This is a genomic window from Streptomyces sp. NPDC015127, assembly GCF_043080095.1.
Classification (GTDB): Bacteria; Actinomycetota; Actinomycetes; order Streptomycetales; family Streptomycetaceae; genus Streptomyces.
This window is the reverse complement of the sequence record NZ_JBIBVE010000016.1, coordinates 12857-67527: the sequence shown is the minus strand read 5'-3', so window position 1 is coordinate 67527 and position 54671 is coordinate 12857. Positions and strand designations below refer to the sequence as shown.

At 72.2% G+C, this 54671-nt stretch carries 44 protein-coding genes, 1 tRNA gene and 1 riboswitch; of the genes, 27 read left to right on the top strand and 18 right to left on the bottom strand.

What is annotated here, in order from left to right; genetic code table 11:
- Positions 1-1256, top strand: a 1256-nt coding sequence (locus tag ACF08N_RS28780; protein ID WP_392327623.1) for an SUKH-4 family immunity protein, incomplete at its 5' end; no start/stop codon positions are given.
- A 109-nt stretch (positions 1257-1365) separates the two neighbouring features.
- On the opposite strand, the gene ACF08N_RS28775 is transcribed toward ACF08N_RS28780, so the two are convergent.
- From ACF08N_RS28775 to ACF08N_RS28765, 3 genes are all read right to left on the bottom strand, one after another.
- Positions 1366-2979, bottom strand: a complete 1614-nt coding sequence (locus tag ACF08N_RS28775; protein ID WP_392327622.1) for a cation acetate symporter — start codon at positions 2977-2979, stop codon at positions 1366-1368.
- Positions 2976-3578, bottom strand: coding sequence for a DUF485 domain-containing protein (locus tag ACF08N_RS28770; RefSeq protein WP_392327621.1), 603 nt, complete (start codon positions 3576-3578; stop codon positions 2976-2978). Before ACF08N_RS28770 ends, ACF08N_RS28775 begins: the two co-directional genes overlap by 4 nt.
- A 161-nt stretch (positions 3579-3739) precedes the next feature.
- Positions 3740-5341: an MFS transporter gene (locus ACF08N_RS28765; protein ID WP_392327620.1), complete on the bottom strand. Its 1602-nt coding sequence runs from the start codon at positions 5339-5341 to the stop codon at positions 3740-3742.
- A gap of 353 nt (positions 5342-5694) precedes the next feature.
- On the opposite strand from ACF08N_RS28765, the gene ACF08N_RS28760 reads away from it, so the two are divergent.
- Entirely contained in the window at positions 5695-6483 is a 789-nt protein-coding gene (locus ACF08N_RS28760) for an ABC transporter ATP-binding protein (RefSeq protein WP_392327619.1), read from the top strand.
- A complete protein-coding gene (locus tag ACF08N_RS28755) occupies positions 6480-9056 on the top strand; it encodes an ABC transporter permease (protein ID WP_392327618.1) in 2577 nt (858 codons plus the stop codon). Before ACF08N_RS28760 ends, ACF08N_RS28755 begins: the two co-directional genes overlap by 4 nt.
- Positions 9057-9198: 142 nt before the next feature.
- Here the strand turns inward: ACF08N_RS28755 and ACF08N_RS28750 are convergent, their stop codons facing one another.
- Genes ACF08N_RS28750 through ACF08N_RS28740 form a run of 3 tightly spaced genes read right to left on the bottom strand, consistent with a single transcriptional unit; the run spans position 9199 to position 11547 of the window.
- Entirely contained in the window at positions 9199-10605 is a 1407-nt protein-coding gene (locus ACF08N_RS28750; RefSeq protein ID WP_392327617.1) for a DUF2079 domain-containing protein, read from the bottom strand.
- Positions 10606-10646: 41 nt separating this feature from the next.
- Positions 10647-11060, bottom strand: coding sequence for a hypothetical protein (locus ACF08N_RS28745; RefSeq protein WP_392327616.1), 414 nt, complete (start codon positions 11058-11060; stop codon positions 10647-10649).
- Positions 11053-11547 (bottom strand): SigE family RNA polymerase sigma factor, encoded by a 495-nt coding sequence (locus ACF08N_RS28740; protein WP_392327615.1) that lies wholly within the window; start codon positions 11545-11547, stop codon positions 11053-11055. Before ACF08N_RS28740 ends, ACF08N_RS28745 begins: the two co-directional genes overlap by 8 nt.
- 231 nt (positions 11548-11778) lie before the next feature.
- Here ACF08N_RS28740 and mfd point away from each other — a divergent pair, with 231 nt between their 5' ends.
- Positions 11779-15309, top strand: a complete 3531-nt coding sequence (gene mfd / locus ACF08N_RS28735) for a transcription-repair coupling factor (protein WP_392327614.1) — start codon at positions 11779-11781, stop codon at positions 15307-15309.
- Positions 15310-15510: 201 nt separating this feature from the next.
- Here the strand turns inward: mfd and ACF08N_RS28730 are convergent, their stop codons facing one another.
- Together ACF08N_RS28730 and ACF08N_RS28725 are read right to left on the bottom strand one after the other, a co-directional pair.
- Positions 15511-16782, bottom strand: coding sequence for an SGNH/GDSL hydrolase family protein (locus ACF08N_RS28730; protein ID WP_392327613.1), 1272 nt, complete (start codon positions 16780-16782; stop codon positions 15511-15513).
- 70 nt (positions 16783-16852) lie between these two features.
- Positions 16853-17401 carry a TetR/AcrR family transcriptional regulator gene (locus tag ACF08N_RS28725; protein WP_392327612.1) on the bottom strand — a complete coding sequence of 183 codons (549 nt, stop codon included), beginning with the start codon at positions 17399-17401 and terminating at the stop codon, positions 16853-16855.
- Between the two features lie 97 nt (positions 17402-17498).
- On the opposite strand from ACF08N_RS28725, the gene ACF08N_RS28720 reads away from it, so the two are divergent.
- The 3 genes from ACF08N_RS28720 to ACF08N_RS28710 all read left to right on the top strand — a co-directional run bounded on the left by ACF08N_RS28720 (position 17499) and on the right by ACF08N_RS28710 (position 20101).
- Positions 17499-18383, top strand: a complete 885-nt coding sequence (locus ACF08N_RS28720) for a hypothetical protein (protein ID WP_392327611.1) — start codon at positions 17499-17501, stop codon at positions 18381-18383.
- Between the two features lie 99 nt (positions 18384-18482).
- Positions 18483-19238, top strand: a complete 756-nt coding sequence (locus tag ACF08N_RS28715; RefSeq protein ID WP_392327610.1) for an HNH endonuclease family protein — start codon at positions 18483-18485, stop codon at positions 19236-19238.
- 116 nt (positions 19239-19354) lie between these two features.
- Positions 19355-20101 carry an N-acetyltransferase gene (locus ACF08N_RS28710; RefSeq protein WP_392327609.1) on the top strand — a complete coding sequence of 249 codons (747 nt, stop codon included), beginning with the start codon at positions 19355-19357 and terminating at the stop codon, positions 20099-20101.
- Positions 20102-20219: 118 nt separating this feature from the next.
- Here ACF08N_RS28710 and ACF08N_RS28705 read toward each other — a convergent pair whose 3' ends face one another.
- Positions 20220-20987, bottom strand: a complete 768-nt coding sequence (locus tag ACF08N_RS28705; RefSeq protein ID WP_392327608.1) for a hypothetical protein — start codon at positions 20985-20987, stop codon at positions 20220-20222.
- A gap of 117 nt (positions 20988-21104) precedes the next feature.
- The gene (locus ACF08N_RS28700; protein WP_392327607.1) at positions 21105-21914 is read right to left on the bottom strand and encodes a DUF4352 domain-containing protein; all 810 of its coding nucleotides are present in this window, start codon (positions 21912-21914) and stop codon (positions 21105-21107) included.
- Between the two features lie 279 nt (positions 21915-22193).
- On the opposite strand from ACF08N_RS28700, the gene ACF08N_RS28695 reads away from it, so the two are divergent.
- From ACF08N_RS28695 to ACF08N_RS28685, 3 genes are all read left to right on the top strand, one after another.
- A complete protein-coding gene (locus ACF08N_RS28695) occupies positions 22194-24242 on the top strand; it encodes an N-6 DNA methylase (RefSeq protein WP_392327606.1) in 2049 nt (682 codons plus the stop codon).
- 124 nt (positions 24243-24366) lie between these two features.
- Positions 24367-25002 (top strand): hypothetical protein, encoded by a 636-nt coding sequence (locus ACF08N_RS28690; RefSeq protein ID WP_392327605.1) that lies wholly within the window; start codon positions 24367-24369, stop codon positions 25000-25002.
- Positions 24999-26504 carry a protein kinase gene (locus ACF08N_RS28685; protein ID WP_392327604.1) on the top strand — a complete coding sequence of 502 codons (1506 nt, stop codon included), beginning with the start codon at positions 24999-25001 and terminating at the stop codon, positions 26502-26504. The genes ACF08N_RS28690 and ACF08N_RS28685 overlap by 4 nt, the downstream gene beginning before the upstream one ends.
- 63 nt (positions 26505-26567) lie before the next feature.
- Here ACF08N_RS28685 and ACF08N_RS28680 read toward each other — a convergent pair whose 3' ends face one another.
- A complete protein-coding gene (locus tag ACF08N_RS28680; protein ID WP_392327603.1) occupies positions 26568-27491 on the bottom strand; it encodes a class I SAM-dependent methyltransferase in 924 nt (307 codons plus the stop codon).
- 245 nt (positions 27492-27736) lie between these two features.
- Positions 27737-30130, bottom strand: coding sequence for a YfhO family protein (locus tag ACF08N_RS28675; protein WP_392327602.1), 2394 nt, complete (start codon positions 30128-30130; stop codon positions 27737-27739).
- A 124-nt stretch (positions 30131-30254) separates the two neighbouring features.
- Between ACF08N_RS28675 and ACF08N_RS28670 the strand changes: the two genes are divergently transcribed.
- From ACF08N_RS28670 to ACF08N_RS28620, 11 genes are all read left to right on the top strand, one after another.
- Entirely contained in the window at positions 30255-31229 is a 975-nt protein-coding gene (locus ACF08N_RS28670; protein WP_392327601.1) for a glycosyltransferase family 2 protein, read from the top strand.
- Positions 31226-31645 (top strand): GtrA family protein, encoded by a 420-nt coding sequence (locus ACF08N_RS28665; protein ID WP_392327600.1) that lies wholly within the window; start codon positions 31226-31228, stop codon positions 31643-31645. The genes ACF08N_RS28670 and ACF08N_RS28665 overlap by 4 nt, the downstream gene beginning before the upstream one ends.
- Positions 31646-31779: 134 nt before the next feature.
- Positions 31780-32424, top strand: a complete 645-nt coding sequence (locus ACF08N_RS28660; protein WP_392327599.1) for a SurA N-terminal domain-containing protein — start codon at positions 31780-31782, stop codon at positions 32422-32424.
- A 30-nt stretch (positions 32425-32454) separates the two neighbouring features.
- On the top strand, positions 32455-33471 hold the full coding sequence (locus ACF08N_RS28655; RefSeq protein WP_392327598.1) for a nucleoside triphosphate pyrophosphohydrolase: 1017 nt from the start codon (positions 32455-32457) through the stop codon (positions 33469-33471).
- The gene (locus tag ACF08N_RS28650; RefSeq protein ID WP_392327597.1) at positions 33468-34712 is read left to right on the top strand and encodes a cytochrome P450; all 1245 of its coding nucleotides are present in this window, start codon (positions 33468-33470) and stop codon (positions 34710-34712) included. The genes ACF08N_RS28655 and ACF08N_RS28650 overlap by 4 nt, the downstream gene beginning before the upstream one ends.
- A 141-nt stretch (positions 34713-34853) precedes the next feature.
- Positions 34854-35813 carry a transglycosylase family protein gene (locus ACF08N_RS28645; RefSeq protein WP_392327596.1) on the top strand — a complete coding sequence of 320 codons (960 nt, stop codon included), beginning with the start codon at positions 34854-34856 and terminating at the stop codon, positions 35811-35813.
- Positions 35814-36083: 270 nt separating this feature from the next.
- Positions 36084-36257, top strand: a riboswitch (cyclic di-AMP (ydaO/yuaA leader).
- A 3-nt stretch (positions 36258-36260) separates the two neighbouring features.
- A complete protein-coding gene (locus ACF08N_RS28640; RefSeq protein WP_392327595.1) occupies positions 36261-36911 on the top strand; it encodes a transglycosylase family protein in 651 nt (216 codons plus the stop codon).
- A 285-nt stretch (positions 36912-37196) separates the two neighbouring features.
- A complete protein-coding gene (eno, locus tag ACF08N_RS28635) occupies positions 37197-38486 on the top strand; it encodes a phosphopyruvate hydratase (protein ID WP_392327594.1) in 1290 nt (429 codons plus the stop codon).
- 205 nt (positions 38487-38691) lie between these two features.
- Positions 38692-39165 carry a septum formation initiator family protein gene (locus ACF08N_RS28630; protein WP_392327593.1) on the top strand — a complete coding sequence of 158 codons (474 nt, stop codon included), beginning with the start codon at positions 38692-38694 and terminating at the stop codon, positions 39163-39165.
- A gap of 33 nt (positions 39166-39198) precedes the next feature.
- Entirely contained in the window at positions 39199-39735 is a 537-nt protein-coding gene (locus ACF08N_RS28625) for a DUF501 domain-containing protein (protein ID WP_392327592.1), read from the top strand.
- Entirely contained in the window at positions 39732-40670 is a 939-nt protein-coding gene (locus tag ACF08N_RS28620; protein WP_392327591.1) for an exopolyphosphatase, read from the top strand. The genes ACF08N_RS28625 and ACF08N_RS28620 overlap by 4 nt, the downstream gene beginning before the upstream one ends.
- 40 nt (positions 40671-40710) lie before the next feature.
- On the opposite strand, the gene ACF08N_RS28615 is transcribed toward ACF08N_RS28620, so the two are convergent.
- Both ACF08N_RS28615 and ACF08N_RS28610 read right to left on the bottom strand, forming a co-directional pair.
- Complete coding sequence (locus tag ACF08N_RS28615; protein WP_392327590.1) at positions 40711-41508, bottom strand: VOC family protein; 798 nt, start codon at positions 41506-41508, stop codon at positions 40711-40713.
- 182 nt (positions 41509-41690) lie between these two features.
- A complete protein-coding gene (locus tag ACF08N_RS28610; RefSeq protein WP_392327589.1) occupies positions 41691-42848 on the bottom strand; it encodes a S8 family peptidase in 1158 nt (385 codons plus the stop codon).
- Positions 42849-43243: 395 nt separating this feature from the next.
- On the opposite strand from ACF08N_RS28610, the gene ACF08N_RS28605 reads away from it, so the two are divergent.
- The 3 genes from ACF08N_RS28605 (at position 43244) to ACF08N_RS28595 (ending at position 47383) form a co-directional block, all read left to right on the top strand.
- Positions 43244-44152, top strand: coding sequence for a LuxR C-terminal-related transcriptional regulator (locus ACF08N_RS28605; RefSeq protein WP_392327588.1), 909 nt, complete (start codon positions 43244-43246; stop codon positions 44150-44152).
- A 359-nt stretch (positions 44153-44511) separates the two neighbouring features.
- Complete coding sequence (locus tag ACF08N_RS28600) at positions 44512-45891, top strand: NAD(P)/FAD-dependent oxidoreductase (RefSeq protein ID WP_392327587.1); 1380 nt, start codon at positions 44512-44514, stop codon at positions 45889-45891.
- 196 nt (positions 45892-46087) lie between these two features.
- On the top strand, positions 46088-47383 hold the full coding sequence (locus ACF08N_RS28595; protein WP_392327586.1) for a class I SAM-dependent methyltransferase: 1296 nt from the start codon (positions 46088-46090) through the stop codon (positions 47381-47383).
- A gap of 247 nt (positions 47384-47630) precedes the next feature.
- On the opposite strand, the gene ACF08N_RS28590 is transcribed toward ACF08N_RS28595, so the two are convergent.
- On the bottom strand, positions 47631-50168 hold the full coding sequence (locus ACF08N_RS28590) for an ABC transporter permease (protein WP_392327585.1): 2538 nt from the start codon (positions 50166-50168) through the stop codon (positions 47631-47633).
- 99 nt (positions 50169-50267) lie between these two features.
- Entirely contained in the window at positions 50268-51038 is a 771-nt protein-coding gene (locus tag ACF08N_RS28585; RefSeq protein WP_392327584.1) for an ABC transporter ATP-binding protein, read from the bottom strand.
- Positions 51039-51427: 389 nt separating this feature from the next.
- Between ACF08N_RS28585 and ACF08N_RS28580 the strand changes: the two genes are divergently transcribed.
- Both ACF08N_RS28580 and ACF08N_RS28575 read left to right on the top strand, forming a co-directional pair.
- Positions 51428-51509, top strand: a tRNA-Leu gene (locus tag ACF08N_RS28580).
- Positions 51510-51675: 166 nt separating this feature from the next.
- On the top strand, positions 51676-52566 hold the full coding sequence (locus ACF08N_RS28575) for a Bax inhibitor-1/YccA family protein (protein ID WP_392327583.1): 891 nt from the start codon (positions 51676-51678) through the stop codon (positions 52564-52566).
- A 97-nt stretch (positions 52567-52663) separates the two neighbouring features.
- Here the strand turns inward: ACF08N_RS28575 and ACF08N_RS28570 are convergent, their stop codons facing one another.
- Positions 52664-52894, bottom strand: coding sequence for a DUF4287 domain-containing protein (locus tag ACF08N_RS28570; RefSeq protein WP_392327748.1), 231 nt, complete (start codon positions 52892-52894; stop codon positions 52664-52666).
- Between the two features lie 98 nt (positions 52895-52992).
- On the opposite strand from ACF08N_RS28570, the gene ACF08N_RS28565 reads away from it, so the two are divergent.
- The gene (locus tag ACF08N_RS28565; RefSeq protein ID WP_392327582.1) at positions 52993-53319 is read left to right on the top strand and encodes a hypothetical protein; all 327 of its coding nucleotides are present in this window, start codon (positions 52993-52995) and stop codon (positions 53317-53319) included.
- 8 nt (positions 53320-53327) lie between these two features.
- Here ACF08N_RS28565 and ACF08N_RS28560 read toward each other — a convergent pair whose 3' ends face one another.
- Complete coding sequence (locus ACF08N_RS28560; RefSeq protein WP_392327581.1) at positions 53328-54182, bottom strand: hypothetical protein; 855 nt, start codon at positions 54180-54182, stop codon at positions 53328-53330.
- Positions 54183-54671: the final 489 nt, after the last annotated feature.

Here is a 54671-nt window from a genome sequence, read left to right as displayed (position 1 = left end):
GTCAGATGGGTCCGGGTGCTCCGCAGCCTCCGGGTCCTCCTGGTGCGCCGCGTCCTCCGGGCTCCACGCCGCCGCCTCCCGGGCCGCCCGTGCCTCCCGGTGCGACGCCGCCTCCCGGCGGAGGGGTGCACCAGGCGGCGACGATGCTCGCCGGTCCCGCCCAGATGGGCCCCGGCGCCCCGCAGCCGCCCGGTCCGCCCGGCGTCCCCGGTGGCGTACCGCACCCCGGTCAGCCGGCGGGCGGTCCGCCCTCGTACGGGTACCCGCAGCAGCCGTCCGGTCTGCCGACCGTCGGCCCCGGCTACCAGGCGGTGCTGCGCTACCGCGCGCCCGACGGTTCCGAGGCCCAGCTGATCCGCCGTTCGGCGCCCGGCACCCCGCATCCGGAGTGGCAGATCCTGCACGAGCTGCGCGCCATGAACGTGCCGCCGCAGCAGGTGCTGGAGCTGCACACCGAGCTGGAGTCGTGCGACCTCCCGGGGGCGTACTGCGCCCGCATGATCCGCGAGACCTGGCCGCAGGCGCGGATCACCTCGATCGCCCCGTACGGCCGGGACCACGCGTCCCGTCAGCAGGGCATGGCACAACTGATCGCTCACCAGGGCGAGTTGCACCAGGTCGCGGACGGGCCCGCCAGGCCCGCTCCGGTGCGTGCCCCGCTGCCGCAGGTTCCGCCCGCCCCGCCGATCCCGCCCGAGGGTGTCGCGCAGGAGCTGGCGGCGGCCTTCGGTCCGCAGGGTCTGTGCCGGTTCGACCAGCGGGCCGTGTCGCGCCAGGGCGTGCCGGAGATCGTGGCGGCGACCCTGGTGTGGGCGGGTCTGCCGGGCGACTTCAACCCGTTCTTCTGGGCGCAGCCGGCCCAGCCGGTGGTGCCGACGCTGGCGGAGCTCGCCGCCCAGCGGCAGGTGCAGCCGGCGTCCGACGCGGGCTCGTACCTGGTGCTGGGCAGCGACTTCGGCCGCGCGATCTGTGTCCAGTACGGCACGGCGCACATCGTCGCGGTGCCGGTCGAGGCCGGACCGGGCGGTGCGCCGGTGGCGCCGCAGTTCGTGAACACGGGCCTGCCCGAGTTCGTGCGGTGCATGGCGCTGCTCGGCCGGATGTGGCGGCTGCGCTTCGGGCTCAACCCGGAGCAGGCGGGCCGCTGGACGGTCGACTTCCAGGCGCAGCTGGCCGCTCTGGATCCGGCGGCGCTGTCGTCGCCGGAGAGCTGGTGGTCGGTGCTGCTGGAGCAGATGTGGGACGGGCTGCTCTGACCCGCTGAGCAACCGACTGGGCGCCGTGGTCCGCGAGGCGGACCACGGCGCCCTGCTGTGGTGGGGCCCCGCACCCGTTCGTGGCCGACCGGGGCGGGGCCGTCGACGCCTACCGCCCGGCGGTGGTGTCCACGGTGCCGGCGAGGATCGCCGGTTCCAGCTCCTCGTAGCGCTGCCGCTGCCCGGCCCGGTCGCGTTCGGAGAGCACCGTGCCGAGCCGGCCCGCGAGGAAGCCGAGCGGGACGGAGACGAGGCCCGTCGTGGTGAACGGGAACCAGTTGAAGTCCGCGTCGGGGAAGACGGCCTGCGGTGACCCGGACACGAGGTTGCTGCCGGTCGTCAGGACGAGCGAGGCGACGGTGCCGGTCACGAGGGTGGCGAGCAGGCCCGTGCGGGAGAAGCGGCGCCAGAAGAGGCTGTAGACGAGCGCCGGCGCGACCGCTGAGGCGCCGATGCAGAACGACAGGATCAGCAGCGCCTGGAGGTTCAGGTGCCGGGCGCCGGCGGCGATGACGAGGGCGACCAGACCGACGCCGGCCGCGGCGGCCCGGGCGATGGCCGTCTCGGTGCGGGGCGCCAGCGCCGCCCGGCGACGCAGGCCGTGCGCGACGAGGTCGTGCGCCAGGGTGTTGGCGCAGGCGAGCGTGATTCCGGCGACCGAGGCGAGCAGCGTGAGGAAGATCGCCGTGGCCACCGCCGTGAACAGCAGGGTTTCGAGCGTCGTCGGATCGGTGCCGAGGACGGCCTGAGTGACCATCAGGAAGGCGGTCTTGCCCTGCGGGTCGCCGGCGACGAGCACCTCGTGGCCGACGATCGCCGCCGCGCCGAAGCCGATGACGACGATCAGGAGGCAGGTCACGACGACGATCGAGACGGCCCACGACATCGACCGCCGCACGGCGGTCGCGCTCCGCGCGGTGAACATGCGCATCGTGATCTGCGGCAGCACGGCGGCGCCGAGTACGACCGTCAACTGGGTGCTGATCATGTCGAGTTCGTCGCCGGCGAACTGGAGACCGGAGGCCAGGTAGGCGTCGCCCGCCCCGCTGCCCCGCGCGGCAGTGTCCAGCAGTACGGGCAGGCTGAAGTCGAAGCGTTCCAGGACGAGCAGGGCGACCGCGGTGGCCGCGACCAGCAGGACGACGGTCTTGACGATCTGGATGAAGGCGGTGCCCTTCATGCCGCCGATCGCCGCGTACGCGATCATCAGCAGGCCGAGGAACACGATCGCCCCGGTCTTGAACCCGTCGGCGTGGAAGCCGAGGACGACGGCGAGCAGATCGCCCGCGCCCGCGAGCTGGAAGACGACCAGCGGCAGCAGCGCGGTGAGGGTGACGGCGGCGGTGACGATGCGTACGGCGGGGCCCTGGGCGCGGCGGGAGAAGACGTCCCCCATGGTGAACCGGCCCGCGTTGCGCAGGGGTTCGGCCAGCAGGAACATCATCAGCACCAGGGAGAGCACGGTGCTCAGGGCGAGCGTCACCCCGTCGTAGCCGAGGAGCGCGATGATGCCGATGGTGCCGAGCACGGTGCCGGCGGAGATGTAGTCGCCGGCGATGGCGAGGCCGCTCTGCACGGGGGTCAGCGAGCGGTAGCCGGTGTAGAACTCACCCAGGTCGTCGCGGTCGGGGCCGGTCATCACGCACAGCAGGAGCGTGACCGTGATGACGGTGATGAAGGCGATCAGCGACATGGTCTGCGCCTCGGAGCTGAAGCCGGTCATGCGCGCGCACCGCCCGTCGGCTGCTGCCAGGAGGGGCGGCCCGGACGGCCGGCACGTTCCTGCGGGGCCGCGGCGGCCGCCTCGGCCCGTTGCCGTATCGCCTGCGCGAGCGGGTCGACCCGCCGGCGCGCGATCCGTTCGTAGACCGCGATCGCGGCGAGCGCCACGGGCAGTTGGAGGAGGCCGAGGACGAGTCCGGTGGTCAGTCCGCCGGAGACGCGGCCGGTCATCATGCCGGGGGCGTAGCCGGACAGGATCAGGAAGAGGACGAAGTAGCCGAGCGCGGTGAACGTCGCGACGCGGCGCAGCCGGCGGTAGGCCGAGCCGAGCTCGCGCATGTCGCCGCGGTCGTCGGGGACGGGCTGCTGCGCGGGCCGCTGCGGGTCGGCGGCCCAGGGGTGCTCGGGCTGCTGCCGGTCGATGCCCCCGGGGTGCTGGGGCTGCTGCCGGTCGGCGTTCCAGGCGTGCTCCGGCTGCCGGCGGCCGGTGGTCCAGGGGTCCGGGTCCTCGTCCCATGCCGGCGGCGCGGCCTCGTGGCGGTGGCGGCCCGCCGGTCGGGGCTGCGGGGGCGGTTCGGGGAAGAGCTGGTGGTACGACATCGTCTCGCTCCTATGCCGCCTCGGGGAACGGGGCGGGTGGCGCTGGTGGTCCGCGTACGTTACTTACCGGTAGGGGCGCGGCGTAAGGGGTTACTGACTGTTCGGTATGTCGTTTCGGTGACGATTCCCGGCGGCGGGGGCCGCGCTCCCCGTGAACCGCCTCAGGCGTCGTTCCGGTCCGCGATGACCGGGAAACGGCGCGGGGCCACGAACACCAGGGCCAGCAGCGCCAGTCCGGCGGCGGCCGCCGCGCCCACGTAGACGTGGTCCACCGCCGCGTCCACCGCCCGGCGCAGCGTGTCGCTCGCCGCGCCCGACGCGGGGTGCTCCAGCGCACGCGAGACGGAGTCGAGGTCGCCGCCGCCCAGGCGGGAGACGAGCACGGCGTTGGCGATCGCGCCGAACAGAGCCGCGCCCACCGACTGGCCCACCTGGCGGCAGAAGAGCACCGACGCGGTCGTCGTGCCGCGCTCGGACCAGCCGACGGTGGACTGGACGCCGACGATCAGGGGGAGTTGGAAGAGACCGAGCGCGGCGCCGAGCAGCAGCATGACGAGCGCCGGCTGCCAGGGCGCGCCGGGGAAGGGCAGCAGGGGGAACGCGAGCAGGATCAGCATCGCCAGGCCGATGCCGATGATCGCGGTCAGGCGGAAGCCGATGCGTGTGTAGACGTGGTTGGACAGTGCGGCGGTGACCGGCCAGCTCAGCGTCATCACCGAGAGCACGAAGCCCGCCGCGATGGGCCCGAGGCCGAGGACGGACTGGGCGTACGTCGGCAGGAACACCGTCGGGGCAACCATCAGCAGGCCCAGCGCCCCCAGGGCGAGGTTCACCGCGGCGATGGTGCGGCGTCGCCACACCCAGCCGGGGATGATCGGCTCGGCGGCGCGGCGTTCGACGACGGCCGTGACGGCGATCAGGACGGCGCTGCCACCGAGCAGCGCGAGGGACGGCGCCGACAGCCAGGGCCAGGCGATGCCGCCCTGCACCAGGGCGGTGAGGAGGAGCGTGCCCGCCGCGAAGACGAGCAGCGCTCCCGCCCAGTCGACACGGGGGCGGGTCGCGGGCGCGGGGCGGGACGGCTCGACGAGGTGGCGGACGACCAGCCACAGCGCGACGGCCCCGATGGGCAGGTTGATCAGGAAGATCCAGCGCCAGTCGGCGTACGCGGCGAGCAGCCCGCCGATCGCCGGGCCCGCGACCGCCGACGTCGCCCACACCGTCGACAGCCTGGCCTGGATCCGGGGCCGTTCCTTCAACGGGTACAGGTCGGCCGCGATCGTCTGCACCGTGCCCTGGAGCGCGCCCCCGCCCAGCCCCTGGACGACGCGGAACGCGATGAGCGCGGCCATGTTCCAGGCGACGGCGCACAGCAGGGACCCGATCAGGAACAGCACGATGCCCGCGACGAGGACGGGCTTGCGGCCGAAGGTGTCGGACAGCTTGCCGTAGACGGGCAGCGTGACGGTGACGGCGAGGAGGTAGCCGGAGAACAGCCAGGAGAAGACGGCGAAGCCGCCGAGGTCGCCGACGATCTGCGGTACGGCGGTGGAGACGATGGTCCCGTCGAGCGCGGCGAGCGCCATCCCGAGCATGAGCGCGGCGACCACGGGCCCACGCCGCGCGGGCTTCCCACGCCGCCCGGCCGACGCGCCCTCGGCGCCCCCACCGGCCCCGGCCCCGGCACGGGTCCCCGGCGGGGGCGCCGCGGTCGGATCGTTCTCCGTCGCTTCTCGGCGTCCGGGGGTGTCCTCGACGCCCACGTCAGATCCTTTCCCCATGCATCTATTCCGGGGGACACCCTCTCACTTGAGCCTCACGCGGGGGGAGGGTGCACTCTCGTCCGAGTGCGGCTCCACCTGAGGGTGGAGGGCCCCTAGGGGCTTCTCCTTACTTCCGCTCAGGGGACGGTCGTCCCGGCGGACGACGAGAAGGGCCGGGGCCGTTCCTTAACTTGGTCTTACGGCCGCAGCTGGGGCCGCGCACCGGCCGAGGGGTGGGGAAAACCCCCGGTCGGAACGGGGCTGCGCACCAGCGCGCCGGACCGCTTCTGTCGCAAGACTCGACCCGTACCTGTGGCGATCCGTCGTCACTTCCCACACCTAGGAGACCTACCGTGACAACGGCTGTAACCACCCCCGCGCACGGGGAGACCGGAGGGCGCACGGCCGTCGCCGCACGGGGGCGGCAGGTCGTCAAGGCTTACGGCGCCGGGGAGACCCGGGTCGTCGCGCTCGATCACGTCGACGTGGACATCGCCCGGGGGCAGTTCACCGCCATCATGGGCCCGTCCGGCTCCGGCAAGTCGACGCTGATGCACTGTCTGGCCGGCCTCGACACCGTCACCTCCGGCCAGATCTTCCTCGACGACACCGAGATCACCGGGCTCAAGGACAAGAAGCTGACCCAACTGCGCCGGGACCGGATCGGGTTCATCTTCCAGGCGTTCAACCTGCTGCCGACGCTGAACGCCCTGGAGAACATCACGCTTCCCATGGACATCGCCGGCCGCAAGCCGGACGCGGCCTGGCTGAACAGGGTCGTCGAGACCGTCGGCCTGGGGGAGCGGCTCAAGCACCGGCCGACCCAGCTGTCCGGTGGTCAGCAGCAGCGCGTCGCCGTCGCCCGTGCGCTGGCCGCCCGGCCCGAGATCATCTTCGGTGACGAGCCGACCGGAAACCTCGACTCCCGGGCGGGCGCCGAAGTCCTCGGCTTCCTGCGCCGCTCCGTCGACGAACTCGGCCAGACCATCGTGATGGTCACGCACGACCCGGTCGCCGCCTCCTACGCGGACCGCGTGCTCTACCTCGCCGACGGCCGCATCGTCGACGAGATGCTCCGGCCCACGGCCGACGCCGTCCTCGACCGGATGAAGGACTTCGACGCCCGGGGGCGTACGTCATGACCGTCCTCAAGACCTCTCTGCGCAACTTCCTCGCGCACAAGGGCCGCATGGCGCTGTCCGCGGTGGCGGTGCTGCTGTCCGTCGCCTTCGTGTCGGGCACGCTGGTGTTCACCGACACGATGAACACCACGTTCGACAAGCTCTTCGCCGTGAGCGCCGCCGACGTCACCGTCACCCCCAAGGGCTCCGGCGACGACGAGAACCCGGCCACCGGCAAGCCCGAGGCGCTGCCCGCCTCCCTCGTCGACGACGTCGTCGCGGCCGAGGGCGTCGCCTCCGCCGAGGGCGCGGTCATGAGCATGAGCGTGACCGTCGTCGACTCGGCGAACAAGAACATGGGATCCGACGGCGGAGCCCCGACGATCGCCGCCAACTGGACGAAGAACGAACTCAAGTCGATGGAGATCACCTCCGGCCACGCACCCCGTGGCCCCACCGAGGTGATGGTCGACGCCGACACCGCCGACAAGCACGGCCTGAAGCTCGGCGACGAACTGCGCACGATCGCCGTCACCGGTGACTTCACCGCGAAGATCTCCGGGATCGCCTCCTTCAAGGTGACCAACCCGGGCGCGGCCGTCGTCTACTTCGACACCGCGACCGCCCAGCGCGGACTGCTCGGCGAGGAGGGCCTGTTCACCCATGTCCTCGTCAGCGCCGCGCCCGGCGTGGACCATGCGCAGCTCAAGAAGAACGTGTCCGCCGCGCTGGACGCCCCGTACAAGCTGCAGACCGCGAAGGAATCGGCGGACGCGGGCCGTGAGGAGGTCGGCTCCTTCCTCGACGTGATGAAGTACGCGATGCTCGGGTTCGCCGGGATCGCGCTCCTCGTCGGCATCTTCCTCATCGTCAACACCTTCTCGATGCTGGTCGCCCAGCGCACCCGCGAGATCGGCCTGATGCGGGCGATCGGCTCCAGCCGCAAGCAGGTCAACCGCTCCGTGCTGGTCGAGGCGCTGCTGCTCGGCGTGGTCGGCTCCGTCGCGGGCGTCGCGGCCGGTGTGGGCCTTGCCGTCGGGCTGATGAAGCTGATGGGCGCGGTCGGCATGAACCTCTCGACCGACGACCTGACCGTGAAGTGGACGACCCCCGCCGTCGGCCTGACGCTCGGTGTCATCGTGACCGTGCTCGCCGCGTACGTCCCGGCCCGCCGGGCCGGCAAGGTCTCCCCGATGGCGGCCCTGCGCGACGCGGGCACCCCGGCGGACGGCAGGGCGGGACTGGTCCGCGGCATCATCGGCCTCGTCCTCACGGGCGGCGGCGCGGCCGCGCTCGTCGTCGCCGCCCAGGCCGACAAGGCGAGCGAGGGATCGATGTTCCTCGGCCTCGGCGTCGTCCTGTCCCTCATCGGCTTCATCGTCATCGGCCCGCTCCTCGCCGGCGTCGTGGTCCGGGTCATCAGCGCCCTGGTGCTGCGGATGTTCGGCCCCGTCGGACGGATGGCGGAGCGCAACGCGCTGCGCAACCCGCGCCGCACCGGGGCGACCGGCGCCGCGCTGATGATCGGCCTCGCGCTGGTGGCCTGCCTGTCCGTGGTCGGCTCGTCCATGGTCGCCTCGGCGACCGAGGAGCTGGACAAGTCGGTCGGCGCGGACTTCATCGTGCAGTCGTCGGCCAACGACGGCAGGCCGATCGTGCCGAAGGCCCAGCAGGCGCTGGAGAAGGCGCCGGACATCGCGCACGTCACCGAGTACCGGAACGTGCGGGCGAGGATCACCGCCCCCGACGGTGCCTCCGAGGACCTGAACCTGGTCGCCGCCGACCCGACGTACGCCGACGACCTGCGCCGCGAGACCGTCGCGGGCGAGCTGAAGGCCGCATACGGCAAGGACGCGATGTCCGTCGGCGACGACTACGCGAAGAAGCACGGCGTGGAAGTCGGCGACTCGATCCGGGTGGCGTTCACACACGGGCAGAGCACGGACCTGAAGGTCGCCGCGATCACCTCCGACGACACGAACGTCGACAAGGGCGCGATGTACCTGAACCTCACGACCGCGGCCCGGTACGTCCCCGCCGACAGGATGCCCCAGAACCTGATCATGTTCGCCAAGGCGGTGGACGGCAAGGAGAAGGAGGCGTACGCCGCCCTCAAGAAGTCCCTGGCCGAGTACCCGCAGTACAAGGTGCAGAACCAGACCGACTTCAAGCAGGACCTCAAGGACCAGATCGGTCAGCTGCTGAACATCGTCTACGGCCTGCTGGCGCTCGCGATCATCGTCGCGGTCCTCGGTGTGGTGAACACGCTCGCGCTGTCGGTGGTCGAACGGACCCGGGAGATCGGCCTGATGCGCGCCATCGGCCTCTCGCGCCGCCAGCTGCGCCGCATGATCCGCCTGGAGTCGGTGGTCATCGCCCTGTTCGGCGCCCTGCTCGGGCTCGGCCTGGGCATGGGCTGGGGCACCTCGGCGCAGAAGCTGCTCGCGCTGGAGGGACTGGGCGTTCTGGAGATCCCGTGGCCGACGATCATCACGGTCTTCGTGGGCTCGGCGTTCGTGGGACTGTTCGCCGCGCTGGTGCCCGCGTTCCGCGCGGGCCGGATGAACGTGCTCAACGCGATCGCCACCGAGTAGCGGCAAGCGGCGGGTCCGGCACGGGGGTGCGGGCTCGGCGGCGGCGGCCCCGGATGTCCACGGCGGACGTCCGGGGCCGCCGCCATGTGCCCGGCCCGGCCGGAGTGCGCGGGGCCGGCCGTCGTGCGCGTGGCGCGGGCCGTCAGGACCGCAGCCGGAGCAGCAGGAAGCCGCCCGCCTCCCCGGTGAGGGAATAGCGGGCGCCGGGGTGCAGCGTCACGGCGTACTCCTCCGGCCGCGGGAAGCCGCCGTCCCTGTTGTCCAGGGCGATGTAGTCCGGTGTCTCGCCCCGCGCACCGCCCACCCAGAAGACGCGGCAGCGGCCGGCCAGCCGGCTGATGGGGCCGATGTTCGCCTCGACCGACGCCCCGTCCGGTATGCGCTCCAGCAGCCGTTCCGCGGCGATCACCTGATCACTCCTGCGGTAGGTCGCGGGATCGGTGAGCGCGGCCAGGGGCAGCGTGGTCGTCAGCGCGAGTGCCGCGGCCGCCGTGCCGGCGGGCAGCCGGAAGGCGTAGGCGCGCAGCCAGGAGCGCGGGCTGCGGCGGCAGATGTCCACGGCGTCGGCCAGCGCAAGGGCGAGGACGGGCATGAGGACCGCGTTGTAGTGCCAGTCGGTCGACCAGTAGTGGTCGTCGGCCGACAGGAAGCGCCAGCCGAGGGTCGGCAGGGCCACCAGCAGCAGCGGCGAGCGCAGCGCGAGCAGACCCGTCGTCGGCAGCAGGAGCCAGGCGAGGGTGCGGAGTTTGACGTCGACCGCGGTGGTGAGGAAGTCCGCCGCGCTGTCGTGCCGGCCCACCTTGTCCCAGTAGTCGTACCCGCCGCCGGTGTTGAAGGCGGGGATGACCAGCGTCAGCGTGACCAGTACCGCCACCACCCCGAACGCGGCGGTCCCGAGCGCCCACAGGGCCGCCCGGGGCGAGGCGCGCCGGGCGCGCAGCGCCACGACGACGCCGATCGCGGCGACGGTCAGTCCGAGGTCCTCCTTGACGAGGACCAGCGGGACGGCGAACGCCAGGGCGCGGTACCAGCGCCCGCGCAGGACGGCCTCCAGAGCGAACGCGATCAACGGCACGGCGAAGGCGATCTCGTGGAAGTCGAAGTCGACCGCGCGCTGCACGCCCCACGACAGCCCGTACGCGAGACCCATCGAGGTCCCCGCGATACGGGCCACGGGGATCACCGACAGGGCGAAGAGCGCGGCTTGCGCGACCAGCAGGGTGACGGGGGACGGGAAGAGCCGGTAGGGCGCGGCGAGAAGCGCGGTGACCGGGCTGAAATGGTCGCCGAGGATGTGCGTCCCGGGCCCCTTGAGATCCGCGACGGGCGCCTGGAGGTGGGCATAGGCCCGTATGGCCTGCTCGAAGATGCCCAGGTCCCAGGAGAGCGTCTCCATACGGCGGTAGCGGCAGACGGAGATCGTCGCGTACGCGACGAACAGCAGACCGGCGAGGACGTACGGCGCCGGGGCGCGGCGCCGTACCGAAGGCGCGGCCCGGGTCGCGGCGACCGCCCCGGTCGCGGGCGCGGCGAGGAGGACTCCTGGCATGAGAGGGCCCTTTTCGGTGGGGTGGTGCGGACGGTCGACGGTCAGGGGGACGAGGGGGAGCCCGTGTCGTCGCCGCCGGACGGCGGGAACGACGACGACAGACCCGTCGGGGTCGGGGACCGTTCGCCCGGCGACGGGACCACCGAGTCGGGCGGGGGCACCGACACGGAGGGCGAGGGCGAGGGTGACGGCGGTGCCGCCGGGACGCCCCCGTCGGGCGCGGCCAGGCCGACCGCGGTCAGGGCGCCCGCCCCGGCCAGCAGGCACACCGCGCACACGGCCGCCGCGGCGAGCGTGCGGCGTCTGCGCCGCGCCCCGCGGGCCGCCACGTGCCGGGCCGGTTCGGGCACGACGCGCCGGCCGCCGGCTTCGGCGGCCCGCTTGAGGGCGGCGCTCAGCGCCTCGTCGCCGCCTCCCGCCGCGGGGTCGGGGGTGCGGCCCGGGACGTCAGACACTGTGCTCCTCCTCCGAGGTCAGATGGGGCCGCAGCGCGGCCCTGGCGCGGGAGAGATGGGTCTTGACCGTGCCCGACGAGATTCCCGTCTCGGCGGCGACCTGTTCGACGGTGAGATCGCAGACGTAGTGCAGGACGGCCACCCGCCGCTGCCGCTCGGAGAGCTGCCGCAGCGCCGCGACCAGGGCGACGGTCTCCGCGTCCGGCGCGGGCGTGCTGTCCGGCAGCTCCCCGTTCCGCTGCCGCCAGGCAGCGGCCGCCCGGCCGCGCCTGCGCCACCGGCTCACCGCGAGCCGCCAGGCCACGGTGCGGATCCACGCGTCGGGCCGGGCGTCCCAGCGCAGCCGGGAGCGCCGCGCCCAGCCGCGTACGAACGCCTCCTGCACCACGTCCTGGGCCTCGTGCAGATCCCCCGTCATCAGATACACCTGCCCGACCAGGTGTTTCACGGAGTGCGCGTAGAACTCCTCGAACTCCTCGTCGGTCAATGCTGCTCCTGTCGGGGTGGTGGGTCTCACCGCTTATACGCACCCGGGAGGCGATCCGGTTGACGCCGGTGCGAGGTTTCTTTCCGGCGGCGTCCCCGGGTCCGCCCGGGGACGGGACGCGGCTGTCGTACCACCGTCGTACGCTGGAGACCCCCGGCCCGTTCCACGTGTCGGGCGCATCGCGTTGCCCACCCGGGACCCTCACGGGTCCTCCTGGACGGAAAGCCCTTCATGAGCCTGCACGGTCTGCTGGATGCCGTCGTACGTGACCCGGCGCTCGCCGAAGCGGTCAAGGCGGCCGGGGACGGTCACCGGATGCACGTCGATCTGGTCGGCCCGCCCGCCGCGCGGCCCTTCGCCGTGGCCGCCCTCGCCCGTGAGACGGGCAGGCCGGTGCTGGCCGTCACCGCCACTGGGCGGGAGGCCGAGGACCTGGCCGCGGCGCTGCGCTCGCTGCTGCCCGGCGAGGGCGTCGTCGAGTACCCGTCGTGGGAGACGCTGCCGCACGAGCGCCTGTCGCCCCGCTCCGACACGGTCGGCCGCCGCCTCGCCGTGCTGCGCCGCCTCGTGCACCCCTCTCCCGACGACCCGGCGGCGGGCCCCGTGCAGGTCGTCGTCGCGCCTGTGCGCTCCGTGCTCCAGCCGCAGGTCAAGGGCCTCGGCGACCTGGAGCCCGTGGAGCTGCGCACCGGACAGCAGGCCGATCTGAACGAGATCGTGGAGGGCCTCGCGGCCGCCGCGTACTCCCGGGTCGAACTGGTGGAGAAGCGCGGCGAGTTCGCGGTGCGCGGCGGCATCCTGGACGTCTTCCCGCCGACCGAGGAGCACCCCCTGCGGGTGGAGTTCTGGGGCGACGACGTCGAGGAGATCCGTTACTTCAAGGTCGCCGACCAGCGCTCGCTGGAGGTCGCGGAGCACGGGCTGTGGGCGCCGCCGTGCCGGGAGCTGCTGCTGACCGACGACGTACGGCAGCGCGCCGCGGCGCTCGCCGAGGCGCACCCGGAGCTCGGGGAGCTGCTCGGCAGGATCGCGGAGGGCATCGCGGTCGAGGGCATGGAGTCCCTGGCCCCCGTGCTCGTCGACGACATGGAGCTGCTGCTGGACGTCCTGCCGAAGGGCGCCATGGCCGTCGTGTGCGACCCGGAGCGGGTGCGCACGCGCGCGGCGGACCTCGTCGCCACCAGCCAGGAGTTCCTCCAGGCGTCGTGGGCGGCCACGGCAGGCGGGGGGGAGGCCCCGATCGACGTCGGCGCGGCGTCGCTGTGGGGCATCGCGGACGTCCGGGAGCGGGCCCGCGAGCTGGGCATGATGTGGTGGTCGGTGTCGCCCTTCGCCGCCGACGAGGAGCTGTCGGACGGGACGGTCAAGCTCGGCATGCACGCCCCGGAGTCGTACCGCGGCGACACCGCCCGGGCGCTCGCGGACACCAAGGGCTGGCTGGCCGACGGCTGGCGCACGGTCTATGTCACCGAGGCGCACGGCCCGGCGGCCCGCACGGTCGAGGTGCTGGGCGGCGAGGGCATCGCGGCCCGCCTCGACGCCGACCTCGCCGACATCTCCCCCTCCCTCGTGCACGTGGCGTGCGGCTCGATCGAGTACGGCTTCGTCGACCCGGCGCTGGGGCTCGCCGTGCTCACCGAGACCGACCTGTCCGGCCAGAAGGCGGCCGGCAAGGACGGCCAGCGGATGCCGACCCGGCGCCGCAAGACGATCGACCCGCTCACGTTGGAGACCGGCGACTACATCGTCCACGAGCAGCACGGCGTCGGCCGCTACATCGAGATGGTGCAGCGCACCGTGCAGGGCGCCACCCGCGAGTACCTGCTCGTCGAGTACGCCCCCGCCAAGCGCGGCCAGCCCGGCGACCGGCTCTACATCCCCACCGACCAGCTGGAGCAGGTCACCAAGTACGTGGGCGGCGAGGCGCCGACGCTGCACCGGCTCGGCGGCGCCGACTGGACGAAGACCAAGGCGCGCGCCAAGAAGGCGGTCAAGGAGATCGCGGCCGACCTCATCAAGCTGTACTCGGCCCGGATGGCCGCCCCCGGCCACGCCTTCGGCCAGGACACGCCGTGGCAGCGGGAGCTGGAGGACGCCTTCCCCTACGTGGAGACGCCCGACCAGCTGTCCACGATCGCCGAGGTCAAGGAGGACATGGAGAAGACGGTCCCGATGGACCGCCTGATCTGCGGCGACGTCGGATACGGCAAGACGGAGATCGCGGTACGGGCCGCCTTCAAGGCGGTCCAGGACGGCAAGCAGGTCGCCGTCCTCGTCCCGACGACGCTGCTGGTGCAGCAGCACTTCGGCACGTTCTCCGAGCGCTACTCCCAATTCCCGGTCGTCACCCGCGCCTTGTCCCGCTTCCAGTCGGACACGGAGGCCAAGGCGACGCTGGAGGGGCTGCGCGACGGCTCCGTCGACATCGTCATCGGCACGCACCGGCTCTTCTCGTCCGAGACGAAGTTCAAGGACCTGGGTCTCGTCATCGTCGACGAGGAGCAGCGCTTCGGCGTCGAGCACAAGGAGCAGCTGAAGAAGCTCCGCGCCAACGTGGACGTGCTGACGATGTCCGCCACGCCCATCCCGCGCACCCTGGAGATGGCGGTCACCGGCATCCGCGAGATGTCGACGATCACGACGCCCCCGGAGGAGCGGCACCCGGTGCTGACCTTCGTCGGACCGTACGAGCAGAAGCAGATCGGCGCGGCCGTCCGCCGCGAACTGCTGCGCGAGGGCCAGGTCTTCTACATCCACAACCGCGTCGAGTCGATCGACCGGGCGGCCGCGCGGCTGCGGGAGATCGTGCCCGAGGCCCGGATCGCCACCGCCCACGGCCAGATGGGCGAGAGCGCCCTGGAGCAGGTGGTCGTGGACTTCTGGGAGAAGAAGTTCGACGTGCTGGTCTCCACGACCATCGTCGAGTCCGGCATCGACATCTCCAACGCCAACACCCTCATCGTGGAGCGCGGCGACAACTTCGGCCTCTCCCAGCTGCACCAGCTGCGCGGACGTGTCGGCCGCGGCCGCGAGCGGGGTTACGCGTACTTCCTCTACCCGCCGGAGAAGCCCCTCACCGAGACCGCGCACGAGCGGCTCGCGACGATCGCCCAGCACACCGAGATGGGCGCCGGCATGTACGTCGCCATGAAGGACCTGGAGATCCGCGGCGCGGGCAACCTTCTGGGCGGCGAGCAGTCCGGCCACATCGCCGGCGTCGGCTTCGACCTGTACGTACGCATGGTGGGCGAGGCGGTCGCCGACTACCGCGCCTCCCTCGAAGGCGGCGTGGAGGAAGAGCCCCCTCTCGAGGTCAAGATCGAGCTGCCGGTCGACGCGCACGTCCCGCACGACTACGCGCCGGGCGAGCGGCTGCGGCTCCAGGCGTACCGCGCGATCGCCTCCGCCAACTCGGAGGAGGACGTCAAGGCGGTCCGCGAGGAGCTCACCGACCGCTACGGCAAGCTGCCGGAGCCCGTGGAGAACCTGCTGCTGGTGGCGGGTCTGCGGATGCTGGCGCGGGCGTGCGGCGTCGGCGAGATCGTGCTCCAGGGGCCCAACATCCGCTTCGGGCCGGTGGAGTTGCGCGAGTCGCAGGAGCTGCGGCTGAAGCGGCTGTACCCGCGCACGGTGATCAAGCCGGCCGTCCACCAGATCCTGGTGCCGCGCCCGACGAGCGGGAAGATCGGCGGGAAGCCGGTGGTGGGGCGCGAACTGCTGGCGTGGACGGGCGAGTTCCTGACGACGATCCTCGGGTCGTAGCCCCGGCCCGGGGCCCGGACCTGTCCCTGGACCGGGCCCTGGCCCAGCCCCTGTCCCTGGCCCAGCCCCTGTCCCTGGCCCAGCCCCTGGCCCTGGCCCAGCCCCTGGCCCTGGCCCTGGCCCGGACCCTGGCCCTGGCCCTGGCCCGGACCCTGGACCGGACCCGGGGCCGACCCGGGCCGGCCCCAGGTCCGGTGGGTGTCAGAGCGCGCCGAGGTCCAGCGCCTGCGCCATCGCGCGGTACCCGGCGTCGCCCGGGTGCAGGTGGTCGCCCGCGTCGTAGGCGGGCAGGATGCGGTCCGGGTCGGCGGGGTCGGCCACCGCGCGGTCGAAGTCGACGACGGCGTCGTACGCGCCCGAGGTGCGGATCCAGGCGTTGACGGCGTCCCGCTTGGCCTCGTTCTCCGGGGTGTCGTAGAAGGAGCCCTTGATCGGGGTCAGCGTCGCGCCGATCACCGTGAGGCCCTTGGCGCGGGCCGCGCGGATCAGCGCCTTGTGGCCCTCGATGAGCTGCTCGGCGGAGACCTCGGGGGTGCCGCCGCCGGGGAAGGCGGGGCTGCTGCCGCCGATGTCGTTGATGCCTTCGAGGATGACGACCGTGCGGATGCCCGGCTCGGTGAGCACGTCCTTCTTGAAGCGCTCGATGCCCTTCTCGCCCGCCCAGGTGGTGTCGTTGGTGACCTGGTTGCCGCCGATGCCGTGATTGAGGACGCCGCGCGGGCGGCCGGCGGCGGCGAAGCGCTCCGCCAGCTCGTCGGGGTAGCGGTTGTCGGCGTCGACCGTCGAGCCGACGCCGTCGGTGATGGAGTCGCCGAAGGTCACCACGCCGTCCCGGCGCGCCCCGCCCGCCTGCCCGCCGGACACCTCGACGCCGGACAGGTAGTACCAGGACTCGCTGGTCTCGTCGAACGCCGAGCCGGACACGTCGGAGCGGTGGTCGCCCTCGGCGCGGTAGCTGGTGGCGGCGGCGAAGTGGTGGAAGGTGGCCGGGCCGGTCGGGCCGGCCAGGTAGAGCGTGACGGTGACCGAATCGAGAGCCTCGACCCGGAAGCCGACGCCGTCGCTGGTGGCGGTGGAGCCCGCCGGAACGGTGACGGACCCATGCTTGCCGAAGGTCAGCTGCCGCACGGTGCCGGGCTGCACGGCGCCGCCCTCGGCGGTGCGGGCCACGGTCGCTCCGGCGATGCGCAGCGGGGTGGTGCCGTACCGGTTGGAGAGTTCTATCCGGGCCTTGGTGCCGCCGGTGGAGACGCGGACGACCTGCCGGACCGTGTGGTCGGAGAAGCCCTGCGGCGACCAGTTGGGTGCGAAGGGGGCCGTCGGTTCCTGCGGCGACGCGGCCCAGGCGCCGCGCCACGCACGGTTGCCCTGCTGGTCCGCCGCGGTGGCTGTGGCCGTGAACGGCAGTGCGGTCAGCGTGACCGCGGCGAGGAGGGCAACGCCCGTGCGCCGTAGGGGATATGTGCTCTTCATCTGCTCCACCCGTCTGCTCGCTCCGTTGTCGATCACCTTCAAGCGGTCGTCGACTTCCGCTATTCCCCCGTCACTTGGGAAACGCCAGCGCGGTGAGCGAGCGGAAGACCTCCTCCGGCGTCCGGTCGCCGATCGGGTCGTCCAGGTTGTGGGTGAGGAGCAGTGTCGCGAAGCCGTGGGCGAGTGACCAGGCCGCGATGCCGGCGGTGCGCGGGTCGGGGCCCAGGGCGGTGACGCCGGCGCGCAGTTCGGCGGAGGCGCGTTCCTTGGCGGCCAGGAGGTCCGGGTCGTCGGCGCGGTGGAGGCCGGGCTGGAACATGATCTGGAAGTGGGCGGGGTGGTCGATGGCGAAGCGGATGTAGGCGATGCCGCGCTCGCGCAGGTCGGGGGCGTCCGCCAGGGCGTCGGCCAGCAGGCCGTACCCCTCGGCGGCGATGGCCGTCAAAAGGCCCGTGCGGTCCTTGAAGTGGTGGGCGGGGGCGGCGTGCGAGACGCCCGCGCGGCGGGCCAGGTCGCGCAGGCTCAGGGCGTCGGGGCCCTCGGCGGCGATGACGTCGAGGGCGGCGGTCAGTACGGCGTGCCGCAGGTCGCCGTGGTGGTAGGTGCGCCGGGTGGTCATGCTCAGCAGCGTACGCACAAACTAGGCATTGACAAGTTGGGGAGAGGAGAGGAATCTTGCCAGTGACAAGATGAGTACGTCGACGGAGGAGGACGACATGGCTGTGAACACCGAAGACACCGTGGAGCCCGGACGCGTACGCCAGATGTGGCATCTGCTGGAGCCCCTGCACGCCCTGCTCTACTACGCGCCGCCGGCCTTCGAAGAGGCCGCCGCCCTCGGATACGGGACGGACGAGCGCTGGCCCGGCTACTTCGCCTGGCGCGCCGCGCCCCTGGGCGAGGCGGGGACGGCGCGGGTCGCCTCGGCGTTCTACAGCTTCAGCCCCCGGATGGTGGGCCGGTACGTGCCGGCCGCCTGGCGGACCGCCGCCCCGGGCGACGTCGTCGCGGCCCGCCTGCGCGCCGTCGACCGTACCTACCGCGACGTCCTCGGGGACGCCGTCGGGACGCCCGCGCTCGCCGAGGCCGCCGCGCTCGCCCGCCGCGCCGCCGAGGCCGCCGACTGCGCCGGCCGGCCCCTCGCCGCCGCCAACGCCGCGCTGCCCTGGGCCGACGAGCCGCACCTCGTCCTGTGGCAGGCCGCCACTGTCCTGCGCGAGCACCGCGGCGACGGGCACATCGCCGCCCTGCTGACCGCCGGACTCGACCCGGTCGAGTCCCTGGTCTCCTTCGCCGGCATCGGCGCCGCGCCCGTCGAGACCTTCGCCAGTCGTGGCTGGAGCGCGGACGAATGGCGCGCGGGCCGTGAACGGCTCACGGCCCGCGGGCTGGTGGACCCCGACGGCACGGCCACCACCGAAGGACGCGCGCTGCGCGCCGAGATCGAGCGGTGTACGGACGAGACGGCCACCGGGCCCTGGGCGGCCCTCGGCCCGGACGACACCGCGCGCCTGTCCGAACTGCTCGGCCCCTACTGGCTCGCGGCCCTCGGCACCGGCCTGCTGCCCGCGCAGAACACGCTCGGCATCGGCAAGGTCTGACACGGCAGTGGCTCTGCACCGGCACGTCACGGCACGTCGGCACGGTCCGGCGCCGGAACCCGCCCCGGCACCGCACCACCGGCCCGGTACCGTACGGGCGTGACAAGACACGGGACGTTCGCGGGAGGGGCCGCGCTGCTGGCCGTGGTCGTGCTCGCCGGCTGCGATGCCACCGGTGCCCGGCAGCCCGGCGCCGACGCCAAGCCCACCCCGGGGCCGGCATCCGGCACCAGCCCGCTCGACAACCCCGAGGGGACCCGGCCCGGTCTGGGCGCCGTCACGACCGACCGCGACCGGGCGGCGGCCCGCGAGGTCATCGAAGCGCTGGCCACCAAGGGGCGGGGGCCCAGGACCGGTTACGACCGGGACGAGTTCGGCTACGCCTGGCTGGACACGGCGGACGGGGTCCCGCTCGCCCGGAACGGCTGCGACACCCGCAACGACTTGCTCGCCCGCGACGGCCACGACCTCGCCCACCGCTCCGGCTCCGACTGCGTCGTCGTGCGGATGACCCTGCACGACCCGTACACCGGCAGGACCGTCGAGTGGCGCAAGCGCCGGGCGTCCGAGGTGCAGATAGACCACGTCGTACCGCTCTCGTACAGCTGGCAGATGGGGGCGGCCCGCTGGGACGACGCCAAGCGGCGGCGCCTGGCGAACGACCCGCTCAACCTGCTGCCCGTCGACGGCCGCGCGAACAGTGCCAAGGGCGACTCCGGCCCCGCGTCCTGGCTGCCGCCGAACAAGCGGGTCCGCTGCTCCTACGCCGTGCGGTTCGCCCAGGTGGCGACGGCGTACGAACTCGCGGTGACCGCGGCCGACAAGCGGGCGATGCTGCGCCAGTGCGGCGGCTGACACGCTCCGGCGCCGGGACCGTGGAACAGGTGGAACGCGCGGCACGCAGGGCGGTGGACCCGAAGCCCGGGAGAAATCGGTGGGGCGGATTCTGAGGCGGTCGGTAGCCTCCGGGCATGGACCTCACCATCACGACCCTTGCCGAACGCCCCGAACTCCAGGGCCCCCTGTGGCAGATGCTCGACACCTGGGACGAGTTCGTCACCCACGACCCGGTCGGCTGGGCCAACATCGGGCGGATCGTCGCGGAGCTGCCGGAGTACGTCCTGGTCGCGACGGACCCCGAAGGCCGGGTCGTGGCACGGGCGTTCAGCGTGCCGCTGGCCCTGGACACCGACGGGCGCCGGGAGCTGCCGGAGCGGGGCTGGGACCAGGTCGTGCTGTGGGCGTTCTCCGACTTGCGGCACGGACGCAAGCCGGACGTCGTCAGCGCGATCGAGATCACGGTGGCCACGGACCGCCAGGGGCAGGGGATATCCGGGCTGATGCTGGCGGCGATGCGGGACAACGTGCGCCGGCTCGGCTTCGCCGAGCTGATCGCGCCGGTGCGGCCGAGCGCGAAGAGCGCCGAACCGCAGGCGTCCATCCACGAGTACGCCTTCCGCACCCGCCCGTCGGACGGCCTTCCGCACGACCCCTGGCTGCGCGTCCACGTCCGTGCAGGGGGCGTGGTCGAGAAGGTCGCGCCCGCGTCGATGACGGTGTCCGGGTCGGTCGCGGAGTGGCGGAAGTGGACGGGCCTGCCCTTCGACACCAGCGGCGAGGTCGAGGTCCCGGGCGCCCTCGTCCCGGTGCACGTCGAGGCGGAGCGCGGCTACGCGGTGTACGTGGAGCCGAACGTCTGGGTGCGCCACCGGCTGTGACTCGCGCGGGGCCCGCGCCCGCGCGGGGGCGGGCTCGGTACGCCTCCGGCGGCGGACGGCACCGCCGCCGGGGAGGCCGCCCCCTCCTGCGGCCTCCCCGGCGGTTCGTGTCCGGCGCTCACTGCTCGGGCTGCGCCTTGTGCAGGTCGATGACGTCCTTGGCGGCCGGCTCGATCGGCCCCAGCGGCTTGTTGAAGTCCGTGAACGTCATCGTCCCCGGCTCCTCTCCGCCCTTCTGCTCCACCTTCAGCACGTACGGCTCGCCCTCGGCGGCCACGTAGATCTTGTAGCTCGCATCCCCGTCCTTCTGGGTGAGGACGACCGCCTGCTTCCCCTGCAGGGTGGTCGTGCCGCCGCGCCGCGCCAGCGTGTAGCCCTGGCGGAACTCGCCCAGGAACGTGTCCAGTTCGCAGAACTCCAGCTGCTCCTTCGCCTCGGGCGAGGACGCGTTCTCCTTCAGCCAGCGGCCCTTGAGCATCTTGAGCACCTCCGCGTTCTCCTCGGCCGTGCCGCCCTCGTTCTGGCTGCGCAGGAACGCCTCGTCGAAGCGCATGTAGGCCGTGTCGCCTGTGCGGACGAGCTCGGCGGTGCCCGTCCCGCCCATGGTGAGCGTTCCCTTGCAGTCGCCCTTGGCGTCGATCGCCATGTACGCCTTGATGGTGCCGTCGGTCGTGTCGCCGGCGAAGTCGACGGTCAGGGAGGTCGCCTTGGCGGTTGCCTCGGCGGCCTTGTCGGCGATCTCCGGTCCGGACATCCCGGGGAAGGGACCGTCGGCTTCGTCGGACGCGCCGGAGAAGGGGCCGCAGGCCGTCGCGGCGAGCGCGACGCCGGCGCAGAGCGCGGCGCGGACGAGGTGCGTGAACCGGCGGGGAGCGGTGGCAGGCATGAGGGTTCTCCGAGGAAGGGGTGATGGGGGAAGGGAAGGGATGCGCGGCAGGAGGCGGTCAGGAGCGCCGGCCGGCCTCGCGCCGCGCGTCGGCGGGGGCGGGTTCCGGGGACCGGCTCAGAGGGCCAGGTCCCACTGCGTGGCGTCGTACCAGACGTCCGGGACGACCTCGACCGTCAGGTTCTTCGCGTCAGCCGGGGCGTCGAAGGCGTAGGTCACCGTGGCCTTCTTGCCGGGCAGGATCGCGCTGTCGAAGCCGTGGCCGACCTTGTCGTCGAGGATCCGCTCGGCGCTCACGCCGTCCTTGCCCGCGCGGGCCATGACGGTGACGAGGGTCGAGTCGAACTTCTTCTTGCCGGCGTTCTCGATGACGATCGTGACCTTGTGAGCCTTGTTGCCCTTGGTGTGGCCGACGGCGAACTCGCCGGGAGTGAACGGCTCGGGAGCGGAGACGGTGACCGTCAGGTCGTCGTCGTAGACGATGCTCTCCCCGGCGCCGAGGACCTCGGCCTTGGTGTTCTTGCCGTCCCGGCCCGTGTTCTCGGACGGGTTCTTCGGGGCGGTGTTCTCGGTGGTCCTGTTCAGGTCGTCGACCGCGTCGTCCACGGCCTTCACCGTCGCGATCCCGATCACCACGCCGACGATCATCGCGATCAGGCCCAGGATCGCGCCGGCCGTCGCGGTGCCCTTGTTGGTGGCCTCGCCGCGCTTGGCGCGCCCCCGGCCCAGCAGGCCGAGGACCAGGGCGAGCAGGCCCAGGAGGCCGCCCAGCCAGAAGAGAAGCGGGACGAATCCGGTGACGGTGCCGATGATGCCGAGCACCAGGGCGGCGGTGCCGAGCCCGTTGCGCACCGGAGCGGACGCGCCGGAGGCGCCGTACGGCCAGGCGCCGTGGGGCTGTTCGGGCTGCTGGGCGGTCTGCGACATGGGTGTCCCCCGAGGTTGTGGCCGGGCCGTCAGGCCGGATCCGTGTTCCGATGGGTCAATGAGAGCAGAGCCTGTGAACCGAGTCAACAAGAACTCTTCGTTCATGGTGGTGTCATCATGTGAAGGGGTCCGGCCAGGAAGGCGGGTAGGATCGCCGCCACAGCATCGGAACCGCCCTGTGCGGACGGTCGCCGGACCACCCGGTGGGCACCCGCCCCGCCGGGGCGAGCGACAGCCCGCCGGTGCGGTGGCCGGAACAGGTCGAGGGGAGCCAGCCGGGTGCCGGACAACGCAGCAGAGGTGACCGCTGCCGGGATCGCCCGGCTCGCGGGAGTGGGCCGCGCCGCCGTGAGCAACTGGCGCCGCCGGCACGCCGACTTCCCCAAGCCCGTCGGCGGCAGCGAGACGAGCCCCTCCTTCGCGCTGGCCGACGTCGAGCGGTGGCTGCGCGACCAGGGAAAACTGGCCGAGGTCCCGCTGCGCGAACGGGTCTGGCAGCAGCTCGCGGGCCATCCCTCCGGTGCCGTCACCGCCCTGGTGCACGCCGGCTGCGCGCTCCTCCTCGTACGCGACAGGACGGCCGGCTGGCTGGAGCTCTCCGCGGTCTCCGACGAGCGCCTCGCCGAGGTGCTGCCCGTCGCGGTGGAGGAGGTGCTGACCCTGCGCTTCGGCGCCCCGCGTGCCGTACGGACACCGCTCACCGACGAGCTCGTCCCCTCCGTGCCGATGCTGCGCGGCGTCGCGGAACTCGCCGCGGAGACCGGGACCCGCCAGGCGTTCGAGTTCCTGCTGGGCCGTCACCTCGACGCGAATCCCCGCCAGTACACGCTCACCCCGCCCGGCCCCGCCGCGCTCATGGCCGCTCTCGCCGGACCCGCCCGGACCGTCCTCGACCCCGCGTCCGGCACCGGCGCGCTGCTGCGCGCCGCCGACCGGCCCGCCGCGCTGTACGCCCAGGAGGTCGACCCGGACCTGGCCGCCCTCACGGCGCTGCGGCTGGCCCTGACCACCGACGCCGACGTCCGGGCGGCGGCCGGCGACGCGCTGCGCGCGGACGCGTTCGGGGAGCTCGCGGCGGACGCCGTGCTGTGCCACCCGCCGTTCAACGAACGCAACTGGGGCCACGACGAACTCGCCTACGACCCCCGCTGGGAGTACGGCTTCCCCGCGCGGACGGAGTCGGAGCTGGCCTGGGTCCAGCATGCACTGGCCCGCCTGCGCCCCGGCGGCACCGCCGTCCTCCTGATGCCCCCGGCCGCCGCATCCCGCCGCTCCGGCCGCCGCATCCGTGCGGGACTGCTGCGCCGCGGCGCCCTGCGCGCCGTCATCGCCCTGCCCGCCGGGGCCGCGCCCCCGTACGGCATCCCCCTGCACCTGTGGGTGCTCCGCAGGCCCGGCGCCGGCGACCGGCCCTCGCCCGATCTGCTCCTCGTGGACGCCGCGGGCACCGACCAGGCGACGGCGCCGGGCCGCGACCGGCTCGACTGGCCGGCCGTCCAGACCGCGGTGCTCGACGCGTGGCAGCCCTTCGACCGGAACGGCTCGGCCGAGGAGAACCCCGGCGTGAGCAGGCCCGTCCCCGTCATCGAACTCCTCGACGACGACGTGGACCTGGCCCCCGCCCGCCACCTGCCGCCTCCGGCCGCGGGCGGAGGCGCCGCCGAACTGGGCGCCGTGCGCGAACGGCTGACGGAGAGCCTGCGGCGCACCGGCGAACTCACGCCACCGCCCGTCGAGCAGCCCCCGGCCGCTCCCGCGCACTGGCCGTCCACCACCGTGGGCGAGCTGGCCCGCGCGGGCGCCCTCGTCCTGCGTGCCGGAGGACCGGGCGCCGCTCCGGCCGGCGCCCCCGTCGCGGTCCTCACCGAGCAGGACGTCCTCGCGGGCAGGCCGCCCTCCGGAAGCCTCCGCGAAGGCCCCGAGGAGGAGCCCGTCCTGGTCGAGGCGGGCGACGTCGTCGTCCCCGTGCTCGGCGGCGGCACGGTCGCGCGCGTGGCGGACGCCACCGAGGCCGGCGCGGCCCTAGGTCGCAACCTCCAGCTGCTGCGCCCCGACCCGGCCGCGCTCGACCCGTGGTTCCTCGCGGGCTTCCTGCGCGGCAGCGCCAACCAGCGCCAGGCCAGCAGCTACGCGTCGACCGCGACCCGCCTCGACGTGCGCCGCCTCCAGCTGCCGCGCCTGCCGCCGGCCGACCAGCGGCGCTACGGGGCCCGCTTCCGGGCACTGGCCGAGTTCGAGGACGCGCTGCGGCTCGCGAACAGGCTGGGCGAACAACTGGTGCAGGGGCTGTACGACGGGCTGACGGACGGCACCGTACGACCGGAGTGACCTGCCGGGCCGCGGCGGGGTGACGCACCGGACAACCGTTCCGTACAACCCCGGAGCCGTTGTCGGTGTCGGTGTATACGCTCATCTCCTCGTCCCACCTCGTATGTCTGTGTCAGGAGCAGGAATGCACGGCCACGGCTATGCGCCGCCGCAGCCTCCGCGTCCCACCCCGGGGACGCTTCTCGCGCTGCGCCTGGTCTTCTCGGCGGTGACGCTCCTGAGCTGCGGGCTGCTCGGCTGGATACCGATGCTGCGCCTCGCGATCGTGACGCGCCGGGCGCTGCACTGGATCCTGTTCTGCGCGCTGCTGGTGTTCCATGTGGCCTGCCTCGTCTACGTGGGCGAGACGACACCGGAGGACCCGGACGCGGAGCTGTCCGACGCGACCGCCGGCGTGATCCTCGCCTGGCTGGCGATCGGCACGTTCGGGGTGCTGGCCTTCTACCTGGTCACGGACATCCGCCACTACGACAGGGCGGCCCCGGTGCCGCCGCCCACCGTGCCGATGGCCGGCTCTCCCTACCAGGCCACGGTGCCCTCGTACGGCTATCCGCCCCCGGCCGCCCCACCGCACCCCGCGCCCGCCCGGCACACGGCCCCCGCCCCGCACCCGCAGGTCCCCCCGCAGCCCGCGCCCGCCCCGCAGGAGCCGATCACTGCGCCCGCCGCCGAGCCGCCGCCGCGGTCCGGCCGCATCGACCAGGTCCGTGCCGAGCTCGACGAGCTCAGCGACCTCCTCCGCAAGGAGGAGGGCAGGTGAACGGCCGTGTCGTCGCGGGCCGTTACGAGATGTCCGCGCTCATCGGCCAGGGCGGCATGGGCCAGGTCTGGACGGCGTACGACACCCGCCTCGGCCGCCGCGTGGCCGTCAAGCTGCTGCGCCCCGACCACATGGCCGCCGCCACCGCGGCCGACGACATGCGCCGCCGCTTCGTGCGCGAGTGCCGGGTGACGGCCCAGGTCTCCCACCCGGGCCTGGTCACCGTGCACGACGCGGGCAGCGACGGCGACGACCTGTACCTCGTCATGCAGTACGTGGACGGCGCGGACCTCGCGGACCATCTCGCCGAGCACGACCCGTACCCCTGGGAGTGGGCCGTCTCCGTCGCCGCCCAGCTGTGCGCGGTGCTCGGCGCGGTGCACGCCGTGCCGATCGTCCACCGCGACCTCAAGCCCCGCAATGTGATGGTGAAGCCGGACGGCACGGTCACCGTGCTCGATCTCGGCGTCGCCTCCGTCGTCGACACGGACACCACCCGCCTCACCCACACCGGTTCGCCGATCGGCAGTCCCGCCTACATGGCCCCCGAGCAGGCGATGGGCGGCGCGGTCGGCCCGTACACCGACCTGTACGCCCTCGGGGTGCTCCTGCACGAACTCCTCAGCGGGAACGTGCCGTTCGCGGGGTCGACCGCCCTCGGCGTCCTGCACCGCCATCTCTACGAGCCGCCGCTTCCGGTCCGCCAGGTCCGCCCCGAGGTCCCGGAGCCACTCGAGGCCCTGGTCCTGCGCCTGCTGGCCAAGGACCCGCAGCACCGGCCGTCCGGTGCCCAGGAGGTGTACGAGGTGCTGGCGCCCCTGCTGCCCGCGCGCGGTGCGCCGGCCGGCCCGCTGGACCCCACCCGCCCCTTCCTGCGCCCGCACGCGCCCTGGCCGGACCGGGTGAGCACCCCGCCCCCGGTGGCACCGCCGGTGGCGCCCGCGCCGCGGCCGGACGTCGCCGCGGCCGTCGACGAGGTCAAGCGCCTGCTCGGCGAGGGCAGCATCACGCAGGCGGTGGACATCCTCGGCGGGATCCTCCCGGCGGCCGCCGCCGAGCACGGCGAGCACTCGCCCGTGGTGCGGATCCTGCGCAAGCAGTACGCGGCGACGCTGATGGACGACGGCCAGTACCGCCGGGCGCTGCCCGAGCTGCGCCGCCTCGCCGACGACCGCACGGCGGAGGCGGGACCGTCGGACCCGCAGACGTTGCAGTACCGCTTCGACGCGGCCCAGTGCCTGGAGCAGCTCGGCGAGGCGGCCGCCGCGCTCACCGAGTACCGCGCGGTCCTGCCGTACTACGAGAGCGCCGACCGCGACCGCGCGCTCCAGGTCCGCCACCGCATCGGCCATCTGCTGCTGGCGGTGGGCGACCACACGGCCGCCCGGCACCAGTTCCAGGCGCTCCTGCTCGACGCGGAGCGCGCGTACGGCCCCTACCACCGACTCCCGGCGGAGCTGCGGCGCGCACTGGAGCACCAGCAGCGGTTCCACGCGGGCTGAGACCAACAGGGCGGCCCCGCCGCCGTTCCCGGCAGCGGGGCCGCCCTGCTGAAGGCGGTCCGGTCAGGTCGCCCGCAGATACGCCGACGTCGAGACACGGCCCAGCATCCGCAGCCGGGACGCGCCGGCCGCAAGGTGCTTGTCCAGGGCGTCCTGCACGCCCGGCCACTTCTTGTCGCCGTAGTCGTCGAGCACCACGATCCCGCCGGGGGCGACGATCTCCTCGACCCACTCCAGGTCGGCACGCACCCCGTCCTCGGAGTGGTCGCCGTCCACGATGATCACGCCGTACTCCCGGTCGGAGACGGCCTTGCGCACGTCGGGATCGGACGAGAACCCCCGCTCGATCCTCGACGCGTACGCCTGCGGACTGCCGGCCAGCGCCAGGTTGGCCCGTACGACGTCCTCCTGCACGGGTGTCCCGGTCGGGTCCGCGTGGTGGGTGGTGCCCGGCTGGAGCTGGGAGCCGGCCAGCGGGTCGACGATCGTGAGGTCGGGCTGTGTACCGGCGCGGTGCAGCATCCGCAGCAGGGCGGAGGCGAACTGCCCGTAGAGCGTGCCGATTTCGAGGATGTTCCCGTTGGGCGGGGACAGCAGGGGGACCGTGGCGAGCTTTCCGCAGACGTTGGACGTGGAGCCCGCCAGCCTGCCGACGCCGAGGGCCTCCTGGGCGACCACCGTGCGGTAGGCGACGACGACGCTGCGGTGCGCGTGCTCGCTGCCGCCGCTCACCTGCTGTATCTGGCGCACCAGGGTGTCGATCGCGCCGGGCGTCGGCATCCGGTGCGTCCCCCTGCCCGTGCTGTCGAGGAGCAGACCCAGCGCGTACTGGTGGGTCCGCATCTCCTCGACCTCTCTGCGCAGGGAGTCCACGTCGGCCCGCAGGGGCCTGGTCACGCGCTCCACGCCCCATCTCACGCGCGGTTCGACCAACGTGAGGGCGGGGCGCAGGACTCGCTTCGTCAAACGGTTGGGCACAAAGGGCATGCCCGGGAACGTACGCGTGAACGGCCGCGGGCCCCACCAAGGGCCGATGCTGCGCAGGTGAAGTCTTGATGGCGCGGCCGTGAAGGACCTTTTGGTTCCAGGTCGAGCGGAGGTGACACCCGCCGGCGCGGGCCACCGCCCCGGGCCTGTCACACCCGCGCGGGCCACCGCCCCGGGTCTGTCACACCCGCGTGGGACACCGCCCCGGGCCTGTCACACCCGCGCGGGCCACCGCCACCGGCCCTTCACGCCTTCCCGCCGGCCGGCTCCGACGCCGTCACGTCTCCGCGCGACCGGGCCCGCTTCCTGACGAGCGGGACGGTCACGGCCAGCGCGAGCAGCGCCCCCGCGCCCGCGGCGGACCCCGCCCGCAGGCCGGGCGGCCGGAACGAGCAGGTGACCGTCGACGACGTGCCGTCCAGCGGCACGGCCACCAGGCCCAGGTACGAGTCCGCGGGGCGTCCCCCGCAGCTCCAGCCGGCGATCCGCGGCGCCGCGAGCACGGCGGTGCCCTTCGTGCCCGGCGGCAGATCCGCCGTGACACCGCTGTCCGTCACGTCCACCCGCACCGCGCCGGTCCTCGCGAGGCCGGCGACCGCGGCGTTCAGCCGGTCCCGGTCCAGGCAGCCGATGCTCGCGTCCCGCGGCGCCCGGCCGCCGTAGACGACGGGGGTGCCCGGCTCGGTGACCGTGCCGAGCGGGGTGAGCGCCGCCCGCCGCTTCGGCTGTCCGCCGCTCAGCATGGCCGCGGGGCCGTCACCGAGGCGTGCCGTGCCCGTGTAGTCGGGCGCCCACAGGAACACCTCGGTGCCGACGCGACAGGCGCCCTCCACCGGGGACTCGTAGACCTTCGCGCCGAGCAGCAGCTCCTGGTTGCGGAACGGCGAGGCGCCATAGCGCGGCTCGGCACCGGGCGGCCGCACGGTCACCAGCGGGGCGGTCTCCTGCCGGATCACCTGCGGCTTCCCGCCCGGAGCGGTCCGCAGCCGGGCCCCGACCGAGAACACGGCGTCCGTGACCGGGTTGTCCAGGGACTGCAGGCTGCGGCCGCGTGACGTCCAGCCGCCGCCGAGCGCGGTCAGCGTGCGCGTCAGCACGTCGGGCGTGTGGCTGCTGTAGTACGACGCGCCCTGGCCGCCCAGCAGGATCGGGTCGTTGCCGGTGAGCTGCGTGCGCCCGGGGTCCGTGCGGTAGGCGGGCCAGCCGTCGGCCGCGGCGACGGCCGCCGCCCGCTCGCCGTGCGAGACGCCCCAGGGCGGGTAGTCGTCGAGCCTGGCCGGCCGCTCGCGGTCGGCGTACGCGGTCGTCGCCGCGGCCTGGCCGGCCAGCGCCCCGGTGAGCAGGACCGCGGCCACAGCCACGGCCCGGCCCCGCGCGGCGAGCAGCAGGCCGCCGAGCACGGCGGCCAGTCCCGCCGCGAACAGCAGGTAGGCCGGGCCGTTGACCAGGTCGCTGCTGCCCGCACCGAGCGCGATCAGGGCCACGACCGCACCGCCCCCCAGCAGCGGCCGCCGTCCGGGCCAGCCGCGCGACAGGCAGGTCCAGGCGGCGATGACGACGAGGCCGGCGAGGACGAAGGTCTGCCGGTAGGGGCTGCCGTTCGGGGTCGCGAAGGCGTGCCACACCAGGTGCGTCGGCCCCCACTGGAGCGAGACGGCGACGGCCACCGTGAGCACGGTCCACAGGCGTCTCTCGCGCCGCGGCACCGAACGGTTGAAGGCGAGGCCGGCGGCCAGCAGCAGCGCCCCGCCGCCGACGAAGACGGCGGGGGTGAAGAAGCTGTACGTCGCCGGCAGCGTCCGGGCGAACACGTCCGTCCAGCCCGCGGGCGCGAACTCCTTGCTCCAGCCCGGGTAGGCATGCTTCGAACCGAGGAATACCGGGACCAGGACCGGAGCGGACAGGCCGATCCCGAGGAGCACCGTCCACCCGGCGCGCAGCAGGGCGAGGATCCGCTCCCGCGCCCCGGTGTCCTCCAGCAGCAGCCGGGCGAGCAACACCAGCGCGGCGCCGAGCGTGGCCATGTAGGCGGTGTAGAAGTTGGCGATCCACGCGAGCGCGACGATCACCGGGCCCAGGAGCGGCCTCCTGCCCGTCCGCGCCCATTCGCCGACCAGGCACAGCAGCGGGAAGGCGATCAGCCCGTCCAGCCACATCGGGTTGTACGACGCCTCCACGACCGACCAGCCGCACAGGGCGTACGAGGCGCCGAGCACCCCCGCCATCCACCGGCGGCCGTTGCCCGTGTGCAGCGCGGTGAGCAGCCAGGTCATGGCCGCGGCGGCGGCGGCCGTCTTGACGAGCGTCACGACGTACACGGCGAGGTCGATCTCGTCCCGCGGGAAGAGCCCGACGAGCAGGGAGAACGGGCTCGTCAGGTACGTACCGAGATCCGGCAGGGCGCTGGTGCCGTAGCCCGACTGCCAGTTGAGCAGCACACCGCCGTCCGCGCGTCCGTGGAGCAGGTCCCACAGGCGGGCGTGGAACGGGACGAACTGGTTGCCGAGGTCGTTCACGCTGCGGGTGCGCGGTCCGAAGGGGAAGGTGCGGGCGACGGCGTCGCCGGCGCTCACCGTCCCTACGGTGATCAGCGCGGCGAGGGCAGCGGCACGGCCGCGCGCGGAAGGCAGAGTCCACATGATGAATCGAATATGCCAGCGCCGATCGTGAAAACATGCTGGGAACAGGTCAGTTCACCCAATAGTCGCCTGGGAGTCATGTGGAGAACGGGGCGGCGACATTCGAGCGGGTTGTTGTTCTCCCGTGCTGATCTCGATAGTTGTCCCGTGTTTCAACGAAGAGGAGATCATCGGCCGCTTCCACGACCATGTGACCGCCGAACTTGCTCTGCTCGGGCAGGAATTCGAGCTGGTCTACGTGGACGACGGAAGCCAGGACCGGACGCTCGATCTCCTCCAGGAGATCGCCGAGGCCGACTCCCGTACGCGTTATGTCTCCTTCAGCCGCAACTTCGGCAAGGAGGCGGCGATGCTCGCCGGTCTCCAGCATGCCGAGGGCGACGCGGTCGTCATCATGGACGCCGATCTGCAGCACCCGCCGGAGCTGGTCCGGCGCATGCTGGATCTGTACGAGGAGGGCTTCGACCAGGTCATCGCCAAGCGCACCCGCAAGGGCGACCGGGTCACCCGCACCGTCACCGCGCGCGCCTACTACTGGCTGATCAACCGGCTGGTCGACGTCGAGCTCGTGGACGGCGTGGGGGACTTCCGGCTGCTGTCGCGGCGTACGGTCGACGCGATTCTGGAGCTCACCGAGTACAACCGGTTCTCCAAGGGCATTTTCGCCTGGGTCGGATTCCGTACGACGACTTTCGAGTACGAGAATGCGGTGCGCGAGCAGGGCCGCTCCAAATGGAGCTTCGGAAAGCTGCTCAACTACGGCCTGGACGGACTGCTCTCCTTCAACAACAAACCGCTGCGTGCCGCGATCTATCTCGGAATGCTGCTGCTCGCGGTGGCCATGGCGTACGCGGCGTGGATCGTCGGTGTCGCCCTGGTGAACGGCGTGGACACCCCCGGGTATGTCACCCTGCTCGTGGCGGTCATCGCGCTCGCCGGGGTACAGATGCTGATGCTGGGTGTGGTCGGCGAGTACGTCGGCCGCATCTACTACGAGGTGAAGCGGCGTCCGCACTTCCTGGTGAAGGCGACCAACGCCGGCCTTCCCCGACAGGACGACGAGCGGAACAGGCGCACGGGGGAACTGGTAGGGCAATGACGGTACGGGGCCAGATGGTCAGATTCGCCCTGGTGGGAGTGGTGAACACCGGGACGTACTACGGCCTGTACCTGGTGCTGCTGACCTGGCTCCCGTACGTGGCGGCGCATGTCGTCGCCTTCCTGCTGAGCATGGTCGGATCGTTCTTCCTGACCTCGTACTTCACGTACCGCACGCGGCCGACGTGGCGGAAGTTCCTGCTGTTCCCGCTGACCAACGCGGCGAACTTCGTCGTCACCACGAGCGGGGTGTACCTGCTGGTGGACGTGCTCCACCTCGGCAGCCGGTACGCCCCTCTGATCGCGGCGGCGGCAGCGATCCCGATCACGTTCGTGGTCTCCCGCACGATCATGCTCCGCCCGGACTCCCGCCGGGCCGGGCGCGACGCGAAGCCGGAGCGCGCCTCGGCCCGCTGACGCGGTGGGGCGCCCGCGCATCCCCACGCCCGGCGAATCGTTTGGCGAATCAGTGGCCCATACCACTCCGACTGCCTACCATCGATCACCGCAAGGCTTTGTGCAGCGAAGCACAATCACGCCGGGAGGCCCCTTTGCACCGCCGTCGTCGCACCGCGCTCGTCGTCGCCGCGATCATCGCCGCGCCCCTCCTCGCCGCCTGCGGCAACGAGGCACACCCCGGGGCCGCCGCCGTCGTCGGCGGGCAGCGGATCGAGGTGTCCACCGTCCAGGCCAAGGTCAAGGACGTGCGCGACGCGCAGCAGGCGTCCCCGCAGGCCGCCCAGCTGATCAAGGACTCGGGCCAGCTGGGGCGGGCCAAGCTGTACGACCTCATCGTGGACAAGGTCGTCGAGAAGGCCGCCGCCGACGCCGGGGTGAAGGCCACCCGCAAGGAGATCCAGGACGCGCGGGCCGCGCTCACGCAGCAGTCAGGCGGCCAGGAGCAGCTGGCCGCCATGTACCTGCAGCAGCGCGGGGTCGCCCCCGGCCAGCTCGACGAGGTCGTGCGCCGGGACGTCCTCGTGAACAAGCTCGCGGCCGCGCTCGGCGTGACGAACAACCCCGAGGGCCAGCAGCGGATGAACGAGGCGTTCACCGCCGCGGCCAAGTCGCTGAAGATCGATGTGAACCCCCGCTACGGCGCCTGGGACGACACCAAGCTGGAGCTCGGCACCTACAAGGCCCCGTGGATCACGCAGGTCACCAAGGAGGCGGAGGCCGTCGAGGCCGGAGCCTAGACCGGGCCAGGTCCGAGGTAGGTTCGAGGAGTGACCGAAACTGTCGATCCCGGCCGTATCGTCCTGCTGACCGCCAGCCACCGCGTGGCGCCCGGACTGCTGTCCTGGCCGGCGTGGCAGACGCTGCACGCGGCCGACCAGGTGCTCTGCGCCGACGCCGCTCATCCGCAGCTGCCGTACCTGCGCGAGGCGGGCGTCGCCGTGGTGCAGGCCGCGCCGAGCGCCCGGGAGCTCGTCGACGCCTGTGCTGGGGGTACCTCCCAGGCCGAAGGCTCTGGGGGAGGGCGCACGGTGGTCGTCCTCGCCTCCGGCGAGGGCGAGGCGGCACTGACCGACGGACTCGCCCGCCTCGGCGGCTCCGGCCAGGTGCGGATGCCGGACCTGGAGCTGCTGCCCGGCTCGTACGACCTGCCCGGCGCGCGGCTGCTCGACCTCGTCGAGGTCATGGACCGCATCCGCCGCGCCTGCCCCTGGTCCTCGCAGCAGACCCACAAGGGTCTCGCCAAGTACGGCATCGAGGAGGCGTACGAGCTCGTCGAGGCCATCGAGGACGGTGACCGCGACGAACTGCGCGAGGAGCTCGGCGACGTACTGCTCCAGGTCGTCTTCCACGCGCGCATCGCGGAGGAGGATGCCGAGCAGCCGTTCTCGATCGACGACGTCGCGGGCACCATCGTCGAGAAGCTGATCCACCGGCATCCGCACGTCTTCGGCGACGAGACCGCCGAGACGCCGGAGGAGGTCAAGGCGCACTGGCTGCGCACAAAGGCGATCGAGAAGCAGCGCGCGTCGGTGACCGACGGCGTCCCCCTCGGGCAGCCCGGCCTCGCGCTCGCGGCCAAGCTCGCCTCCCGGGTGCGGACGGCGGGCCTGGACGCGCCGCCGCCGGCCGGCGAGGGCATCGGGTACGAGTTGCTGCGCCTCGCCGTACGTGCCGAGGCGGACGGCGTCGACCCGGAGGCGGCCCTGCGGGCCGCGGCCCGCGCCTACCGCGACGCGATCCGCGCCGCGGAGGGACACGGCGGCCCGGATACCGTCGAGGGGTGACCGACCCGAACACCGCACCGGAACTCTTCACCTGGGAGTTCGCCACCGACCCCTACCCCGCGTACGCCTGGCTGCGCGAGCACGCGCCCGTGCACCGGACCGCGCTGCCGTCCGGGGTGGAGGCATGGCTGGTGACCCGGTACGCGGACGCGCGGCAGGCCCTCGCCGACCCGCGGCTGTCCAAGAACCCGGCGCACCACGACGAGCCCGCGCACGCCAAGGGCAGGACGGGCATCCCCGGTGAGCGCAAGGCCGAGCTGATGACGCATCTGCTCAACATCGACCCGCCGGACCACACCCGGCTTCGCCGGCTGGTGTCGAAGGCGTTCACGCCCCGGCGCGTGGCGGAGTTCGCGCCGCGCGTGCAAGAACTGACGGACCGGTTGATCGACAACTTCGCTACAAAGGGGAGCGCCGACCTCATCCACGAGTTCGCCTTCCCGCTGCCCATTTACGCCATTTGCGACATGTTGGGCGTTCCCGGTGAGGATCAGGACGACTTCCGCGACTGGGCCGGGATGATGATCCGTCACGGCGGAGGTCCGCGCGGCGGTGTCGCCCGGTCCGTGAAGAAGATGCGGGGCTATCTCGCCGAGCTGATCCACCGCAAGCGCGAGCAGCCCGGCGACGACCTCATCTCCGGGCTCATCAAGGCGTCCGACCACGGCGAGCACCTGACCGAGAACGAGGCCGCCGCGATGGCGTTCATCCTTCTCTTCGCGGGCTTCGAGACGACGGTCAACCTCATCGGCAACGGCGTGTACGCGCTGCTGCGCAACCCCGGACAGCGCGAGCGCCTCCAGGCGTCGCTGGCGGCGGGTGAGAGCGGGCTGCTCGCGACCGGTGTCGAGGAACTGCTGCGCTACGACGGCCCCGTGGAGCTCGCGACCTGGCGGTTCGCCACCGAGGCGCTGGACATCGGCGGGCAGCGGATCGCCGCGGGCGACCCCGTGCTCGTCGTGCTCGCGGCGGCCGACCGCGACCCAGAGCGGTTCGCCGATCCCGACACGCTCGACCTCTCGCGGCGTGACAACCAGCACCTGGGATACGGGCACGGCATCCACTACTGCCTCGGCGCCCCGCTGGCCCGGCTCGAGGGACAGACGGCGATCGCGACGCTGCTCAGGAGGATGCCGGACTTGCGGCTTGCGGGCGATCCAGCCGATTTGCGGTGGCGTGGGGGGCTCATCATGCGTGGATTGCGCACTCTGCCCGTTGAGTTCACTCCCACCAGAAGTTGACGCATCGTCAATTCTGTGACTTTCACGTGATCTCCGCTGCATCGACTTGTGACTCACGTTCGAATGCGGCTACCTTCACCGACGACTCGGCAGGCATCAGCAGGCCGCTCAGTCCCCTGTAGTCACGCGAAAGGCAACCGCATGCGCTCCGGGAACGGACGTCACCGCCGCCCCCGTCAGGCTCCGGCCATCGTCGTCGCGGCAGGGGTGACCGGATCGGCCATCGCGCTCCCGCTGCTCGGTGCGGGCTCCGCCTCCGCCGCCGACGCGAACACCTGGGACCGCGTCGCCGAGTGCGAGAGCGGTGGCATGTGGAGCGCCGACCTCGGCAACGGCTTCTACGGCGGGCTCCAGTTCTCGCAGCAGACGTGGGAGGACTTCGGCGGCACGGCGTACGCGCCGAGCGCCGACCTGGCGAGCCGATCGCAGCAGATCGCCGTCGCGGAGAAGGTGCTGGACGCACAGGGGCCCGCGGCGTGGCCCGTCTGCGGTCCGATCGCGGGTCTGACGGACGACGGCTCCGCGACCGGCGTCGACCCCGGGGGTCTGCTGCCGCTGCCGGAGGAGGGCCCGGAGGCCGGCACCGACGCGAGTCCCGACGCGAGCGCGCCGGCCGATTCCGGCGACACGGCCGCGCCGGAGGCGGGCACGGACGTGCCGGAGGGCTCGGAGGGGACCGCTGTGCCGGACGCCTCCACGGAGCCCACGCCCAAGGACGGCGACGTGTCGGCGTCCCCGGCCCCGACGACCGACCCGGCCGCCACGGACGGCGCCGAGGCGACCGACCCCGCGACCGGCACCGGCAAGCACCGCGGCGAGCCCGCCCCCGACGATGCCGAAACGGGCATTGAGGACGAGGAGCGCGAAAACGGCCGTCATGCCTCACGAGGTGACGCATCGGCACGTGACGGGGCGGCAGAGGGTGTGTCGGACGGCACGTACACCGTCCGGCCGGGCGACACGTTGTGGGCCATCGCCGACGAGCGGGAGGTGCCCGGCGGCTGGGACGCGCTCTACGAGGCGAACGAGGCGACCATCGGCACCGACCCCGACCTCATTCTGCCCGGCCAGAGCCTCGATCTCGGCCTGAGCGGACAGTAGTTCAGACGCCGATTCGCTGGCATATGTCCGATCTGGGCAAGTGAGACAAGGGTCTCTTTGCTGCAACTGACCGGCGGCGTCCAGCAAATTCGCCCAAGCCGTACGCGACCTGCGCAAACGCCTCCCAAGTAGAGGACGGTTCGGGCGATTTCTCCCCGATGTTCGACTTTGAACATCGGGGAGCGGTGTGTTTACCGTCTGAACCGCTCGCCATCGCGGGCTCCGTCGACCGTCACGCCGAATCCTGCCGTCGGTCGGGGGGAACAGTCGTCGCTCAGTGCGCCGAAGGCAGGAGCGGGGGACCCAAGGTAAGTGCCGGTCCCGGCCGTCGAGCACGACGGCCGAGAACGGCTGGGGGTGGAGCCGCGCGCAACGACGCGCGGCCGGGCAACTCTTCCGGCCCGAACCCGACAGCTCACCTCGCAGGCGTCGGTGAGGAGAAGCTCCATGCTGCGTTCCAGCAAGGCCAAGCACCGTCGCCCGTCGAAGGCCGTCCGTCTCGCCGCGCTCGCCGGCGTCGCCGGTGCCGCCATCGCCGCCCCGGTGCTCGGTGCCACCTCGGCCTCCGCCGCCACCGCCTCCGAGTGGGACGCGGTCGCCCAGTGCGAGTCCGGTGGCAACTGGTCCATCAACACCGGCAACGGCTACTACGGCGGCCTGCAGTTCTCCGCCTCCACCTGGGCGGCCTACGGCGGCACCGCGTACGCCTCGACCGCCGACCAGGCCTCCAAGGCCCAGCAGATCGAGATAGCCGAGAAGGTCCTCGCCGGCCAGGGCAAGGGCGCCTGGCCGAGCTGTGGCGTCGGCCTCTCCAGCACCCCCTACAGCGGCGGCTCCGCCGAGCCGGCGAAGCCCGCCGCGCAGCCGGCCGAGCAGCGTGCCGAGGCCCCCACCACTCGCTCCGAGCGCGCCGAGGCCCCCGCCAAGGCCGTCAAGAAGGGCGACGGCGAGTACACGGTCAAGGCCGGGGACACCCTGGGCAGGATCGCGGAGGCCGAGAAGGTCGAGGGCGGCTGGAAGAAGCTGTTCGAGCTCAACAAGGACATCATCGACGACGCCGATGTCATCCACCCGGGCCAGAAGCTCCACCTGAGCTGACCCGCCCGCCGTCCGCGCGCCCCGCGCGCGGACGCGCCCCTAGCACCCCGGTCCGGCGCACCTTCCCCCGTCTGCGCCGGGCCGGGGTTCGGCCGTGAAGCCCCCAAGGGCCTTACTTACGGGTATCTTCCGGGTGTTTTGTCCGGCACGCCCAGCGTTCATGCTCTTTTTCGTCCCACGGGGCGGGCATCGGCCGGCCTTTGCCCCCGAGGCGGTTAGGCTCTTGTCGCAAGGCCCAGCAGACCTCTGCACATTTCTCGCGTCACATCCCAGAAGGAGATGCTCGTGCCGTCCATCGACGTCGTCGTAGCCCGGGAAATCCTGGACTCCCGAGGCAACCCCACGGTCGAGGTCGAGGTTGGCCTCGACGACGGCAGCACGGGTCGTGCTGCTGTTCCGTCCGGCGCCTCCACCGGTGCGTTCGAGGCCATTGAGCTCCGCGACGGTGACCAGAACCGCTACCAGGGCAAGGGTGTCGAGAAGGCCGTCCTCGCCGTCATCGAGCAGATCGGCCCGGAGCTCGTCGGCTACGACGCCACCGAGCAGCGCCTGATCGACCAGGCCATGTTCGACCTGGACGCCACCGACAACAAGGCCTCGCTCGGCGCCAACGCCATCCTCGGCGTCTCCCTCGCCGTCGCGCACGCCGCCTCCGAGGCGTCCGACCTGCCGCTCTTCCGCTACCTCGGCGGCCCGAACGCGCACCTGCTGCCCGTTCCGATGATGAACATCCTGAACGGCGGCTCGCACGCCGACTCCAACGTGGACATCCAGGAGTTCATGATCGCCCCGATCGGTGCGGAGTCCTTCTCCGAGGCCCTGCGCTGGGGCACCGAGGTCTACCACACCCTCAAGAAGGTGCTGAAGACCAAGGGCCTGTCCACCGGCCTCGGCGACGAGGGCGGCTTCGCGCCGAACCTCGAGTCCAACCGTGCCGCCCTCGACCTCATCCTCGAGGCCATCAAGGAGGCCGGCTACACCCCGGGCAAGGACATCGCGCTCGCGCTGGACGTCGCCGCGTCGGAGTTCTACAAGGACGGCGCCTACGAGTTCGAGGGCAAGGCCCGCTCGGCCGCCGAGATGACCGAGTACTACGCGGAGCTCGTCGACGCGTACCCGCTGGTCTCCATCGAGGACCCGCTGTTCGAGGACGACTGGGCCGGCTGGAAGACCATCACCGACAAGCTCGGCGCCAAGGTGCAGCTCGTCGGCGACGACCTGTTCGTCACCAACCCGGAGCGCCTGGCCCGTGGCATCGAGGAGGGCGCCGCCAACGCCCTGCTCGTCAAGGTCAACCAGATCGGTTCGCTGACCGAGACCCTGGACGCCGTCGAGCTCGCCCAGCGCAACGGCTTCAAGTGCATGATGTCCCACCGCTCCGGCGAGACCGAGGACGTCACCATCGCCGACCTGGCCGTCGCCACCAACTGCGGCCAGATCAAGACCGGCGCCCCGGCCCGCTCCGAGCGCGTCGCCAAGTACAACCAGCTCCTGCGCATCGAGGAGATCCTCGACGACGCCGCGGTGTACGCGGGCCGCTCCGCGTTCCCCCGGTTTCGCCTTGCGAACCAGTAGGCACAGCGCCTTGCGAACCAGTAAGCACAGCGCCTTGCGAACCAGTCAGCACAGCGCCTTGCGAAACCAGTAAGCACAGCGCCTTGCGAACCAGTAAGCACAGCAAGGACTGATCACGGGCTGACACCCCCGCCTCCGTACGTCCCCGGCCCCGGTCCCGTACCGTGTCCGGGGACGTACGCATGTGAATGGGGAGGCGAGAGACATGGCGCGCAGGCCGGAGCCGGACCGGTTCTCCACCGCCACCAGGCTGCGGCTGCTCGGCGAGCAGACCGCCGCCCGCGTCTACCGGTCGCAGAGCCGCCGCCAGGCCCGCCGCTCCCGGCTCACCGGCCGGGCCGCGTTCCTCGCGCTGGTCGTCTGCTCCCTGGTGGTCGCCCTCGCCTACCCGATGCGGCAGTACGTCTCCCAGCGCGCCGAGATCGCCGAACAGGAACGCCGGATGGCCGAGGCCCGTGAACAGGTCGAGGAGCTCCGGGACGAGAAGGCGCGCCTCCAGGACGACATGTACATCCGGCGGCTGGCCCGTGAGCACCTGCACTACGTGCTCCCGGGCGAGACCGGCTACACGGTGATCGACCCCGAGACCGCCGAGGAGCGTCGCGAGGACGAGGGCGCGGCGGACCGGCCCTGGTACTCGAACGTCTGGAACGGCGTGGACAACGCCGACCGCAAGTAGCCACCCCGTAGCGAACAGAGCAGCAAGGCAGGCATGGAAACCCCTCCTCCCACCACTGAGCACACCGAGCCGACCGACGCGGACATCGCCGCGTTCGAGCAGCAGCTCGGCCGGCCGCCGCGCGGACTGCGCGCCATCGCGCACCGCTGCCCCTGTGGGCAGCCGGATGTCGTCGAGACGGCACCCCGTCTGCCGGACGGGACGCCGTTCCCCACGCTGTACTACCTGACCTGCCCGCGTGCCGCGTCCGCGATCGGCACGCTGGAGGCCAACGGAGTGATGAAGGAGATGCAGGCCCGCCTGGCCACGGACCCCGAGCTGGCCGCCGCCTACCGCGCCGCGCACGAGGACTACATCGCACGCCGCGACGCGATCGAGGTGCTCCAGGGCTTCCCCAGCGCGGGCGGCATGCCCGACCGGGTGAAGTGCCTGCACGTCCTGGTCGGCCACTCGCTCGCGGCGGGCCCCGGTGTGAACCCGCTCGGGGACGAGGCGATCGCGATGCTTCCCGAGTGGTGGCGCAAGGGCCCGTGCGTCTCACCCGAGGTGCCCGAGGAGGCCGGCAAGTGACCCGCGTCGCCGCCATCGACTGCGGCACCAACTCCATCCGGCTCCTCGTCGCCGACGTCGACCCGGAGTCCGGCACCCTGGTCGACCTCGACCGGCGGATGATCATCGTCCGGCTCGGGCAGGGCGTCGACCGCACCGGGCGGCTCGCCCCCGAGGCGCTGGAGCGGACCTTCGCTGCCTGCCGCGAGTACGCCGCCGTCATCAAGGAGCTCGGCGCCGAGACCGTCCGCTTCGTCGCCACGTCCGCCTCCCGGGACGCCGAGAACCGCGACGACTTCGTCCGCGGAGTCCTCGACATCCTCGGCGTCGAGCCCGAGGTCATCACCGGCGACCAGGAGGCCGAGTTCTCCTTCACCGGCGCCACCCGCTCGCTCGCCGGGCGAACCGACCTCGACAAGCCGTACCTCGTCGTCGACATCGGCGGCGGCTCCACCGAGTTCGTGGTCGGCGAGGAGCATGCCCGCGCCGCCCGGTCCGTCGACATCGGCTGCGTACGGATGACGGAGCGGCACGCGCCGAGCAGCCCCGCGACGCCCGAGCAGATCGCGGCGATCCGCGCCGACATCGAGGCCGCGCTGGACCTCGCGGCCGAGACCGTCCCGATCGACGAGGCCCGCACCCTGGTCGGCCTCGCCGGCTCCGTGACCACGGTCGCCGGGATCGCGCTCGGCCTGGACACGTACGACTCGACCCGGATCCACCACTCGCGGATCTCCTACGAGAAGGTCGAGGAGGTCACGACGATGCTGCTGAACGCGACGCACGACGAGCGCGCGGCGATCGGCGTGATGCACCCCGGCCGGGTCGACGTCATCCAGGCCGGGGCGCTCGTCCTGCTCACGATCATGCAGCGCATCGGCGCCCGCGAGGTCGTCGTCAGCGAGCACGACATCCTCGACGGCATCGCCTACAAGGCGGCCGAGGGCTGGCTCTGAGCATCCGGTCCCCTTCCGGCCGAGAGCGGCCGGACAGGACCTAGGGGGTGTCCGGCGGGGCCGGGGTCAGCACGACGAACTCCGCCCCCGCCGGGTCGTTGCACACCGCCAGCCGGCCGACGCCCTCCGCGTCCTCCGGGCCCATCGAGACCGAGCCGCCGTTCTCCCGTACGCGGGCGACCGTGGCGTCGCAGTCCGCCGAGCCGAAGACCGGGTGCCAGTACGGCTCGGCGTCCCCGGAGTCGAACATGTCCGGGACGGCCATGACGCCGCCGAACATCCGCTCCGGCGGCTGGTCCCTCGGCGTCAGCATCGTGTACGTGCCGCCGCCCGGCAGCTCCATGTCCTGGCCGGTCCACCCGAAGACCCTGCCGTAGAAGTCCTGCGCGGCCGCCGAGTCGGTCGTGTACAGCTCGACCCAGCCCAGGCTGCCCGGGCCGTCCGCCACCTCCATGCCCGGATAGGTGCCGGGCTGCCAGACCGCGAACCGGGCGCCCTGCGGATCGGTGAGCTGCGCGAACCGGCCCTCCTCCGCCACCTCGGACGGCGCGGTGCGCACGGAGCCGCCCGCCTGCTCGACGGCCTTGACGGTGGCCTCGACGTCGGGGGTGTGGAAGTAGACCATCCAGGCCGAGCGGGCGCCTTCCTCGGTGAGCGGTCCGATGGCGCCGACCACCTTGCCGTCGAGGCGGAGTGCCTTGTAGTCGCTCATCTCCTCGCCGAACCGCTGGGCCTCCCATCCGAAGACGGCGTTGTAGAAGGCCGCCGCCGCCGGGACGTCGCGGGCGCCCAGGTCTATCCAGCAGGGGGAGCCGGGGACGAAGTCGGTCGTGATCATGATCGGGGTTCCCTCTCTGCGGGGCTGTGTCTCAGGGATCGCGCTCGGCATTTTCAGCCTGGCACCAGGCGTGGCCCGTCGCGCGCGGAACAGCCCCGGACCCTCACCCACGGGAACGCCGGCCGCCCGGCAGGCCCTGCGGACCTGCCGGGCGGCGTCCCGCGTCCCTCCTCGGTGCGGGATCAGAGGGTGGACTTGAACAGCAGCCGGTTCGGAGTGCCGCTGACGTTTCCGCCGATCACGTTCGCGGTGCTGTTGTTGATCAGCCAGGTGTTGACGGTGGAGCTGGACGCGTCGCCGTACGTCGCCTTGTAGAGCGCCGCGACGCCGGACACGTGCGGTGAGGCCATCGACGTGCCGCTCATCGCGGTGGAACCGCCGCCGAGGCGGGCCGAGGTGATGCTCACGCCGGGGGCGTAGAGGTCGGTGCAGCTGCCGTAGTTGCTGAAGCTCGCCTTGCGGTCGGAGGAGTCCGATGCCGCGACCGTGAGGGTGCCGGACGCGCTCGCCGGGGACACGTTGCAGGCGTTCTGGTTCTCGTTGCCCGCCGCGACGGCCAGGTGCACACCGGAGTTGGCGAGGTTGGTGGCCGCGTTGTTCACCGCGGAGGAGTAGCCGCCGCCGAGGGAGGCGTTGGCGACCGCGGGCTTGACGGCGTTGAGCCGGACCCAGTCGAAGCCGGCGATGATGCCGGAGTACGAGCCGGAGCCCTGGCAGTTCAGCACGCGCACGCCGCGCAGTTGGACGCCCTTGGCCACGCCGTACGTCGAGCCGCCGACGGTGCCCGCGACGTGGGTGCCGTGCCCGTTGCAGTCCTGGCCGTTGCCGCCGAAGGCGTCGTAGACGTTGCGCGCCCGGCCGCCGAAGTCCGCGTGGGCGGTGTCGATACCGGTGTCGATGATGTACGCGGTGACGCCCGAGCCGTTGCGGGTGTACGAGTAGGCACCGTCGCGGCCGCTGCGCTGGTCGATGCGGTCCAGGCCCCAGGGCGCGTTGTACTGGGTGGCGTCGGCCGTGACCTTCTGGTCCTCCTCTATGGAGGCCACGCGCGCGTCGCGGCGCAGGGAGGCGAGCTGAGCGGTGGTCAGGTCGGCGGCGAAGCCGCTCAGGACCTCCCGGTACACGTGGCGCGTCCTGACCGACGAGCCCTTGACGACCTCGGCCGGGTCGGAGCCCTCCTTGAGGGTCACGATGTAGCGGCCCTTGATCTCCTTGGCGGCGGGGGCGTCGGCGACCGCGACGAGCAGGGTGGGCCCGTCGGCCGGTGCGGCCGAGACGACGGCGGGGGTCAGGGCCAGGGGTACGGCCAGGACGAGGGCTCCGAAGTGGGTTCTGCGCATGGGGGAGCTGACACCTTTCGTGGAACCGGCCGCGGCGGCCGGGGGTGGGGGAGCGCCGGGGCACGCCGACCGGGGCGGAGGTGAGGCCCCGGTGGGGACAGCGGTGCGTGGCGCGGAAGGTGGAACAGCGCGGGCGGGAACGAGGCCGCCCTCAGTGCGCGCCCGTCCCTCGCGACGGGCGTCGTGCACGCACCGGTAGGGGCTGCGGTGGCGGGGTCGCCGCTCGCCGGGCCGGTGTGACCACCGGGGCGCGGCGACAACATACTGGGGGTAACGGGGTGTTGACCACGGCCGGATCAGGCGTGACCGATTGCGGACAACGGCGTGCGCGCACAAGCATTTTGCGGCCGCTCCGCCCATGGCCAATCCGCGCCGAGCCGCTCTAGGGTCGCCCCATGCCTGCCGACCCTCCGGGGACATGCGACCCCACAGCCGACGGGTTCGGCTCGGTGCCCGACGGCGTGCGGCAGTGGCTCGTGGAGCACCGGCTCGCGGGCGGCGGCCGGCGGGGGATCGGCGCGCCCGAGCGCGCGCTGCACGAGCTGCTGGCCGAGCACCGGCGGCGGCTGGGGCTGCTGAACGAGAGCCTCGACGCGTTCGACGACGTGCTGCGCCTGATGCCGGACCTGCGGGAGGCCGGCCGCGAGAACGTCCAGGTGGAGTTCTTCGCCGACCGGGCCCGGCTGCGGGAGCGCATCGCCGACTTCGACGCGCTGTGCCGGGACGAGATCCTCGCCCTGCGGACCACGTTCCCCGGGCCCGACGTCCTGGAGTCCGGCCTCGCGGACGACCTGGCGATGCTCGCCCGCGGCGTGCGGATGCGGCTCCTCGTCTCCAACCGCGCGGCCCGCAGCACCGGGGCCGCCCGCTACCTGTCCGTCCTGCTGGAGCACGGGGCGCGGATACGGGTCGCGACGACCGTCCCCCTGCACCTCAACGTCGTCGACCGCGCGGTCACGATCATGGCGCTCGGCCCCACCGGCCCGGAGGCCGAGCAGTGGGAGGACGTCGTCCTGCACAGCGCCCGGCTTGCCGAGTGCTTCGCCCAGGTCTTCCACCACCACTGGAGCACGGCCCGCCCCTATGACACCGGCAACGGGGCCGCCGCCGAGGACTACTCGCCGCGCGAGCGCGAGGTGCTCGCCCTGCTGGCCGCCGGGGCCAAGGACGAGGCCATCGCGCGCCGGCTGGGCTGTTCGGAGCGGACACTGCGCCGGCTGCTGACCGCCCTGGTCGCCAAACTGGGCGCCGAGAGCCGCTTCGCGGCCGGTGTCCGGGCCGCCAGGCTGGGTCTGGTGGACTGATCCGAGGGGCCGGAAACGGGCCCCCCGGAAAAGTTCGTGAAGTTCTTCACAAGGAAAAAGGCCCCGATGGGCCCACTGGAGCCCCGAAACCCCCGCTCCGCCCTCTCATTGGGCGTTCGGCAGCGGATTCCAAGGCATTCGGTATGCGTCGCCCACAGAGGGCAAGGAGGAGCGGTTCTCCTGTGGCGAAGGCTTAGGGGCCAGCTCACAGGGGGTGGACAACGTCCTCCCGTACACCGTGGTTCCCGTAGCACACCATGACCTCGGTCACGTGGGCCGCGCAGTGTAGCAGAGGACACCCCACTGCTTGTGAAGGGGCTCACGAGCACCCCCTCCGAGGGGGGTGGATACTCGATGGCATGAGCACCACGGAGCGTCCCAGGATCCTCGTTGTAGGCGGTGGGTACGTAGGCCTGTACGCGGCACGTCGCATCCTGAAGAAGATGCGCTACGGCGAGGCGACCGTCACGGTCGTCGACCCGCGCTCGTACATGACGTACCAGCCCTTCCTCCCCGAAGCTGCCGCCGGCAGCATCTCGCCTCGGCATGTCGTCGTCCCGCTGCGACGCGTGCTGCCCAAGGCAGAGGTTCTCACCGGCCGGGTCACGACCATCGACCAGGACCGCAAGGTGGCCACCGTCTCCCCGCTGGTCGGCGAGGCGTACGAGCTGCCCTTCGACTACCTGGTGATCGCCCTCGGTGCGATCTCCCGTACCTTCCCGATCCCCGGCCTCGCCGAGCAGGGCATCGGCATGAAGGGCATCGAGGAGGCCATCGGCCTGCGCAACCACGTCCTCGAGCAGCTCGACAAGGCCGACTCGACGACCGACGAGGAGGTCCGCCGCAAGGCGCTGACCTTCGTCTTCGTGGGCGGCGGCTTCGCCGGCGCGGAGACCATCGGCGAGGTGGAGGACCTGGCCCGCGACGCGGCCAAGTACTACACCAACGTCAAGCGCGAGGACATGCGCTTCATCCTCGTCGACGCCGCCGACAAGATCCTTCCCGAGGTCGGCCCCAAGCTGGGCAAGTACGGCAAGGAGCACCTGGAGGGCCGCGGGGTCGAGGTCTACCTCTCCACCTCCATGGACTCCTGCGTCGACGGCCACGTGGTGCTCAAGAACGGCCTCGAGGTCGACTCCAACACCATCGTGTGGACCGCCGGTGTGAAGCCCAACCCGGCGCTCGCCCGCTACGGCCTGCCGCTCGGCCCCCGCGGCCACGTCGACTGCAACGAGACCCTCCAGGTCAACGGCACCGACTACATCTGGGCCGCCGGCGACAACGCCCAGGTCCCGGACATGGCCGCCCGCAAGGCCGGCGTCGAGAACGCCTGGTGCCCGCCGAACGCCCAGCACGCCCTGCGCCAGGCCAAGGTCCTCGGCGACAACGTGATCTCCGGGATGCGCGGCTTCCCGCAGAAGACGTACGAGCACGCGAACAAGGGTGCGGTCGCCGGTCTCGGCCTGCACAAGGGCGTCGCGATGATCGTCATGGGCAAGGTCAAGATCAAGCTCAAGGGCCGGCTCGCCTGGTACATGCACCGTGGCTACCACGGCATGGCCATGCCGACCTGGAACCGCAAGATCCGGGTCTTCGCCGACTGGACGCTGGCGATGTTCCTCAAGCGCGAGGTCGTCTCCCTCGGTGCGATGGAGAGCCCGCGCGAGGAGTTCTACGAGGCCGCCAAGCCGGCCCCGGTCGCGGCGAAGCCGGCGGCCGAGAAGGCCAAGGCGTCGTAACGGCACCCGCTCAGCCCGAAGGGGCCGCCCGCCATCCGTGGTGCGGGCGGCCCCTTCGGCGTTCCCCGGCGTACGCCCGGTGGGCCATGCGGGCATTTTTCCTGTGCATTGCGTAGTGCGGGGAAGTACACAGGGTGGGCATCTTGTTGACGGAAGTGGAGCGTTCCGCGGAACCACCGTCACGGAGGTGTGCGCCATGGCCGATGCCGCGCTGCGGCTGACCACTCTTGCCGAGGAAGTGCTGGGAGTCCCGCTCCCGGTGCGCATCCGGGCCTGGGACGGAAGCGAGTCCGGTCCGCCGGACGCGCCCGTCCTCGTCGTACGCCATCGCCGGGCGCTGCGGCGGCTGTTGTGGCGGCCGGGCGAGCTCGGGCTCGCGCGCGCCTGGGTCGCCGGCGAGATCGACGTCGACGGGGACCTCTACCGGGCGCTCGACCTGATGGCCGGGCTCGTGTGGGAACGCGACCCGGACGCCCCCGCCCCCGTCCACCCGCTGCGCGACCCCCGGCTCCGGGCGGCCGCCCGGGGGCTGCTGAAGCTCGGCGGCGCGCTTCCGCCGCCGGCCCCGCCCGCGGAGGAGGTGCGGCGCCGCACCGGCCCGCTGCACACCAAGCGGCGCGACAAGGAGGCCATCAGCCACCACTACGACGTCGGCAACGACTTCTACGGGCTGGTGCTCGGCCCGTCGATGGTCTACTCGTGCGCGTACTGGGACGAGGGCGAGGGCACCCTGGAGGACGCCCAGCGCGACAAGCTCGACCTGATCTGCCGCAAGCTGGGGCTGGGCCGGGGCGACCGGCTGCTCGACGTCGGCTGCGGCTGGGGCTCGATGGCGATCCACGCGGCGCGCGAGTACGGCGCGCAGGTCACGGGCATCACGCTGTCCCGCGAGCAGGCCGCGTACGCGCGCAAGCGGATCGCCGACGAGGGGCTGACGGACCGGATCGAGATCCGCGTCCAGGACTACCGGGACGTCAGGGACGGGCCGTACGACGCCATCTCCTCCATCGGCATGGCCGAACACGTCGGCCGGGTCCGCTACCGCGAGTACGCGGACCAGCTCCTGTCGCTGCTGAGGCCGGGCGGCCGGCTGCTCAACCACCAGATCGCACGCCGCCCGGAGAAGGACGAAGCGGCGTACCACGTGGACGAGTTCATCGACCGGTACGTCTTCCCCGACGGGGAACTGGCCCCGCTCGGCCGTACGGTCGCCACGCTGGAGGAGGCGGGCTTCGAGGTCCGCGACGTGGAGGTGATCCGCGAGCACTACGCCCGCACGCTGCGGGCCTGGGTCGCCAACCTGGAGGCGTCCTGGCCCCGCGCGGCCCGCCTGACGTCCCCCGGCAGGGCGCGGGTGTGGCGGCTGTACATGGCGGCGTCGGCCGTGTCGTTCGAACGGAACCGGATCGGAGTCAACCAGATCCTTGCGGTCCGGACGCCGCTGACGGGCGAGTCGGGCCTGCCGCCCCGGCCGCGGGCCTGGCGGGGCTAGGGGCTGTCCGGCGCATCTTGGCCGGGGCCATCCCGAAACCGGGGCTCCGCCCCCGGGCCCCCGCGCCTCAAACGCCGGCGGGGCTGATTTCGGGGAGCGAAATCCAGCCCGTCCGGCGTTTGAGGACACCGCGCGAAGCGCGGTACGGGGTCCGGGGCTTGCCCCGGTTTCGGGGAAGGGGCGGGTAGGGGAATCGGCCCCGCGCAGCGGCCGCCCCCGCCCGGTCACCCGCCCCCGCCCCGGCGGCCTACTCCGTCTTGATCGCCGTCAGCATGTTCAGCCGCGCCGCACTCCGCGCCGGCCACATCGCCGCCAGCACCCCCACCACTCCCGCCAGCAGCAGGAAGATCCCGATCCGGTCCCACGGCAGGATCAGCGCGTAGCCGGGGATCTCGTCGCGGATCGTCTCGCCGATCGCCCATGCCAGGAACCCGCCCAGGCCCACTCCGATCACCGCGCCGAACACCGAGATGACCACGGCCTCCAGGCGGATCATCCGCTTCACCCTGCCGCGGTCGAGGCCGATCGCGCGCAGCATGCCGATCTCCTGCTGGCGCTCGAACACCGACATCGCCAGCGTGTTGACGACACCGAGCACCGCGATGATCAGGGCCATGGCGAGCAGGCCGTACATGATGTTCAGCGCCGTGTTGATGAAGCCGCCGAACATGTTCCGGATGTCCTGCTGGTCCATGACGCTCATCGCCGGGTTGTCGCCCAGCGCGTCCACCAGCGCCTGCTCGTTCGCGGCCGTCGCGCCGCCGTCCATCGTCACCCAGATCTCGGGGATGTACGGCTTGGTCTCGTACGGGGCCACGAGGTCGGTCGGCACCAGGACCGGCGAGAGGAACTCGTTCCCCTTGTAGACCGCGCCGACGGTCACGTTCTTCTTCTCCGGCTTGTCCGCATCGCCGAAGTTCGCCGACAGCGTGTCACCGACCTTGTAGCCGTTGGACTTCGCCGTGTCCTCGGCGACCGCGATCTCACCCCTGGCGAGCGACGCGAGTGAGCCGGACACCGTCTTCAGGTCGAAGACCTTCTCCACGTCCCCGGGGGTGACCGCCGACGCCGAGTGCCACGTGCCCTTGATCTCCAGCGATGTCGCCTGCTGCGGCGAGACCGCGCCGACGCCCTTCGCCTTGCGGATGGCCTCCAGCGCCGACTGGTCCAGGGCGCCGCCGCTGGCCATCGAGACCATGTAGTCGGCCCGGATGTTGTCCGTCGTCATCTTGTCCACGGCCCGGCCCATCGTCGCGCCGAGCACCGACAGACCGGTGACCAGGGTGAGGCCGATCGCCAGCGCGGAGGCGGTGGCGCCGGTGCGGCGCGGGTTGCGGACCGCGTTCTGTCCGGCCAGCTTGCCGGACACCCCGAACACCTTGTGCAGCAGCGGGCGGGCCAGGGCGATGACCGGCCGCGACAGCAGCGGGATCAGGACGATGATGCCGACCAGGGCGAAGAAGGCCCCGGCGCCGATGAGCATCCGGCCGTCCTTGCCGACCGCCGCGCCGCCGACGATGCCGGCCGCGCCGAGGAGGGTGATGGCGCCGCCGATGCTGTTGCGCAGGACGAGCGACTTGGTCGTCGCCACCGCGTGCACGCTGCTCATCGCGGCGACCGGCGCGATCTTCGCGGCCCGGCGGGCGGGCAGCCACGCCGCCAGCATGGTGATCAGCACACCGACACCGAACGCCGCGGCGACCGCGGTCGGCGACACGACCAGCGGACCGGCCGGCACCTTCGCGCCGAACGCGCTCATCGCGGAGCGCAGCCCGGTCGCCAGGCCGAGGCCCAGGACGAAGCCGACCACGGAGGCGACCACTCCGACGACCATGGCCTCGAGGATCACCGAGCGCTTGACCTGGCGGCGCGAGGCGCCGACGGCTCGCAGCAGCGCCAGTTCCTTGGTGCGCTGGGCGACGAGCATGGTGAAGGTGTTGGCGATCAGGAAGACGCCGACGAACAGGGCGACGGCCGCGAAGGCGAGCAGCATCGTGTTGAGGTTCGACAGGCCGCTCTCGATCTGCCGGGCCTGGTTGTCGGCGAGCTGCTTGCCGGTCTGGGCCGTGGCGTCCTCGGGCAGCAGGGGCACGACCGCGTCGAGGATCTTCGCGTCGGAGGCGCCCGCCGCGGCGGTGACGGTGACGTCCTTGTAGTAGCCGGGCTGCAGGTAGAGCTTCTGGGCGACGGCGGTGTCGAAGAGGACCAGGCTGCCGCCCGCGTTCACCGCGCCGTCCTCGGTGGTGAACACACCGGCGAGGGTGTACTCCTTCACCGGACCGTTGGTGGCGACGCGCACGGTGTCGCCGACCCTGTAGGCGCCCTTGGCCGCGGAGTCCTTGTCGAGGGCGATCTCGCCGGCCGCCTTCGGGCCCGTCCCGTCGGTGAAGTCGTACGCCGGGTCCTTGCCGTCCTTGCTGGGGGCGAAGTTGGCGCCGGTGTTGGACCAGCCGTTGCCGATGAGCTTGCCGTCCTGGTCGGCCACCCCGGCGAACCCGGAGACCCGTCCGGTGGCTCCGGCCACGCCGTCGAGGCCCCGGATCCTGTCCAGGGTCCTGTCGTCGATGCCGGGGTTCTTCCGGCTGTCGTCCGGGTCGGCGTAAGTGGTGACGGCGACGGCGACGTTGTCGTAGCTCTTGGCGGACTGCTTGCGGTAGGCGTTGCCGAGAGTGTCGGTGAAGACCAGGGTGCCGGAGACGAAGGCCACGCCGAGCATCACGGCGAGCACGGTCATCAGCAGCCTGGCCTTGTGCGCGAGCACATTGCGCAGGGCGGTACGGAACATGGTGTGGGTCCTGGGAGTGGGCCGGCGCGCGGCGAACGAGCCCGGCGGGCTCGGCCACGGGCCGGACGGTGACGAGAACGAGGACGGGGAAGGGGAGCGTCAGCTCGTGCGGCCCTTGGCGTCGAAGGCCTTCATCCGGTCGAGCACCCCGTCGGCGCTCGGGCTCAGCATCTCGTCGACGATCCGCCCGTCCGCCAGGAAGACCACGCGGTCGGCGTAGGAGGCGGCCACCGGGTCGTGCGTCACCATGACGACGGTCTGGCCGAGCTCGCGCACCGAGTTCCGCAGGAAGCCCAGCACCTCGGCGCCCGAGCGCGAGTCCAGGTTTCCGGTCGGCTCGTCACCGAAGATGATCTCGGGCCGGGAGGCCAGGGCCCGGGCGACTGCGACCCGCTGCTGCTGGCCGCCGGAGAGCTGGGTGGGACGGTGGCCGAGCCGGTCCCGCAGACCGACCATCTCGATGACGCGCCGCAGCCACTCCTGGTCGGGCCTGCGGCCCGCGATGTCCATGGGGAGCGTGATGTTCTCCTGCGCGGTCAGCGTCGGCAGCAGGTTGAACGCCTGGAAGATGAAGCCGATCTTGTCGCGGCGCAGCTGGGTCAGCTGCTTGTCCTTGAGGGTGCCGAGCTCGGTGTCGCCGATGCGCACCGAACCGGAGCTGAAGGTGTCGAGGCCGGCGACGCAGTGCATCAGTGTCGACTTGCCGGAGCCCGAGGGCCCCATGATCGCGGTGAACTCCGCCTGGCGGAAGTCGACGCTCACCCGGTCGAGCGCGACCACCTGGGTCTCGCCCTGTCCGTACACCTTGGACAGGTCCGTGGCGCGGGCGGCCACGGCGGTGGCGCGGTGAGCGATGGGCGTGGTGGTCACGAGAAGGGCTCCTGTCGGCCTTGTGCTGCGAGGACCACCCCATCGTCTCGGCCGACCGGCCGCGAATCGTCACTCCCGATGCCCGTTCCCGGGGCCCTCTCCAGTCGGACCGGGCGGCGGGCTCGTCATCCTTGGGGATGACAGCGCCCCTGAGGCCGGCGAAGGAGGGGCGCAGCGTGCGGACCTGACACAGGGGTCCGGCGGTTTTCCGTCAATCCGGATCCTGGGCGCCGGTGGGCAGGAGGCCCGTGCTGCGGGTACGAACGCCCACGTACCAGCACTGACGGACCCTCAGGCGCCAATAAAATAAGACAACATCGGGCCATCGCCCCGATGCCGGTTCGATCTCCACCGATAGGCTCGTGTGCCAAACGCGGAGCCGCGTACACGCCCGGATGGTGGAATGCAGACACGGCGAGCTTAAACCTCGCTGCCCCTCGGGGCGTGCCGGTTCAAGTCCGGCTCCGGGCACACCTGAGCCTCGGCGGGTGTCCCGCACCAGCCGTCCGGCCACGGCCGGGCGGCCCTTCGGTACGTCACGATCTCGGAAAGATCCTCCCCGAGCACTAGGGTGTTCTCTTTGCTTCCGCATTACTCTTGACTTCTAGGCCGCGCACGGTGGCCAAGGAGGAGTGAGATGAGGAGCAGCAACCCGGTCTTCTCGCGACGGGGGTTCAGCCGCGACAACGGCTACGCGGGCTTCAACGCGCAGCAGCCGCAGGCCGGGGGCCCCGCCGTTGGGACGAACCCCTACGCTCAGGGCGCGGGCAACCCGTACGCCACCAACCCCTACGCCCCGGCAGGCACGCAGTTCGGCGCTCCGCCGCAGGCTCCCGCCCGCACGGGCGTGATGACGATCGACGACGTCGTCACGCGCACCGCCATGACCCTCGGCACGGTCGTGCTCACCGCGATCCTGTCCTGGGTGCTGCTGCCGGTCGACCCGGCCAACCTCGGAAAGTCGTACGGCATCGCCATCGGCGCCGCCCTGGTCGCGATGGTGCTGGCGCTGGTCCAGGCCTTCAAGCGCAAGGCCGCGCCCGCGCTCATCCTGTCGTACGCCGCCTTCGAGGGCGTCTTCCTCGGCGTGATCTCCAGCGCGGTCTCCACGTACATCTCGGACGGCGTGGTCGCCCAGGCCGTGCTCGGCACGATGGCGGTCTTCGCCGGCGTGCTGATCGCGTACAAGATGCGCTGGATCCGTGTCACGCGCCGCTTCTACGGCTTCGTGATGGCCGCGGCGATGGGCTTCGTCCTGCTGATGGTGGCCAACCTGCTGTTCTCCGTGTTCGGCGGCGGTGACGGCCTCGGCTTCCGCAGCGGCGGCCTCGGCATCCTGTTCGGCGTCATCGGCATCGTGCTCGGTGCCTGCTTCCTCGCCCTGGACTTCAAGCAGGTCGAGGACGGCGTCGCGTACGGCGCTCCGCGCGAGGAGTCCTGGCTGGCGGCCTTCGGCCTCACCCTGACCCTCGTGTGGATCTACCTGGAGATGCTGCGCCTGCTGTCGATCCTTCAGGGCGACGACTGACCCAGGTCGTCATCCGTGCGACACGCGCACGAAGGGCCCGCCCGGCACTCGCCGGGCGGGCCCTTTCCGTTGCTTGTGCGCCAGTCCGCCGAAGCCGCTACTGCAGCTTGCGCGCGGCGCGCCTCAGATCGTACTCATGGATGATCGCTTTGGCCTGGCCGTACGAGAGGTTGTGTTCGCCGCGGAGCCAGCTGACCTTCTCCTCGAAGCGGAAGAGAGACGGACCTTCTTCGACGGTGCGCAGCCAGTCGGAGATCTCACGACCGGTGCATTCGGGGATTCGGGAGAGCAGATTTCGATGGGTCTCTTCGGAGAAGACTTGGGACATCGGCGCCTCCGGACGCATTGCGCGTGTGCTCTTCACGCCACCGTGCCTGAGGCTTCGCATATTGGCAACAGGCCCGCGAGGGCGCGTAGGGTCGCGGCGTGCTTGATACAAGTGAGCTGATCACCGTCGGTGAGCGTTTCGCGGACCGGTTGCGGGCGGCCCCGCAGAGCCGTCTCCAGCGTGGCGCGGCGGCGGAGGGACTGGCCCTGGCCAGGGAATTGTCGGTGCGGGCACAGCGTCTGGAGAACCCGTCGGGGGAGCCGATGATCATGCCCGACGAGGGCGTGTTCGCGGTGGCGGACCAGCTGATGGTGGCGGTCCGTGACCTTGCCGAGATCTTGCGCGTCACCCCGGCGGGGCCGGAAGAGGTTGACGCCGCGGTCGTCCTCGTACAGGAGGCCGCGGCGCGGGCGGACGCACGTTAGGGGTGCGCTCAGTGGGAGGCGATCACGCGGTCCGCGAGGATGTAGACGCTCTCCTCGCCGCAGGCGAAGGTCAGGGCGTACGCGCCCGAGACGCCGGAACCGCCGAGCAGCACGGGCGCGTGGCCGGCGCGCAGCGCGTCCGCCAGGCGTTCGGCGGTCTCGCGGTGGCCGGGCGTCATGCACAGGGTCGTCCCGTCGGCGAAGACGTAGACGTCGAGCGTGCCCAGCGGGCCCGGCCGCACGTCGGCCAGCTCGGTACCGGTCTCGGCCAGCTCCTCGAGCCGCGCGACCGTCCGCTCGTGGTCGGTGACCACCGGCGTCTGGACCGGGACGAAGTCGGGGTGCGAGGGGTGGCGGCGGCGGGCGGCGGCCAGCTCGGGGGAGTCCTCGGCGAACTCGGTCACCTCCGGCAGGTCCGCCATCTCGTCGAGTGCCTCCACGGCGTCCAGGTCCATGGCCTCAAGGCCAACGAAGTCGGCCTGGCGGGGCACGTAGAACGGCGGGATCTCGTCCCCGGTGCCGGCGAGGCCGCCGAGCAGCGGGGCGGAGCCTTCCCCGGCGAATCGGGCGGAGGCGTCCGCGGCGTCCCGCGCCTCCTGCGCCGCCCAGAAGGCGCGCGCCTCGGCCAGCTCGCGCTCCCGCTCCTCCGCCAGCGCCTCGGCGACGGCCGCGCGTATCTCGGCGCTGTCGCTGGTGCGGGCGGCGGGTACGGAGGCGGTGCGACCGGGCCCGTACGACGCGGCGAGCTCGGCGCGCAGGGCGGTGACCTGCTTGCGGAGTCCGTGTGCGGCGTGCAGGGCAGCGGCGCCCACGGCCGTGGCGGCGGCCGTGGTGAGCAGCAGGGCAAGAGACATGGCGCTCACTGACGTACTCCCGATGTATAGCGATACCCCCGACTTCCTACATCAGCTTGCGGTGGGCCCGCGCCTCCTGTCAGTGCATTACGTCACGAATTGGACAGGACTTTGTGCCCTGTGTTTAGCCGGGGAACAGGGTTGACCTGGTAAAAGGGTCTCCCCCAGGAGATAGGTCACATCCTGGGGGAGATTGCGTCACGAACTGAGATCCACAGCGCGTAGACCGCTACGGCTCAGCTGAGCCGCTCGTGTCTTCGGTCGCGCTCAGCTTCGCTACCGCTGCGGGCAGGTGCCGCCCTCGCCACGCGGCGGAGCCGCATGTCGACACGGCCGGGCGACCCCTACCCTTCGCTCCAGCTCAGCTGAGCCGCTCGTGTCTTCGGTCGCGCTCAGCTTCGCCACCGCTGCGGGCAGGTGCCGCCCTCGCCACGCGGCGGAGCCGCATGTCGACACGGCCGGGCGACCCCTACCCTTCGCTCCAGCTCAGCTGAGCCG

Bases quoted from the DNA above. Each gene is read 5' to 3' on its own strand.
- ACF08N_RS28590 (WP_392327585.1), bottom strand. From the start codon at position 50,168: ATGTTCCGTACCGCCCTGCGCAATGTGCTCGCGCACAAGGCCAGGCTG.
- ACF08N_RS28720 (WP_392327611.1), top strand. From the start codon at position 17,499: ATGGCTGTGAACACCGAAGACACCGTGGAGCCCGGACGCGTACGCCAG.
- mfd (WP_392327614.1), top strand. From the start codon at position 11,779: ATGAGCCTGCACGGTCTGCTGGATGCCGTCGTACGTGACCCGGCGCTC.
- ACF08N_RS28690 (WP_392327605.1), top strand. From the start codon at position 24,367: ATGCACGGCCACGGCTATGCGCCGCCGCAGCCTCCGCGTCCCACCCCG.
- ACF08N_RS28705 (WP_392327608.1), bottom strand. From the start codon at position 20,987: ATGCCTGCCACCGCTCCCCGCCGGTTCACGCACCTCGTCCGCGCCGCG.
- ACF08N_RS28605 (WP_392327588.1), top strand. From the start codon at position 43,244: ATGCCTGCCGACCCTCCGGGGACATGCGACCCCACAGCCGACGGGTTC.
- ACF08N_RS28600 (WP_392327587.1), top strand. From the start codon at position 44,512: ATGAGCACCACGGAGCGTCCCAGGATCCTCGTTGTAGGCGGTGGGTAC.
- ACF08N_RS28610 (WP_392327589.1), bottom strand. From the start codon at position 42,848: ATGCGCAGAACCCACTTCGGAGCCCTCGTCCTGGCCGTACCCCTGGCC.
- ACF08N_RS28665 (WP_392327600.1), top strand. From the start codon at position 31,226: ATGACGGTACGGGGCCAGATGGTCAGATTCGCCCTGGTGGGAGTGGTG.
- ACF08N_RS28630 (WP_392327593.1), top strand. From the start codon at position 38,692: ATGGCGCGCAGGCCGGAGCCGGACCGGTTCTCCACCGCCACCAGGCTG.
- ACF08N_RS28570 (WP_392327748.1), bottom strand. From the start codon at position 52,894: ATGTCCCAAGTCTTCTCCGAAGAGACCCATCGAAATCTGCTCTCCCGA.
- ACF08N_RS28645 (WP_392327596.1), top strand. From the start codon at position 34,854: ATGCGCTCCGGGAACGGACGTCACCGCCGCCCCCGTCAGGCTCCGGCC.
- ACF08N_RS28725 (WP_392327612.1), bottom strand. From the start codon at position 17,401: ATGACCACCCGGCGCACCTACCACCACGGCGACCTGCGGCACGCCGTA.
- ACF08N_RS28750 (WP_392327617.1), bottom strand. From the start codon at position 10,605: ATGCCAGGAGTCCTCCTCGCCGCGCCCGCGACCGGGGCGGTCGCCGCG.
- ACF08N_RS28615 (WP_392327590.1), bottom strand. From the start codon at position 41,508: ATGATCACGACCGACTTCGTCCCCGGCTCCCCCTGCTGGATAGACCTG.
- ACF08N_RS28775 (WP_392327622.1), bottom strand. From the start codon at position 2,979: ATGACCGGCTTCAGCTCCGAGGCGCAGACCATGTCGCTGATCGCCTTC.
- ACF08N_RS28595 (WP_392327586.1), top strand. From the start codon at position 46,088: ATGGCCGATGCCGCGCTGCGGCTGACCACTCTTGCCGAGGAAGTGCTG.
- ACF08N_RS28680 (WP_392327603.1), bottom strand. From the start codon at position 27,491: ATGCCCTTTGTGCCCAACCGTTTGACGAAGCGAGTCCTGCGCCCCGCC.
- ACF08N_RS28770 (WP_392327621.1), bottom strand. From the start codon at position 3,578: ATGTCGTACCACCAGCTCTTCCCCGAACCGCCCCCGCAGCCCCGACCG.
- ACF08N_RS28730 (WP_392327613.1), bottom strand. From the start codon at position 16,782: ATGAAGAGCACATATCCCCTACGGCGCACGGGCGTTGCCCTCCTCGCC.
- ACF08N_RS28575 (WP_392327583.1), top strand. From the start codon at position 51,676: ATGAGGAGCAGCAACCCGGTCTTCTCGCGACGGGGGTTCAGCCGCGAC.
- ACF08N_RS28710 (WP_392327609.1), top strand. From the start codon at position 19,355: ATGGACCTCACCATCACGACCCTTGCCGAACGCCCCGAACTCCAGGGC.
- ACF08N_RS28625 (WP_392327592.1), top strand. From the start codon at position 39,199: ATGGAAACCCCTCCTCCCACCACTGAGCACACCGAGCCGACCGACGCG.
- ACF08N_RS28675 (WP_392327602.1), bottom strand. From the start codon at position 30,130: ATGTGGACTCTGCCTTCCGCGCGCGGCCGTGCCGCTGCCCTCGCCGCG.
- ACF08N_RS28700 (WP_392327607.1), bottom strand. From the start codon at position 21,914: ATGTCGCAGACCGCCCAGCAGCCCGAACAGCCCCACGGCGCCTGGCCG.
- ACF08N_RS28640 (WP_392327595.1), top strand. From the start codon at position 36,261: ATGCTGCGTTCCAGCAAGGCCAAGCACCGTCGCCCGTCGAAGGCCGTC.
- ACF08N_RS28755 (WP_392327618.1), top strand. From the start codon at position 6,480: ATGACCGTCCTCAAGACCTCTCTGCGCAACTTCCTCGCGCACAAGGGC.